The sequence below is a fragment of the Saccharopolyspora tripterygii genome (assembly GCF_054778355.1).
The window spans coordinates 4,448-61,559 of record NZ_BAAGZP010000038.1; the positions used below are offsets into that span (position 1 = coordinate 4,448).

The 57,112-nt window shown below is 70.1% G+C and carries 53 protein-coding genes and 1 tRNA gene; 28 read left to right on the forward strand and 26 right to left on the reverse strand.

Translation table 11 applies throughout. The annotated features are described in order from the left end of the window. The first annotated feature begins 356 nt into the window (after window positions 1-356). The 3 genes from ACYVF3_RS26745 to crcB are packed head-to-tail and all read left to right on the forward strand — an operon-like array spanning window position 357 to window position 1,536. Window positions 357-839: a fluoride efflux transporter FluC gene (locus tag ACYVF3_RS26745; protein ID WP_461157020.1), complete on the forward strand. Its 483-nt coding sequence runs from the start codon at window positions 357-359 to the stop codon at window positions 837-839. Beyond that, a complete protein-coding gene (locus ACYVF3_RS26750; RefSeq protein WP_461157021.1) occupies window positions 836-1,183 on the forward strand; it encodes a DUF190 domain-containing protein in 348 nt (115 codons plus the stop codon). The genes ACYVF3_RS26745 and ACYVF3_RS26750 overlap by 4 nt, the downstream gene beginning before the upstream one ends. Further along, the gene (gene crcB / locus ACYVF3_RS26755; RefSeq protein ID WP_461157022.1) at window positions 1,180-1,536 is read left to right on the forward strand and encodes a fluoride efflux transporter CrcB; all 357 of its coding nucleotides are present in this window, start codon (window positions 1,180-1,182) and stop codon (window positions 1,534-1,536) included. The genes ACYVF3_RS26750 and crcB overlap by 4 nt, the downstream gene beginning before the upstream one ends. A gap of 59 nt (window positions 1,537-1,595) precedes the next feature. Here crcB and ACYVF3_RS26760 read toward each other — a convergent pair whose 3' ends face one another. Beyond that, window positions 1,596-2,372 carry an IclR family transcriptional regulator domain-containing protein gene (locus tag ACYVF3_RS26760; protein ID WP_461157023.1) on the reverse strand — a complete coding sequence of 259 codons (777 nt, stop codon included), beginning with the start codon at window positions 2,370-2,372 and terminating at the stop codon, window positions 1,596-1,598. A 153-nt stretch (window positions 2,373-2,525) separates the two neighbouring features. On the opposite strand from ACYVF3_RS26760, the gene ACYVF3_RS26765 reads away from it, so the two are divergent. The 8 genes from ACYVF3_RS26765 to ACYVF3_RS26800 all read left to right on the forward strand — a co-directional run bounded on the left by ACYVF3_RS26765 (window position 2,526) and on the right by ACYVF3_RS26800 (window position 8,523). Further along, complete coding sequence (locus ACYVF3_RS26765) at window positions 2,526-3,077, forward strand: flavin reductase family protein (protein ID WP_145743490.1); 552 nt, start codon at window positions 2,526-2,528, stop codon at window positions 3,075-3,077. Between the two features lie 125 nt (window positions 3,078-3,202). Further along, window positions 3,203-4,369 (forward strand): 4-hydroxyphenylacetate 3-hydroxylase family protein, encoded by a 1,167-nt coding sequence (locus tag ACYVF3_RS26770; RefSeq protein WP_461157024.1) that lies wholly within the window; start codon window positions 3,203-3,205, stop codon window positions 4,367-4,369. Between the two features lie 70 nt (window positions 4,370-4,439). Beyond that, entirely contained in the window at window positions 4,440-5,561 is a 1,122-nt protein-coding gene (locus ACYVF3_RS26775; protein WP_461157025.1) for a muconate/chloromuconate family cycloisomerase, read from the forward strand. A gap of 5 nt (window positions 5,562-5,566) precedes the next feature. Continuing rightward, complete coding sequence (gene catC / locus ACYVF3_RS26780) at window positions 5,567-5,854, forward strand: muconolactone Delta-isomerase (RefSeq protein WP_461157026.1); 288 nt, start codon at window positions 5,567-5,569, stop codon at window positions 5,852-5,854. Beyond that, window positions 5,851-6,651 carry an adenylyltransferase/cytidyltransferase family protein gene (locus ACYVF3_RS26785; RefSeq protein WP_461157027.1) on the forward strand — a complete coding sequence of 267 codons (801 nt, stop codon included), beginning with the start codon at window positions 5,851-5,853 and terminating at the stop codon, window positions 6,649-6,651. The genes catC and ACYVF3_RS26785 overlap by 4 nt, the downstream gene beginning before the upstream one ends. Next, window positions 6,648-7,142, forward strand: coding sequence for a nuclear transport factor 2 family protein (locus ACYVF3_RS26790; RefSeq protein WP_461157028.1), 495 nt, complete (start codon window positions 6,648-6,650; stop codon window positions 7,140-7,142). Before ACYVF3_RS26785 ends, ACYVF3_RS26790 begins: the two co-directional genes overlap by 4 nt. After that, the gene (pcaD, locus tag ACYVF3_RS26795; protein ID WP_461157029.1) at window positions 7,139-7,909 is read left to right on the forward strand and encodes a 3-oxoadipate enol-lactonase; all 771 of its coding nucleotides are present in this window, start codon (window positions 7,139-7,141) and stop codon (window positions 7,907-7,909) included. Before ACYVF3_RS26790 ends, pcaD begins: the two co-directional genes overlap by 4 nt. Before the next feature lie 8 nt (window positions 7,910-7,917). Continuing rightward, window positions 7,918-8,523 (forward strand): CoA transferase subunit A, encoded by a 606-nt coding sequence (locus ACYVF3_RS26800; protein WP_461157030.1) that lies wholly within the window; start codon window positions 7,918-7,920, stop codon window positions 8,521-8,523. Window positions 8,524-8,711: 188 nt separating this feature from the next. On the opposite strand, the gene ACYVF3_RS26805 is transcribed toward ACYVF3_RS26800, so the two are convergent. Both ACYVF3_RS26805 and ACYVF3_RS26810 read right to left on the reverse strand, forming a co-directional pair. Then, window positions 8,712-8,785, reverse strand: a tRNA-Arg gene (locus ACYVF3_RS26805). Between the two features lie 132 nt (window positions 8,786-8,917). Further along, window positions 8,918-9,517: a DUF3558 family protein gene (locus ACYVF3_RS26810; protein ID WP_461157031.1), complete on the reverse strand. Its 600-nt coding sequence runs from the start codon at window positions 9,515-9,517 to the stop codon at window positions 8,918-8,920. A 93-nt stretch (window positions 9,518-9,610) separates the two neighbouring features. Between ACYVF3_RS26810 and ACYVF3_RS26815 the strand changes: the two genes are divergently transcribed. From ACYVF3_RS26815 to ACYVF3_RS26840, 6 genes are all read left to right on the forward strand, one after another. Beyond that, entirely contained in the window at window positions 9,611-11,614 is a 2,004-nt protein-coding gene (locus ACYVF3_RS26815; protein ID WP_461157032.1) for a cytochrome c oxidase assembly protein, read from the forward strand. A gap of 288 nt (window positions 11,615-11,902) precedes the next feature. Further along, window positions 11,903-13,576, forward strand: coding sequence for an energy-dependent translational throttle protein EttA (gene ettA / locus ACYVF3_RS26820; RefSeq protein ID WP_461157033.1), 1,674 nt, complete (start codon window positions 11,903-11,905; stop codon window positions 13,574-13,576). Between the two features lie 31 nt (window positions 13,577-13,607). After that, complete coding sequence (locus ACYVF3_RS26825; RefSeq protein WP_461157034.1) at window positions 13,608-16,193, forward strand: ATP-binding protein; 2,586 nt, start codon at window positions 13,608-13,610, stop codon at window positions 16,191-16,193. A 141-nt stretch (window positions 16,194-16,334) separates the two neighbouring features. Continuing rightward, a complete protein-coding gene (locus ACYVF3_RS26830) occupies window positions 16,335-21,269 on the forward strand; it encodes an NAD-glutamate dehydrogenase (protein ID WP_461157130.1) in 4,935 nt (1,644 codons plus the stop codon). A 65-nt stretch (window positions 21,270-21,334) separates the two neighbouring features. After that, the gene (locus ACYVF3_RS26835) at window positions 21,335-21,760 is read left to right on the forward strand and encodes an acyl-CoA thioesterase (protein ID WP_461157035.1); all 426 of its coding nucleotides are present in this window, start codon (window positions 21,335-21,337) and stop codon (window positions 21,758-21,760) included. Next, window positions 21,753-22,394 (forward strand): hypothetical protein, encoded by a 642-nt coding sequence (locus tag ACYVF3_RS26840; RefSeq protein ID WP_461157036.1) that lies wholly within the window; start codon window positions 21,753-21,755, stop codon window positions 22,392-22,394. Before ACYVF3_RS26835 ends, ACYVF3_RS26840 begins: the two co-directional genes overlap by 8 nt. A 64-nt stretch (window positions 22,395-22,458) precedes the next feature. On the opposite strand, the gene ACYVF3_RS26845 is transcribed toward ACYVF3_RS26840, so the two are convergent. The 9 genes from ACYVF3_RS26845 to ACYVF3_RS26885 all read right to left on the reverse strand — a co-directional run bounded on the left by ACYVF3_RS26845 (window position 22,459) and on the right by ACYVF3_RS26885 (window position 30,812). Beyond that, a complete protein-coding gene (locus ACYVF3_RS26845; protein ID WP_461157037.1) occupies window positions 22,459-23,769 on the reverse strand; it encodes a heparan-alpha-glucosaminide N-acetyltransferase domain-containing protein in 1,311 nt (436 codons plus the stop codon). 91 nt (window positions 23,770-23,860) lie between these two features. After that, window positions 23,861-24,922, reverse strand: a complete 1,062-nt coding sequence (locus tag ACYVF3_RS26850; protein ID WP_461157038.1) for an alpha-amylase family glycosyl hydrolase — start codon at window positions 24,920-24,922, stop codon at window positions 23,861-23,863. A 35-nt stretch (window positions 24,923-24,957) separates the two neighbouring features. Then, on the reverse strand, window positions 24,958-25,341 hold the full coding sequence (locus ACYVF3_RS26855) for a globin (RefSeq protein WP_461157039.1): 384 nt from the start codon (window positions 25,339-25,341) through the stop codon (window positions 24,958-24,960). 199 nt (window positions 25,342-25,540) lie between these two features. Next, window positions 25,541-25,927, reverse strand: a complete 387-nt coding sequence (locus tag ACYVF3_RS26860; protein WP_461157040.1) for a hypothetical protein — start codon at window positions 25,925-25,927, stop codon at window positions 25,541-25,543. Then, window positions 25,924-26,457 (reverse strand): WXG100 family type VII secretion target, encoded by a 534-nt coding sequence (locus tag ACYVF3_RS26865; RefSeq protein WP_461157041.1) that lies wholly within the window; start codon window positions 26,455-26,457, stop codon window positions 25,924-25,926. The genes ACYVF3_RS26860 and ACYVF3_RS26865 overlap by 4 nt, the downstream gene beginning before the upstream one ends. Then, window positions 26,424-26,657 (reverse strand): hypothetical protein, encoded by a 234-nt coding sequence (locus tag ACYVF3_RS26870; RefSeq protein WP_461157042.1) that lies wholly within the window; start codon window positions 26,655-26,657, stop codon window positions 26,424-26,426. The genes ACYVF3_RS26865 and ACYVF3_RS26870 overlap by 34 nt, the downstream gene beginning before the upstream one ends. Before the next feature lie 320 nt (window positions 26,658-26,977). Beyond that, window positions 26,978-27,283 carry a hypothetical protein gene (locus ACYVF3_RS26875; protein ID WP_461157043.1) on the reverse strand — a complete coding sequence of 102 codons (306 nt, stop codon included), beginning with the start codon at window positions 27,281-27,283 and terminating at the stop codon, window positions 26,978-26,980. A gap of 299 nt (window positions 27,284-27,582) precedes the next feature. Next, window positions 27,583-28,566: a mechanosensitive ion channel family protein gene (locus ACYVF3_RS26880; protein ID WP_461157044.1), complete on the reverse strand. Its 984-nt coding sequence runs from the start codon at window positions 28,564-28,566 to the stop codon at window positions 27,583-27,585. 137 nt (window positions 28,567-28,703) lie between these two features. Continuing rightward, complete coding sequence (locus tag ACYVF3_RS26885) at window positions 28,704-30,812, reverse strand: prolyl oligopeptidase family serine peptidase (protein ID WP_461157045.1); 2,109 nt, start codon at window positions 30,810-30,812, stop codon at window positions 28,704-28,706. Window positions 30,813-31,092: 280 nt separating this feature from the next. Between ACYVF3_RS26885 and ACYVF3_RS26890 the strand changes: the two genes are divergently transcribed. Beyond that, entirely contained in the window at window positions 31,093-31,740 is a 648-nt protein-coding gene (locus ACYVF3_RS26890) for an HNH endonuclease (RefSeq protein WP_461157046.1), read from the forward strand. Window positions 31,741-31,773: 33 nt separating this feature from the next. Here ACYVF3_RS26890 and ACYVF3_RS26895 read toward each other — a convergent pair whose 3' ends face one another. Continuing rightward, window positions 31,774-32,271 carry a YdhT family protein gene (locus tag ACYVF3_RS26895; protein WP_461157047.1) on the reverse strand — a complete coding sequence of 166 codons (498 nt, stop codon included), beginning with the start codon at window positions 32,269-32,271 and terminating at the stop codon, window positions 31,774-31,776. A 400-nt stretch (window positions 32,272-32,671) separates the two neighbouring features. Here ACYVF3_RS26895 and ctaJ point away from each other — a divergent pair, with 400 nt between their 5' ends. Both ctaJ and ACYVF3_RS26905 read left to right on the forward strand, forming a co-directional pair. Beyond that, complete coding sequence (ctaJ, locus tag ACYVF3_RS26900) at window positions 32,672-32,932, forward strand: aa3-type cytochrome oxidase subunit CtaJ (RefSeq protein WP_461157048.1); 261 nt, start codon at window positions 32,672-32,674, stop codon at window positions 32,930-32,932. Next, window positions 32,919-33,419 (forward strand): DUF5130 family protein, encoded by a 501-nt coding sequence (locus tag ACYVF3_RS26905; RefSeq protein ID WP_461157049.1) that lies wholly within the window; start codon window positions 32,919-32,921, stop codon window positions 33,417-33,419. Before ctaJ ends, ACYVF3_RS26905 begins: the two co-directional genes overlap by 14 nt. A 120-nt stretch (window positions 33,420-33,539) precedes the next feature. Here the strand turns inward: ACYVF3_RS26905 and pepN are convergent, their stop codons facing one another. After that, window positions 33,540-36,113, reverse strand: coding sequence for an aminopeptidase N (gene pepN, locus ACYVF3_RS26910; protein ID WP_461157050.1), 2,574 nt, complete (start codon window positions 36,111-36,113; stop codon window positions 33,540-33,542). 220 nt (window positions 36,114-36,333) lie between these two features. Here pepN and ACYVF3_RS26915 point away from each other — a divergent pair, with 220 nt between their 5' ends. Then, complete coding sequence (locus ACYVF3_RS26915; protein WP_461157051.1) at window positions 36,334-36,951, forward strand: mycothiol-dependent nitroreductase Rv2466c family protein; 618 nt, start codon at window positions 36,334-36,336, stop codon at window positions 36,949-36,951. Window positions 36,952-37,127: 176 nt separating this feature from the next. Here the strand turns inward: ACYVF3_RS26915 and ACYVF3_RS26920 are convergent, their stop codons facing one another. Genes ACYVF3_RS26920 through ACYVF3_RS26940 form a run of 5 tightly spaced genes read right to left on the reverse strand, consistent with a single transcriptional unit; the run spans window position 37,128 to window position 42,297 of the window. Further along, a complete protein-coding gene (locus ACYVF3_RS26920) occupies window positions 37,128-38,543 on the reverse strand; it encodes an MmgE/PrpD family protein (protein ID WP_461157052.1) in 1,416 nt (471 codons plus the stop codon). Beyond that, window positions 38,540-39,370 carry a cyclase family protein gene (locus ACYVF3_RS26925; RefSeq protein ID WP_461157053.1) on the reverse strand — a complete coding sequence of 277 codons (831 nt, stop codon included), beginning with the start codon at window positions 39,368-39,370 and terminating at the stop codon, window positions 38,540-38,542. The genes ACYVF3_RS26920 and ACYVF3_RS26925 overlap by 4 nt, the downstream gene beginning before the upstream one ends. Beyond that, the gene (locus ACYVF3_RS26930) at window positions 39,367-40,245 is read right to left on the reverse strand and encodes an HpcH/HpaI aldolase/citrate lyase family protein (protein WP_461157054.1); all 879 of its coding nucleotides are present in this window, start codon (window positions 40,243-40,245) and stop codon (window positions 39,367-39,369) included. The genes ACYVF3_RS26925 and ACYVF3_RS26930 overlap by 4 nt, the downstream gene beginning before the upstream one ends. Before the next feature lie 58 nt (window positions 40,246-40,303). Then, window positions 40,304-41,500 (reverse strand): CaiB/BaiF CoA transferase family protein, encoded by a 1,197-nt coding sequence (locus ACYVF3_RS26935; RefSeq protein WP_461157055.1) that lies wholly within the window; start codon window positions 41,498-41,500, stop codon window positions 40,304-40,306. Beyond that, complete coding sequence (locus tag ACYVF3_RS26940; RefSeq protein ID WP_461157056.1) at window positions 41,497-42,297, reverse strand: IclR family transcriptional regulator; 801 nt, start codon at window positions 42,295-42,297, stop codon at window positions 41,497-41,499. Before ACYVF3_RS26940 ends, ACYVF3_RS26935 begins: the two co-directional genes overlap by 4 nt. A gap of 192 nt (window positions 42,298-42,489) precedes the next feature. Between ACYVF3_RS26940 and ACYVF3_RS26945 the strand changes: the two genes are divergently transcribed. The 5 genes from ACYVF3_RS26945 to ACYVF3_RS26965 all read left to right on the forward strand — a co-directional run bounded on the left by ACYVF3_RS26945 (window position 42,490) and on the right by ACYVF3_RS26965 (window position 48,819). After that, window positions 42,490-43,881, forward strand: a complete 1,392-nt coding sequence (locus ACYVF3_RS26945) for an FAD-dependent oxidoreductase (protein WP_461157057.1) — start codon at window positions 42,490-42,492, stop codon at window positions 43,879-43,881. Further along, complete coding sequence (locus ACYVF3_RS26950) at window positions 43,878-45,344, forward strand: dihydroorotase (protein WP_461157058.1); 1,467 nt, start codon at window positions 43,878-43,880, stop codon at window positions 45,342-45,344. Before ACYVF3_RS26945 ends, ACYVF3_RS26950 begins: the two co-directional genes overlap by 4 nt. Window positions 45,345-45,515: 171 nt before the next feature. Then, the gene (locus ACYVF3_RS26955) at window positions 45,516-46,796 is read left to right on the forward strand and encodes an MFS transporter (RefSeq protein WP_461157059.1); all 1,281 of its coding nucleotides are present in this window, start codon (window positions 45,516-45,518) and stop codon (window positions 46,794-46,796) included. Further along, entirely contained in the window at window positions 46,793-48,160 is a 1,368-nt protein-coding gene (locus ACYVF3_RS26960) for an MmgE/PrpD family protein (protein WP_461157060.1), read from the forward strand. Before ACYVF3_RS26955 ends, ACYVF3_RS26960 begins: the two co-directional genes overlap by 4 nt. Before the next feature lie 11 nt (window positions 48,161-48,171). Continuing rightward, entirely contained in the window at window positions 48,172-48,819 is a 648-nt protein-coding gene (locus ACYVF3_RS26965; RefSeq protein ID WP_461157061.1) for an aspartate/glutamate racemase family protein, read from the forward strand. Window positions 48,820-48,854: 35 nt separating this feature from the next. Here ACYVF3_RS26965 and ACYVF3_RS26970 read toward each other — a convergent pair whose 3' ends face one another. Both ACYVF3_RS26970 and ACYVF3_RS26975 read right to left on the reverse strand, forming a co-directional pair. Then, entirely contained in the window at window positions 48,855-49,058 is a 204-nt protein-coding gene (locus ACYVF3_RS26970) for a hypothetical protein (RefSeq protein ID WP_461157062.1), read from the reverse strand. Further along, entirely contained in the window at window positions 49,055-49,291 is a 237-nt protein-coding gene (locus ACYVF3_RS26975) for a zinc finger protein (RefSeq protein ID WP_461157063.1), read from the reverse strand. Before ACYVF3_RS26975 ends, ACYVF3_RS26970 begins: the two co-directional genes overlap by 4 nt. 68 nt (window positions 49,292-49,359) lie before the next feature. On the opposite strand from ACYVF3_RS26975, the gene ACYVF3_RS26980 reads away from it, so the two are divergent. Together ACYVF3_RS26980 and ACYVF3_RS26985 are read left to right on the forward strand one after the other, a co-directional pair. Beyond that, on the forward strand, window positions 49,360-50,274 hold the full coding sequence (locus ACYVF3_RS26980; RefSeq protein WP_461157064.1) for a helix-turn-helix domain-containing protein: 915 nt from the start codon (window positions 49,360-49,362) through the stop codon (window positions 50,272-50,274). Next, window positions 50,271-50,462 (forward strand): DUF397 domain-containing protein, encoded by a 192-nt coding sequence (locus ACYVF3_RS26985; RefSeq protein ID WP_461157065.1) that lies wholly within the window; start codon window positions 50,271-50,273, stop codon window positions 50,460-50,462. The genes ACYVF3_RS26980 and ACYVF3_RS26985 overlap by 4 nt, the downstream gene beginning before the upstream one ends. A 106-nt stretch (window positions 50,463-50,568) precedes the next feature. On the opposite strand, the gene ACYVF3_RS26990 is transcribed toward ACYVF3_RS26985, so the two are convergent. The 5 genes from ACYVF3_RS26990 to ACYVF3_RS27010 form a co-directional block, all read right to left on the reverse strand. Beyond that, complete coding sequence (locus ACYVF3_RS26990) at window positions 50,569-51,009, reverse strand: hypothetical protein (protein WP_461157066.1); 441 nt, start codon at window positions 51,007-51,009, stop codon at window positions 50,569-50,571. Window positions 51,010-51,099: 90 nt separating this feature from the next. After that, a complete protein-coding gene (locus ACYVF3_RS26995; protein WP_461157067.1) occupies window positions 51,100-51,558 on the reverse strand; it encodes a hypothetical protein in 459 nt (152 codons plus the stop codon). Between the two features lie 22 nt (window positions 51,559-51,580). Next, window positions 51,581-55,939, reverse strand: a complete 4,359-nt coding sequence (locus ACYVF3_RS27000) for a WXG100-like domain-containing protein (protein ID WP_461157068.1) — start codon at window positions 55,937-55,939, stop codon at window positions 51,581-51,583. A gap of 14 nt (window positions 55,940-55,953) precedes the next feature. Beyond that, window positions 55,954-56,283 carry a WXG100 family type VII secretion target gene (locus ACYVF3_RS27005; protein WP_461157069.1) on the reverse strand — a complete coding sequence of 110 codons (330 nt, stop codon included), beginning with the start codon at window positions 56,281-56,283 and terminating at the stop codon, window positions 55,954-55,956. After that, on the reverse strand, window positions 56,280-56,837 hold the full coding sequence (locus ACYVF3_RS27010; protein ID WP_461157070.1) for a YbaB/EbfC family nucleoid-associated protein: 558 nt from the start codon (window positions 56,835-56,837) through the stop codon (window positions 56,280-56,282). The genes ACYVF3_RS27005 and ACYVF3_RS27010 overlap by 4 nt, the downstream gene beginning before the upstream one ends. Window positions 56,838-57,112: the final 275 nt, after the last annotated feature.

Consider the following 57,112-nt stretch of genomic DNA (forward strand, 5'->3'; position numbering starts at 1 on the left):
GCGGTGAACCCCGCTCGGCGTCCACCGAGCAGCGCATGTCGCAGGACCAGCATCGTGTCCAGCCCCGGTGTCATCACACCGAGGACCGCGACGATCGTGAACCCCCACAGCGCTGCGCTCGTCATGCCCTCTCCCACGCTCTCGCGACCATCCGCGCCAATAGTGCACACCGCACGGTCCGGCCGGTCGGCTGGGGGAGTGCAGGAGGCGCCGCCGAGCGATGCCGGAACGACTCCTCGGATATGCTTGGGGACGTTCGGCGGTGGGGCCCGCCGTCCTGCCCGCCCGGCGGGCAGGAGAACCGCAGACCGGCTGCCAACGGTCCCTACCAGTGACGATCCCTGGTAGGAGTGCGCATGTCGTCGGAGCACCCGGTTCCGCCCGTGGATGCCGATGGTGACCTCGGTGTGCCCGAGCAGCGCCGTGAGCTGCGCGAACGTCCCGCGGTCGTGCTCGTCGCGATCGCCTGCGGTGGCGCGCTGGGCGCCTTGGCCCGCAACGGGCTGAACTCGCTCTTCCCGCACGAGCCCGGCGGCATGCCGTGGGCGACCCTCGGCGTCAACGCGAGCGGGTGCCTGCTGATGGGCGTGCTGATGGTGCTGATCAGCGACGTCTGGCCCGGTCAACGCCTGCTGCGGCCCTTCCTCGGGGTGGGCGTGCTGGGCGGGTACACGACCTTCTCCACCTACGTCGTGGACGTCCAGCAGGCGGTCGCGGCCGGGAAACCGCAGGTCGCGCTGATCTACCTGGGGTCGACGGTGCTGGTGGCGATGCTCGCCGTGTTCGCGGGATCGGTCTTGATGACAGCGCTGCTGAAGGCGCGGGGGAGGCGGTCGTGAAGTCGCGAGGGCAGGAGCTGCGCCTGACGATCTTCGTCGGCGAGTTCGACAAGTGGCACCACAAGCCGCTCTACACCGAGATCGTGCACCGGGCCCACGTGGCCGGCCTGGCCGGTGCCACGGTGCTGCGCGGTCACGAGGGCTTCGGCGCGTCTCAACACATCCACACCAACCGGATCCTGTCGCTGTCGGAGGACCTGCCGATGGTGATCATCATCGTCGACCAGGAGGAGCGGATCCGGGCCTTCCTGCCTCAACTGGACGAGATCGTCGCCGAGGGAGTGGTTACCGTCGACGAGGTCGAGGTGATCCGCTACAGCGGGCGCGAGGAGGGGTCCCGATGACGCTGCTGTGGGTCGTCCTCGGAGCCGCGGTCGGCGCGCCGCTGCGCTACCTGGTCGACCGTGCGGTGCAGTCCCGGCACGACTCGGTGTTCCCGTGGGGCACGCTCACCGTCAACGCGTCCGGCTCGCTGCTGCTGGGGTTCCTGGCGGCGGCGCCGGTCAGTGCGGCCGTCTTCGCCGCGGCGGGCACGGGTTTCTGCGGTGCGCTCACCACGTACTCGACGTTCAGCTACGAAACCCTGCGGCTCGCGCAGGACCGCTCGCACCTGCTGGCCGGGCTGAACGTCCTCGGCAGCGTCGTGGCGGGCCTGGGCGCGGCGTACTGCGGTCTGCTCCTCGCCCAGGCGGTGTGAGCCCCAGGACGCGTCGAGGACGACGAACCGGCCGCTCAGCCGGATCGCGAACCCGCTTGTCAGGCACCGAGTTCCGCGCTGATCTCGTCGGCGATGCGGACGAGGACCGGGACGAGGTCGCGTTCGACGCGCTCGGGGCTCATGCGGCCCGTGGAGGTGGACGACGACAGCGCGGCGATCACCTGACCCGTGTGGTTGCGGATCGGAGCGGACGCGGCGATCAAACCGATCTCGCGTTCCTCGGAGACCAGCGACCAGCCGCGTTCGCGCACCCTCGCCAGCGTGTTGCGGAACTGGTCGGGGTTGGTGACGGTGTGCCGGGTCAGCGGCCGGAGGCCGTGATCGGCCAGGTACTGCTCGACGAACTCGGGAGGTTGCGCCGCCAGCAGCACGCGTCCCATCGACGTCGCGTGGGCTGACACGCGGGTCCCCGCTGTCGCGTTGATGTTGAGCACGCGCTTGGCGGGGACGCGGGCCAGGTAGACGACGTCGCTGCCGTCCATCGCCGACAGCGAAGCGGATTCCTGGGTTTCCTCCACCAAGCGGCTCATGTGCGGTTCGGACACCGCCACGACCGCGCTGGACCCGGTGAAGTGCTGGCCGATGGTCAGCACTCGCGGCGTGAGCTCCCAATGGCTCCCGCCGGTCGGTCGGACGTAACCGAGGTGCTGCAGCGTCAACAGGATCCGACGTACGGCAGGCCGGGACAGCTGGGTCGCGTTCGCGATCTCGATCAGGCTCGGGTTCCGCCGCTCGGCGTCGAAGACCAGCAGCACTGCGAATCCGCGCTCGATGCTCTGGATGCGGTCCTGGGCTCCGATCTCCACGTCGTTCACCTGCGCATCGTCCCACAACGCCGGTCTTGAACCGCGGTTCGCCCGAGGGGAGGAATCGGACCGCTGTTGACGGCCGGGGTGCGCTGTGCCACTCTCTCTGCACGATTTACGTACAATTTGCACGAACAGCGTGCAAGCGTGGAGGTGAGGTCCATGGCGATCGATCCGAGGGAACTGCGCCAGTGCCTCGGGCACTTCACTACCGGCGTCACGGTCATCACCTGCAACGGTGAGGACGGGGAGCCGCACGGCGCGACCGTGAACGCCTTCACCGCGGTCTCGCTGGATCCGCCGCTCGTCCTGGTGTCCCTGGACCGGCGTTCCCGGCTGTGCGGGCTGATCGACTCGCGGCCGTTCACCGTCAACGTGCTGGAGTCGCACCAGAAGGACCTGGCGCTGCACTTCGCGGGCAAGCCGAGCCAGCAGGTGCGGTGGGGACCGGACAGCGCCTGCGGCACACCGCGGCTCGACGGCACGCTCGCGCACGTCGCCTGCGTGCCCTGGCGGTCCTACGACGGCGGTGACCACGTCCTGTACCTGGGCGAAGTGCAGGAGTTCCTCATCCACGGCGGGCAACCCCTGCTGTTCCACACCGGGAAGTTCCACCACCTCGGCGACGACCACTCGCCGCTGCTCTGGGACGACTCCGTCGACGGCCCGGGCGGCGTCACCTTCGTCGCCGGATCGATCACCGGCTCCAGCTGAGGCGAGCCACCTACCCAGAAGCCCACTCTCAACGTTCAGCTCACGACAGGCTAGGAGGCAGCAATGACGCTGCAGCAGGATGCGCGAACACGTCCGCCGCGACGAGCGGTAGCGCCAACAGGCCGTTGACCGGCGACGAGTACATCGAAAGCCTCAGGGACGGCCGCGAGGTCCACCTGTACGGCGAGAAGGTCAAGGACGTCACCACGCACCCGGCGTTCCGCAACGCGGTGCGGATGACGGCCCGTCTCTACGACGGCTTGCACGACCCGGCCAAGCAGGACGTGCTGACCGTGCCCACCGACACCGGCAACGGCGGCTTCACCCACCCGTTCTCCCGCGCCCCGCACTCCGCCGAGGACATGAAGAAGGACCAGGCGGCCATCGCCGAATGGGCCCGCATGACCTACGGCTTCATGGGCCGTTCCCCCGACTACAAGGCGAGCTTCCTCGGCACCCTCGGCGCGAACCCCGACTTCTGGGACCCCTACGCCGACAACGCCCGGCGCTGGTACACCGAATCCCAGGAGAAGGTCCTCTACTGGAACCACGCCATCGTGAACCCGCCGGTCGACCGCCACCGCGGCCCGGACGAGGTAACGGACGTGTTCATGCACGTCGAGGAGGAGAACGACAAGGGCCTCGTGGTGTCCGGGGCGAAGGTCGTCGCCACCGGCTCGGCCATCACCCACTTCAACTTCCTGGCCCACTACGGCCTGCCGATCAAGAAGCGCGAGTACTCGCTGGTCTGCACCGTGCCGATGGGCGCTCCCGGCATGAAGCTGATCTGCCGGCCGTCCTACTCGGCGCAGGCCGGGATCACGGGCAGCCCGTTCGACTACCCGCTGTCCAGCCGCCTGGACGAGAACGACACGATCTTCGTCCTCGACAAGACCCTGATCCCCTGGGAGAACGTCTTCGTCTACGGCGACCCGGAGAAGGCGTCGAGCTTCGTGCCCGCATCGGGCTTCCTGCACCGCTTCACCTTCCAGGGCGTGACCCGCCTCGCGGTGAAGCTCGACTTCCTGGCCGGCCTGCTGATGAAGGGGCTCGAAGCCACCGGCGCGTTGGTGGAGGCGGCGGGCTGGCACCCGTGGCGTCCGGCGCACCTGCACCTGATGGTGCGCGCACCGGGGTACCGGACCATCACCACGCAGCTCCACTTCCGCGGTGGGGAGTGGCTCGACAGCGATGTCGCGTCCGCGACCAAGCCGGATCTGATCCTCGACCCCGTGGACAGCGGGGACGGCAAGCACGCGGTGACCTACGACTTCACGCTCGAACCCGCGTGAGACCGGCGCCGAGCCGGGTGCGAGGTCACCCGGCTCGGCCTTTCCCCTCGTGCTGGAAGGAGAGGACCCGATGACGGACCTGCGGATCGACGACGTCGAGACGGTGATCGTCGACGTCCCCATGCGCCGGGCGCACCGCTTCGCCAAGGCGGGCATGAGCACCCAGCCCGTGCTCTACGTCTTCGTCCGGACCGCCGGTGGTGTCGCGGGAGTCGGTGAGGGCGTCGTTCCCGGAGGCCCGTGGTGGGGCGGCGAATCCGTCGAGACGATGCAGATCATCGTCGAGAAGTACCTCGCGCCCGTGCTTTTGGGCCGCCGCGTCGACGACGTTCCGGCGATCCTGCGCGACTGCGCGGACGTCGTCGCGGCGAACCTGTTCGCCAAGAACGCCGTCGAGGTCGCCCTGCACGACGCCTGGGCGCGCCACCTCGGCGTTCCGATGCACACCCTGCTCGGCGGGGCGGTGCGCGAGAGCGTCGCGGTGACCTGGGCGCTGGGCACCGAGACGGCCGACGTCGTCGCCGATGAAGCGCTGGCGAAGCTGGACTCCGGGTTGCACACGTCGTTCAAGCTGAAGATGGGGGCGCTGGATCCGGTCGACGACGTCGCCCGGGTGGTCAGCGTCGCCGAGAAGCTCGCCAGCACCGCCGGGGTGCGGGTCGACATCAACGCCCGCTGGGACCGCTTGACGTCGTTGACCCACCTCCCCGCGCTGGCCGACGCCGGTGTGGAGATGATCGAGCAGCCGGTGCCGGGGCACGACGTCGACGCGATGGCGGCGATCGCCGCGGCGTTGCCGATCCCGGTGATGGCCGACGAGAGCCTCCGCACGCCCGCCGACGCGCTGCGGCTCGCCCAGTCGCGGGCGGCGGGGATCTTCGCTGTCAAGACCACCAAATCCGGCGGAGTGCGGGCGAGCCGGGCGATCGGTGAGATCGCCGCCGCGGCCGGGATCCCCTGCTACGCGGCGACGTCGATCGAAACCCCGATCGGCACGGCCGCCTCGCTGCACGCCGCGTGCGCCAACCCGGCGAGCACGTGGGGGAGCGAGCTGTTCGGCCCGCTGCTGCTGGCCGAGGAGATGTTGGTGGACCCGCTCGTCTACGACGCCGACGGTCTGCACTTGCCCGATGGCCCAGGACTGGGCGTCGAACTGGATCCGGCCAAGGTCCGGGCCTTCCGAAGGAGTTGATCCCGGTGCTCTTCCACGTCCACATGGAGGTCGCGATCCCGCACGACCTCGACCCGGATCGTCGTGCGGCACTCGTCGCCGCTGAGAAGGAACGCGCCCTGGAGCTGCAGAGCTCGGGTGTCTGGCCGCACATCTGGCGGATCGTCGGGGAGTACGCGAACATCAGCGTCTTCGACGTCGATTCGGGTGACACCCTGCACGCGTTGCTGTCCTCGTTGCCGCTGTTCCCCTACATGAAGATCAAGGTGACGCCGCTGGCGATCCACCCGTCGGATCTGAAGGCCCTGTCATGAGCACCGCGCTGCGATCCCTTCCGGAGCGGGCGACGCTCTGGCGCGGTCTCGACGACGTACCGCCCGACCTCGGCCCGACCGTCCTGACGATCGGGGTGTTCGACGGGCTGCACCGCGGCCACCGCAGCCTGATCGACAGGGCCCGGCGCACCGCGGACGAGCGGGGTCTGCCGCTGGTCATGGTGACCTTCGACCCGCACCCGGCCAGGGTGCTCGGGTTGCCCAAGGACACGGCGACGCTGTCCACGATCGCCCATCGCGCCGAACTCGCCGCGGCCTCGGGGGTCGACGCGGTGTGCGTGCTGCGCTTCACCCGCGAGCTGGCCGGGCTGAGCCCGGAGGCCTTCGCAGCGCACTGCCTCGCCGGTCGGCTCGGGGCGAGAGCCGTGGTCGTCGGCGCCAACTTCACCTTCGGGGCCAGGGCGGCCGGCGACGTCGGCACGCTGCGCGAACTCGGTGCGAGCCTGGGCTTCTCCGTCGAAGGCGTGCCGTTGCTGCCCGCGCACAACGGCGCGTGCTCGTCGACCTACACCAGGAAATGCCTGCGCTCGGGCGATCTGCCCGGGGTGACCCACGCGCTGGGACGTCCGCACCGGGTCGACGGGATCCGCGCGGGCGACCGGATCATCCTCGCCCCGAACACCGCCCTGCCGCCGCCCGGTCGATATCGCGCGACGCTGAACGGCGGAGGTGTTGTCGTCGACGTCCTCGACGACTCGCTGCGGGTGGTGGACGGCACGCCCGGCGAGGGCGTTGCCGCGGTCACCTTCCTCGAACGAGCGGAGGGCGGATCGTGAACGACGACGTGCTGCGCAGGCTCGCCCGGCTGGAAGCGCTGGAAGCCATCCGCGATCTGGACGCGCGCTACTGCCGCGCTCTCGACGACGGCGACTGGGACGCGCTGGTGTCCCTGTTCGCCGAGGACGGCGAGTTCGTCGGGCTGTCGCGCGCGACCGGCCGCGCCGAACTGCGGACGTTCTTCGCCGGTCTCGCCGACGCCGGGCTCACCGCGTTCTGGCATCACGTGACCAACCTGGAGATCACCCTCGACGGCGAGGACACCGCGCGGGCGCGGTCGTTCCTGTGGCAGCCCTGCGTGCAGGACGGTGTTCCGCACATCGCCGCCGGCCGCTACACCGACTCGCTGCGGCGAGTCGACGGAGACTGGCGCTACGTCACCAAGCAGGTGTCCTTCGACTACTTCGTCCCGCTCACCGAGGGCTGGGACCACGGCCGGTTCACCGTCGCGTCCGCCGCCGCGACCTACCCAGGGAGGCCCTTCGCGTGACCACCGACACCGCGCTGCACCACCGGATCGACGGTCCGGACACCGCACCCGTCCTGGTGCTCGGGCCCTCGCTGGGGACCGACCTGCACCTGTTCGACGCCCAGGTGGACGCACTCGCCGACCGCTACCGGATCGTGCGCTTCGACCTGCCGGGGCACGGGAAGAGCCCGGTGCTCGACGGTCCCCGCACGATGGCGGGCATGGCCGAGGCGGTCATCGCGCTGCTGGACCGGCTGGGCATCGACCGCTTCCACTACGCGGGGGTCTCCATCGGGGGTGCGATCGGGCAGCAACTCGCGCTGGACCACCCGGACAGGGTGCTGAGCCTGGCGGTGCTGGCCTCGGCCGCCCGGTTCGCCGACCCGGAGAGCTGGCCGAAACGCGCCGACACCGTTCGGGAGAACGGCACCGAAGCGATGGTGCCCAGCCGCCCCGGCACCTGGTTCGTCCGCTCCTTCGCCGAAACCGATGAGGCGCGGCGGCTGCTGGACATGCTGCGCGCCACCACGACCGAGGGCTACGCGGGTTGCTGCGAGGCGATCTCGACGTTCGACGTCCGCGAACGGCTGGCCGAGGTGAAGGTGCCGGTGCTCGCCATCGCCGGCGCAGAGGATCCCGCGACCCCGCCGGAGATGGTCCGGCTCATCGCCGACACCGCCGCCCACGGCCGCTTCGAGGTCGTCGACGATTCCGCGCACCTGCTCAACGCCGAGAAACCCGAGCGGGTCAACGAATTGCTCACCGCGCACCTCGCCGCCACCGAGTAGGAGACGACGTGGACAAGACAGTGCAGACCGCGGCCGGGGCCGTCGCGGACATCGCCGACGGATCGTCCATCGCGGTGGGCGGTTTCGGGATGTGCGGTGTGCCGACCGCGCTCATCGCCGCTCTGCTGGAGCAGGGCGCGACCGACCTGGAGACGATCTCGAACAACCTGGGGGTCGACGGATTCGGGCTGGGAACCCTGCTCCCGGCCGGGCGGATCCGGCGGACGATCGGGTCCTACGTCGGCAACAACAAGGAGATGGCGCGGCAGTACCTCGCGGGAGAGCTCGAGGTCGAGTTGACGCCCCAAGGCACCCTGGCCGACGACGCCGCGGCCGGCGGCGGCACCCGGCTGGTCTACGGCGGCCACACCATCGGCCTCGCGCTGGCCCAGGCGACGCGGGCGCTGCCCGGCATGGCGACCGTGACCGGCTGGCACAGCTGCGATCACCTCGGCCCGGTGTTCGAAGGCGACACGCTGCGCAGCACCATCACCGTCGAGCGCCTGGAACCCGCGCGCAACGGGCGGCTGGCGCACCTCCGCAGCCGGGTGACCGCGGATGGCGCGGAGCAGCGCGACGTCCTCGACTGGCGGTTCGTCGCACTCCTGCCATGAGAGCTGCGCCTGACGTGGTCCGACGCTGAGACCGCCCGCTCGACCCGCGGTCGAGCGGGCGGTCTCAGCTCAGAGGATGGTGCCGACATCTCCTCGGACCGGCGCCCAGGGCATGGTCAGATCGACCGCTACTGGCGGTTTCCGGCCGCGGCGCGCAGCCGCGAGCGGTTCCCTCTGCTGGGGGTGGGCGCCCCCAGCAGGACTCGAACCTGCGACCTAAGGATTAGAAGTCCTTTGCTCTATCCGGCTGAGCTATGGGGGCCGTTCGGTGGGCGGTATGCCCGACGTTGTGCAGCAAGGAGGGTAGCGGTCGGCCGCATCGCATGTGCGAACGACGCGGCAACGTTGCCGAGCCGGTACACAACGGCAAGCTTTTCGACAACCGTCGACCGGGTTACGCGGGGGGCAGTTTCTGCAGGGCGGCGGTGGTCAGGACGAAGAGCCGCTCGGCCGTGTCCGCAGCTGAGGCGTCCTTGAGCGACAGCATCGTCAGCAGAGATCTGTCCGATCTGATCGCCGTCGCGGCCGTGCAGGTCTGGTAGCCCGTGACCGGTTCGCAATACAGCCAGCTGGAGTAACCCCGCACGTCCACTTCGACGCCGCGCGGTTGCCGCTGGGCGATCGCGGGGAACGGCTCGTGGAAACCGGCGGCGGCCGTGTTGTCCGGGCTGTCGGGGCCGCCGCCCAGCAGGTGCGCGCAGGCGCCCGGCACCGGGTTGCCCGGGTGCGGCGGGCCCGCCACGCCCCCGACCGGGGCCAGGTCCTCGGGTGAGAGCAGGCCGCACGCGTCGGCATCGCCGCGCGGAGCCGGGATGCGAGGAGGCTGCGCGATCGCCGAGCGGGTGTGCGGCGCCTCGGATTCGGGCTGGTCCAGGAAACCCGCCGCCGGGATGGGCCGGCCGGCCACGTCGGTCGAACAGCCGCTGAGCGCCGATCCACCGATCAGGACGCACAGCGCGAGCACCCGCGGTAGGCGGTGACGGACATTCGGCACGGGGTAACCGTAGCGGCGACGAGTGCGGGAGACCACGCCCAGGTGTGCCCTCCTGACCGGTGATGCCGACGCCAGGGCCGTTACGCTCGGTGTGTGCCATCAGAGTCAGTCGCCGAACCGAATTCCAGGCGCAGTGCTTCCGGCACGGTCGGCGTGCTGGTCTTCACCGCAGGAGTGCTCGCGGCGTTGATCGCCGCGGCCCTGACCGCGCTGTCCGCCGGAGCCAACTACGCCCTCCTCGGACTGCCCGATCCCGGTCCCGTCACCCAGTACGGCCTGCCGGTGGTCCGGGTCATCGCCGAAACCGGGGCCGTGGTGACCATCGGTTCGCTGCTGCTGGCGGCCTTCGGCATCCCCGCGAGCCGCTCCGGCCCGCTGCTCGCCGACGGCTACGCGGCGGTTCGCGCCGCCGGCTGGGGCGCATCGGCGTGGTTCGTCGGTGCCGCGCTGATGGTGCCGTTCATCTGCGCCGACGCCACCGGGCGGCCGGTGAACGATGTGCTCAGCGCCGAGGTGATGTTCGGCCTGATCGACGCGCTAGAAGAGGCCAAGGCCTGGGCGCTGACCGCGCTGATCGCGTTCCTCGTCGCCGTGGCCTGCCGGATCGTGCTGTCCTGGGGCTGGACCGTGGTGACCTTCGCCCTCGGTCTCGGCGGGCTGATGCCCGTCATCGCCACCGGCCACTCCGCCAGCGGCGGGGCCCACGACATCGCCACCAACAGCCTGCTGTTCCACCTGGTGGCGGCCGTGCTGTGGGTGGGCGGGCTGATCGCCCTGATCGCCCACGCCGCTCGTGGCGGAGCGCACCTCCCGCTCGTCGCCCGCCGGTTCTCGATGATCGCACTGGTCAGCTGGATCGCGATGGCGCTGTCCGGCGTGATCAACGCGCTCGTGCGCGTCTCGCCGGAGCAGCTGCTCGGCTCCACCTACGGGCTGCTCGTGCTGCTCAAGATCGCCGGCCTGCTCGTCCTCGGCGTGTTCGGATACCTGCAGCGCAACAAGGCCGTCGCGCGCCTGGAGAGCGGATCGTCCGGGCTGCTGCGGCTCGGCGCCCTCGAAGTGCTGATCATGTTCGCCACCCTCGGCGTCGCGGTCGCGCTCGGCCGCACCCCGCCACCCGGCGGCTACACCACCGTGCCCAGCCGCACCGAACTCATCGTCGGCTACACCCTCGACGCGCCACCGGACCTCTGGCGGCTGCTGTTCGACTTCCGCTTCGACCTCGTCTACGGGACGGCAGCGCTCGTCCTCGCCGGCCTCTACCTGTGGGGCGCCCACCGGCTCAAGGCCAGGGGAGACGCGTGGCCCGTCGGGCGCACCATCGCCTGGCTGTGCGGCTGCCTCACGATCCTCATCGCCACCTCCGCCGGTGTCGGCCGCTACGCGCCCGCTGTGTTCAGCGTCCACATGGGCCAGCACATGCTGCTGTCCATGCTCGCCCCGGTGTTCCTGGTGCTGGGCGGACCGACCTCGCTGGCGCTGCGCGTGTTCACACCCGCGGGCAAGAACCAGCCCCCCGGGCCGCGCGAGTGGCTGATGGCGTTCATCAACTCGCCGCTGACCCGCGTGCTCACCCACCCGATCGTCGCACTCGTGCTGTTCGTCGGCTCCTTCTACGGGCTGTACTTCACGGGGCTGTTCGACCTCGCCCTCAACCAGCACTGGGCGCACCTGGCGATGAACGCGCACTTCCTGGTCGTCGGCTACGTCTTCTACTGGCCCGTGATCGGCATCGACCCGGCACCCCGCCAGCTGCCGCCCATCGGCAAGGTCGGCCTGGTCTTCGCCTCGATGCCCTTCCACGCCTTCTTCGGCATCGCGCTGATGATGTCCGCGAAACCCATCGGCGGTGACTTCTACCGCAGCCTGGACCTGCCGTGGTTCGTCGACCTGCTCGCCGACCAGCGGCTCGGCGGCGGCCTGGCCTGGGCTTCCGGCGAGGTGCCGCTGGTCGTGGTGATGCTGGCGCTGCTCATCCAGTGGTCCCGCGCCGACGACCGGCAAGCTCGGCGGATCGATCGGAAGGCCGACAAGGACGGGGATGCCGATCTGACCGCCTACAACGAGATGCTCCGGCGTCTCGCCGAGAAGGACTGATAACCGCGAAGTTTTCATGAAAACTTCCCCCACACCCCCACGAGGAAGTTCTCATGAAAACCTCCTCCACACCCCCCACCGGGAAGTTCTCATGAAAACTTCCCCCACACCTCCACCGGGAAGTTTTCATGAAAACTTCCTCCCCAGGACGTCACCGAGACGTGAGGTTGCTGGGGGGCGCTGGGAAAGCACCGTCGGTGTTGCTTGACGTCTTGGGCCCCATCGCTCGTTCGGGTTGCGGGGGCCCACGTGTGTGGGGGTGGGTGGGACGCCACTACGATTCAGGGCATGGCCGAGTTCATTTACACCATGAAAAGCGTGCGCAAGACGCATGGTGACAAGGTCATCCTCGATGACGCGACCATCCAGTTCTACCCGGGTGCCAAGATCGGCGTCGTCGGGCCGAACGGGGCCGGCAAGTCGACCGTGCTGCGCATCATGGCGGGACTCGACCAGCCGAACAACGGTGAGGCGTTCCTGTCCCCGGGTTACACCGTGGGCATCATGCAGCAGGAACCGCCGTTGAACGAGGAGAAGACGGTCCTCGGCAACGTCGAGGAGGGCGTCGGAGAGATCAAGGTGAAGCTCAACCGCTTCAACGAGATCGCCGAACTGCTCGCGACCGACTACTCCGACGAGTTGATGGAGGAGATGGGCAAGCTCCAGGAGGACCTGGACCACGCCGACGCGTGGGAACTGGACTCCCAGCTGGAGCAGGCGATGGACGCCCTGCGCTGCCCGCCGCCGGACGCCGAGGTCAAGAACCTCTCCGGTGGTGAGCGACGGCGAGTCGCCCTGTGCAAGCTGCTGCTGAGCAAGCCCGACCTGCTGCTGCTCGACGAGCCCACCAACCACCTCGACGCCGAGAGCGTGCTCTGGCTGGAGCAGTTCCTGGCCAGCTACCCGGGCGCCGTCCTGGCCGTGACCCACGACAGGTACTTCCTGGACAACGTCGCCGGCTGGATCCTGGAGCTCGACCGCGGACGCACCTACCCCTACGAGGGCAACTACTCCACCTACCTGGAGAAGAAGCAGGAGCGCCTCGCCGTCCAGGGCAAGCGCGACGTCAAGCTGCAGAAGCGCCTCAAGGACGAGTTGGAGTGGGTTCGCTCCAACGCCAAGGCCAAGCAGACCAAGTCGCGCGCCCGCCTCTCCCGCTACGAGGAGATGGCCAACGAGGCGGAGAAGACCCGCAAGCTCGACTTCGAGGAGATCCAGATCCCGCCGGGCCCGCGCCTGGGCAACACGGTGGTCGAGGTCGACAACCTCAAGAAGGGCTTCGACGAGCTGCTGATCGACGGGCTGTCGTTCAGCCTGCCGCGCAACGGCATCGTCGGTGTCATCGGTCCGAACGGCGTCGGCAAGACCACGCTGTTCAAGACCATCGTCGGGCTCGAAGAGCCGGACTCCGGGACCGTCAAGGTCGGCGACACCGTCAAGCTCTCCTACGTCGACCAGAACCGCGCGAACATCGACCCGAACAAGAACGTCTGGGAGGTCGTGTCCGACGGGCTCGACTTCATCCAGGTCGGCCAGGTCGAGATGCCCTCGCGGGCCTACGTCAGCGCGTTCGGCTTCAAGGGCCCCGACCAGCAGAAGCCGGCGGGCGTGCTCTCCGGTGGTGAGCGCAACCGCCTCAACCTGGCGCTGACGCTCAAGACCGGCGGCAACCTGATCCTGCTGGACGAGCCGACGAACGACCTGGACGTCGAGACCCTGGGCTCGCTGGAGAACGCGCTCGAGCAGTTCCCCGGCTGCGCTGTGGTCATCTCCCACGACCGCTGGTTCCTGGACCGCGTCGCGACTCACATCCTCGCGTGGGAAGGCGATGACGAGAACCCGGCCAAGTGGTTCTGGTTCGAAGGTAACTTCGAGGGGTACGAGCAGAACAAGATCGAGCGGTTGGGTGCCGACGCCGCCCGCCCGCACCGGGTCACGCATCGCAAGTTGACCCGCGGCTGAGATCGGAGGCGCCTTGGCGAGCGTGGCCGCTGTGGCAGAGCCCAGCTCGGTGGAAGGGTTTCTCGACCCCGCGTGGCAGATGCGGTGGAGAGTCCCGGAGCTGGCGTTGGTGCTCAGCGACAGAGCGGTCGCGTTCGCCAGGCGCACCGGTGACCGAGGCGCGCGGTTGCGCGCCGAGTCGCTGGCCCTGTTCGCGGCCAACCGGCTGGGACGCGGTGTCGCGTCCACCGGCCGCGCGCTCGCCGCGGTGCGTGAGGCGGAAGCCTCGGGCGGCGACGTCCTCACCCGGCTGCGCATCGAGCTCGGCTGGTGCGCCGTCCACGCGGGCAGCCACGAGGTGGCCGTCCGCATCCTGCGCCGGGAACTCGCGCAGGACCGCATCGAACCCACCCTCCGCGCGCACGCGCTGCTCGCCCTGGCCTCGGCGCTGCCCGCGCAGCAGGACGTCGACGAGCGCAGCCAGGTCCTCGACGAGGCTGAGCGGCTCTACGCCGACTGCGACGACGACCAGGACCTCACCCGCGTGCTCAAGGCCCGGGTGTGGGTGATCCGCGCTGCTCACTGCCGCAGGCTCGGCGAGTTCGGCGAAGCCGTTTCGGCCACCGATGCCGGGCTCGGTCTGCTGCGCAGGCTCAGCGACCCGGAGGCCGAGGCGGGCGAGATCCAGACCCGGCTGCTGCTGGAACGCGTGCACGCCCTGCTCGATCAGGGGCACCGGGTGGAAGCCGTCGAGACCAGCCAGGCCGTGCTCGCCGAACCCGTGCGCGCGGCGGCCGCCGGTCCCACCGGATGGCTCGGGCTCGCCCTCGCCACCCGCGTGCACCTGCCCGCAGGTGACCACGGCGCCGCGCTGCGCGTGCTGGCCGAGACCGCCGCCATCTCCGAGCGGCACAAGCTCGACGGCCTGCTCGCCGAAGCCCTCAACGCCCTGTCCCGCGCGCACGAGCGGGTGGAGGAGATCTCCGACGCGCTGCAGGCGCTGCGCGGCGCGTACTCGGCGGACCGCCGGTGGCGCTCGGCCGTGCACAGCGCCCGGGTCGGCCTGCTCAGCGCCTACCCGGCGGAGGTCCCGCGCAGCCCGCGCGCGTCGGTCGTGGCGGCGGTCCCCGAGCCCGCGGCGGCCGAACCGGTCGCGCCGACGCCCGTCCCCACGACTCCCGAGCCCGCGGCGCCGGTTACCGCCGTCCCCACGACGCCCGAGCGTGCGGCGCCGGTTACCGCCGAACCCGCGACTCCCGAGCCCGCGGCACCTGCCGCTGCCGAAGCTGCCGCTGCCGAGCCCGTGGCTCCCGAGCCGGTGACGATCGAACCCGCTGTCGCCGGTCCCGCCGCTGCCGAGCACGCGGCACCGGAACCCGCCGCCGAGCCCCTGGTTCCCGAGCCGGAACCGGAACCCGAGCCGGCGACCGCCGGACCCGTGGCGACCGCGCCCGACGAGCCGGCCGAGCCTGCCTCGACCGGGCGCGGCGGTTATGCCGAGGCGCACGACGCGGCGCGGCTGCTGATGGAAGCGCTGACCAAGCGCGCGGCCGAGGAAGCCGAAGAGCCAGCGGCCGCGCCGGTGGACGAGGCGCCTGCCGGGAGGCGGGCGGTGCCCGAGCCCAGGGTGGCCTTCGACTCGGCCTCGCCGAGCGAGATGTTCTCGGGCGGGCAACAGCCCCAGGCCCCGGAACCGCAGTCCTCCGCAGGCGCCTGGTGGCCGTCCCGCGAGACCCCGAGCCCCGCCGCCGACGAACGCGCGGCCGAGGTCGTGGCCAGCGACCACGAGCCCGCTGACCCCAGCTCCGACCCCAGCTCCGGCCGCTATGGAACAGCTGGTCAGGACTACGGCGACCAGGACTACGAGTCCGGTGGCCACGTGGACGCCTACGGCGACGACGACCCCTCGCAGCGGTGGAGCGGTGATCCGCTGGCGGCGGCGGCCGACAGCCTGCGCCGCATCACCGAGGCCCACGACCGCCGCGGGCACGCGCAGCACCCCGACCCCGAGCCCGTGACGCCGCCGCAGGGCTTCCCCGCGGTGGAGCCGCAGGACAGCACGGCGCAGGCCGCTCACGACGTGCCCGAGGAGTCCGGCGGGCGCCGGTCGAAGGGCAAGTCGCTGGCCGAGATCCGCGCCGATCTCCAGCTCCCCGCCGATCACCAGCCCTCCCGCAGGCGCTCGCGGCACGCCGATCCCGATCCGCTCGCCGCGTTCCAGCCCGCGCAGCCGGAACCGGAGCCTCCGGCCAGGTCCGCCGAGGACACGGATCCGAGCTTCCGGTTCAGCGCGCCGGAGCCGAGCCCGGAGCCCGCGCCACCGGAGCCGAGCCCTGACGCGAGCCTGGCCGACCTGCTCGCCGACGCGCTGATGGCCTACAACGAGGGCCGCACCGATGAGGCCAAGCAGCAGGTCAGCGAGGGCATCGCCGCCGTAGGATATGGCGGCCATCACAATTCCGGTTACGGTGAGCCGGGCTACGGCGACAGCCACAGCGACAGCGATTCGGAACACACCGACGACGACGCCGTCGGTGGGACCGGACGCAACCGTCGGCAGTCCACAGAGGATGATCAGCTCGGTGCCCGCCACCGCGCACCCGGATTCGGTGGTGCGGCAGCGGATCCGTTGCTCTGAGATACCTCCCGGACATCGATCGTTGCGTCTGTTTTCACCAGCGGTACGCAGTCAGATCCCGGCCCCGTGAGCGGGAACTGACAGTCTTAGAGTGGAACCTGTTGGCACAACGAGGTGCCGTAAAGCGTGGAGCTGCCTGACATGACCTCGAATCCCGGACAAGCGCACACCGGAACGGCCGGCGAGCAGTCCGAGAACCCCGAACTGGCCAAGCGGCGGTTGCTGGACCGAGCCGTCGAGTTCGCCCCCGAACTCGGCGAGCTGCTGCGCACCTACTACCGCCACGTCCCGGCCGAAGAACTCGTCGACGACGACCCGAACGACCTGGTCGGTGCCCTCAGATCGCACCACCGGCTGGCCGCGACCCGCGCCGCCGGCCGCCCCCTGGTGCAGATCTTCAACCCGACGGGCGATGAGCACGGGTGGCACAGCCAGGCCACCGTGGTCCAGACGGTCACCGACGACATGCCGTACCTGGTGGACTCGCTGATCGCCGAGCTCGGCCGCGACAACGCCGACGTGCTGCGCGTGATCCACCCCATCGTCGTCGTCCGGCGCGACCTCGCCGGCGAGCTGCTGGAGGTCCTCCCGGAGGCCGACCCGTCCGACCCGCCGTCCGGCGCCATGGCGGAGAGCTGGATGTTCGTCGAGGTCGGCCAGGTCGTCGACCCGGAGCGGCTCACCGCCCTCAAGCAGGACCTCGGCGGTGTCCTCAACGACGTGCGCGAGGTCGTCGAGGACACCGAGCGGATGCTCTCCTGCGCCCGGTCGCTGGCCGACGAGCTGGAGAAGAACCCGCCGCCGCTGCCGCACGAGGACGTCACCGACGGTGCCGGGCTGCTGCGCTGGCTGGCCGACGGGCACTTCACCTTCCTCGGCTACCGGCACTACGAGCTGGTCGAGGACGACGGCGATGCGCTGCAGGCCGTGCTGGCCTCCGGGCTGGGCGTGCTGCGCAGCGACAGCGTCGCCTCGCGGAGCCTGACCACCGGGCCGGACTCCAGCGCGTTGTCGAAGGACCTGCTGGTGCTCACCCAGGCCGGTGCTCAGTCCACAGTGCACCGTCCGGTCCACCCGTTCTACGTGGGCGTCAAGACCTTCGACGAGTCGGGCCGGGTCACCGGCGAGCACCGGTTCCTGGGCCTGTTCACCACCACGGCGCTGCACGAGGACGTCCTCGACATCCCGTTCGTGGAACGCCGGGTGCGAGAGGTCATCCACCGCGCGGGATTCCCGCTGGAGTCCTACTCGGGTCAGCGCATGCTGGAGGAGATCCAGAGCTACCCGCGCACGGAGCTGCTGTCCACGGACTTCGCAACGCTGCAGGAGACCATCACCGGCGTGCTGGCGCTGGCCGAGCGGCGCAAGCTCAAGCCGTTCCTGCGGCGCGACTCCTACGGCCGGTTCTTCTCCTGCCTGGTCTACCTGCCGCGCGACCGCTACACGACCAGTTCGCGGCTGGCGATGCAAGAGGTGCTGCTCGACGAGCTCGGCGGCACCGGCCTGGAGTACAGCACCCGCGTGGGCGAATCCACGCTGGCGCGAGTGCACTTCGTGGTGCACACCGACCCGGAGGACCAGGTCGAGCCCAACCTCGGGCGCATCCAGCAGCGGCTCGACGAGGCCATCCACACCTGGGACGACCAGATGGTCACCGAGCTCGACGCCGAGCGCTCCGGCAGGGGAGCGGGCGGCGGGCCGGCCCGTGCGCTGTCCGAGGCGATCAGCCAGGCCGGGCAGGACTACGCGTCCGGGTTCCCGGAGGCCTACAAGGAGGACTTCACCGCTGCCGAGGGCCTGCGGGACCTGCGTCGTCTGGAGTCGCTGAAGGGCCCCGACGACCTGCGCATGTCCTTCTACGTCCCGCGTGACGCGAGCGCCGGTCAGCGCCGGTTCAAGCTCTACGTCGGCGAGCGGGTCACGCTGTCCCGGGTGCTGCCGGTGCTGCAGAGCATGGGCGTGGAGGTCGTCGACGAACGGCCCTACGACCTGACCCTGGAGAACTCCGGAAACCGGTTCTACATCTACGACTTCGGGCTGCGGCTGGACTCCGGTCTGCTCGACAGCACCGACCCGCAGCTGCTGGACTCGCTCCGGCAGCGCTTCGAGGACGCGTTCCGCGCGGTCTGGCTCGGCGATGCCGAGGTCGACCGGTTCAACGCGCTGGTGCTGCGGGCCGGGCTGAACTGGCGGCAGGCCGCCGTGCTGCGCGCCTACGCGAAGTACCTGCGCCAGGTCGGGATCGCCTACACGCAGGACTACATCGAGGACTCGATCCTCGCGCACCGCAACACGACGACCGCGCTGGTGCGGCTCTTCGAGGCCCGGTTCGACCCGGCGATCGGCGAAGCGGACCGCAAGACGCGCGAAGCCGAGCTGACCGAGTCGGTCAACGAGCTCATCGACGAGGTCACCAGCCTCGACGTGGACCGGATCCTGCGCAGCTACCTCAGCCTGATCGGGGCCACGCTGCGCACGAACTACTTCGTCGACGTGGCCGAGCGCGAGCGCCCGTTCTTGGCCTTCAAGCTGGAGCCGCGCGAGATCCCGGGACTGCCCGAGCCCCGGCCGCAGTTCGAGATCTTCGTGTACTCGCCGTGGGTCGAGGGCGTGCACCTGCGCTTCGGTTCCGTGGCGCGCGGTGGGTTGCGCTGGTCGGACCGGCCGCAGGACTTCCGCACCGAGATCCTGGGCCTGGTCAAGGCCCAGGCGGTGAAGAACGCGGTGATCGTGCCGGTCGGCGCCAAGGGCGGCTTCGTCGTCAAGCGCCCGCCCGTCACCACCGGCGACCCGGCCGTGGACCGCAAGGCCTCCCAGGACGAGGGCGTGGCCTGCTACCGGATGTTCATCTCCGGCCTGCTGGACCTCACCGACAACCTGGTGGGCGGCGAGGTGGCCCCGGCGCAGAACGTGGTGCGCCACGACGGCGACGACACGTACCTGGTCGTCGCGGCCGACAAGGGCACGGCGACGTTCTCCGACATCGCCAACGAGGTCGCCCAGTCGCGCGGCTTCTGGCTCGGTGACGCCTTCGCGTCCGGCGGTTCGGTCGGCTACGACCACAAGGCCATGGGCATCACCGCCAGGGGTGCGTGGGAGAGCGTCAAGCGGCACTTCCTCGAACTCGACGTGGACACCCAGAGCGAGGAGTTCACGGTCGTCGGCGTCGGCGACATGGCCGGTGACGTGTTCGGCAACGGGATGCTGCTGTCCGAGCACATCCGGCTGGTGGCCGCGTTCAACCACATGCACGTGTTCATCGACCCGAACCCGGACGCCTCGGTGTCCTTCGCCGAGCGGCGCAGGCTGTTCGAACTGCCGCGTTCCACCTGGGACGACTACGACCGGGGCAAGATCAGCGAGGGCGGCGGCGTGTGGTCGCGGTCGCTGAAGTCGATCCCGCTGAACCCGCAGATCCGGGAGGCGCTGGGCATCGACGAGTCGGTGCGCAAGCTGGCGCCGGCCGAGCTGATCAAGTGCATCCTGCTGGCACCTACCGACCTGCTGTGGAACGGCGGCATCGGCACCTACGTCAAGTCGGCCACCGAGTCGCACGCCGAGGTCGGCGACAAGGCCAACGACGCGGTGCGCGTCAACGGCGGCGACCTGCGGGTCAAGGTCGTCGGCGAGGGCGGCAACCTCGGTCTGACCTCGTTGGGGCGCATCGAGTTCGCCCGCGAGGGCGGCAAGGTCAACACCGACGCGCTGGACAACTCCGCCGGTGTGGACTGCTCCGACCACGAGGTCAACATCAAGATCCTGCTGGACCACCTGGTCACCGACGGCAGGCTCACCGGCCCGCAGCGCAACGAGCTGCTCGCCGAGATGACCGACGAGGTCGGCGAGCTCGTGCTGGCCGACAACCACAGCCAGAACGGGGTTCTGGGCATCTCGCGGTCGCACTCCGGACCGATGCTGCCGGTGCACGCCCGGCAGGTCGCCGCGCTGGAGGAATCCGCGGGCCTGGATCGCGAGCTGGAGGCGCTGCCGACCAAGAAGGGCTTCCGCGACCTGGAGAAGGCCGGTGAGGGCCTGACCTCGCCGGAACTGGCGACGCTGATGGCGCACGTCAAGCTCCAGCTCAAGCGGGACGTCCTGGCCAGCGGCCTGCCCGACACCGAAGCGTTCGCCGAGCGGCTCCCGGAGTACTTTCCGCAGCCGCTGCGGGAGGGCTACGGCGATGCCATCGCCGCGCACCCGCTGCGCCGCGAGATCATCACGACCTTGCTGGTCAACGAGATGGTCGACGGCGCGGGCATCTCCTACGCCTACCGGCTGGCCGAGGAGCTCAGCGCCTCCACCAGCGACGCGGTGCGGGCGTTCGCGGTCGTCACCAACGTCTACGACCTGCCCCGGTTGTGGGCCGACATCGACGCGCTGGGCGGGTCGGTGCCGATCGCGGTCGCCGACGAGATGGTGCTGGAAACGCGGCGCCTGCTCGACCGGGCGGCCCGCTGGATCCTGACCAACCGGCCGCAGCCGCTGGCGATCGGCGCCGAGATCACCCGGTTCCGGCCGGTCGTCGAGGAGCTGCGGCCGACCGTGCGGGGACTGCTCGGGGGCCGGGCCGCCGAAGGCGTGACCGAGCAGATCGAGCGCTGGGTCGCGGCCGGTGTGCCCAACGAGCTGGCCGAACGGGTGGCGGTGCTGCTCGACGCCTACGCGCTGTTGGACATCCGGGAGGTCGCCGAGCTCGCCGAGCGCGACGCGGGCATCGCGGCCGAGCGCAGCCCGCGCGAGAGCGCCGAGCTGTACTACGCGCTGTGGGCGCACCTGGACGTCGAGCGGATGCTCATCGCGGTCAACGAGCTGGAACGCGGCAACAGGTGGCACGCACTGGCTAGGCTGGCGTTGCGAGATGATTTCTACGCATCGCTGCGGGCGATCACCGTCGACGTCCTGCGCACCTCCGAGCCGGAGGACGGTTCGGAGGAGAAGATCGCGCGGTGGGAGTCGACGAACGCGGCGCGACTGGCGAGGGCCAACTCGTCGCTGGAGCAGATCGTCAGCTCCGGGCGGCTTGACCTGGCCACGTTGTCGGTGGCGGCGCGTCAGCTGCGCAGCATGGTGCGGTGACAGCAGGGGGTGGCGGTTCCAGCCGGAACCGCCACCCCCGAAACCGGGTAGGAGGGACAGGCCCTGTGGGCGCGTACGTAGCCGAGGTAGCCCTGCGCTGGTCCGACATGGACGCGTTCGGCCACGTCAACCACGCCAGGACGATCACGTTGCTGGAGGAGGCACGAGCCGATCTGCTGTTCACCGCGGCGGAGCGGCAGGGCCTGGTGGGCATGGCCGAGGGCATGGTGGTCGCCCGGGTCGTCATCGACTACCACGCGCCGCTGCTCTACGCGGCCAAGTCGTTGCAGGTCCGGATGTCGGTGCGGGACCTCAAGGCCGCGTCGTTCACCATCGACTACACGGCGTTCGCGCAGGAAGCCGTGTGCACTGCGGAAACGCTGATGGTGCCCTACGACCTGAACGCGGGACGGCCCCGCCGGCTCACCGAGGACGAGAGCGGATTCCTGGCGGAGTGGCGCGCCGAGCAGTTGGAGTCGGGTCGTGCCTGAACTCCGCATGCCCGACCGGGTCGAGCGCGACGACCTGGGTGCGTTCGTCGCCCGCGCCGTCCGGCTGGACTCCCAGACCGTGGTCCGGATGCGCAACCGCCCCGACACCGACCGGATGGACGTGTGGGCGGCCACCCCGTTCGACGCGCTGTCCACCCGGGTCGTGGAGGGCGCTGTCGACCCCGCCGACCTGACGGTCTCCGGGAACGAGCTGCTGGCGACCTTGACCGTCGCAGGCGGCGAGGTGATGGACCCCGGCGCGCCGAAGGACCTGCTGTGGCGCTCGGAGCTGCCGCCGGCCACCGGGTGGAAGCGCGTCGACGACCTGCCCGCCCAGCTCGTCGGTGAGGTCGCGGAACGCGGCATCGACGTGGCCAAGGAGAACGTCGGGCCGAAGGGCACGCCGCCCGCGTCGCTGCTGGACCAGGAGGTCTTCACCGTCCACGGCTCCGGCTACGACGTGAAGGTCCCGCTGCGCTGCCTGTTCGTCCTGTCCGGCATGGGATTCCTGGTCGGCACCCCCGCTGAGTCGGAGATCGTGCGGGTGAGCGCCACGGACTCCTGGCTGCGCCTCGACTCCCGCTACGGCGCCGTGGTCCGCCGCCGCCACGCCCTGCTGCCGCTGCTGATCTGAGCGCTGACCTGAGCGGGGAAGTTTTCATGAGAACTTCCCCTCGCTGCCGACCCCGCGGTCGTCGTCAGGGGGTGGTGCGCTGCGGGTTCCGGGATGTCGTGGCCCAGCGGACGATGTCGCTGACCAGGGCTTCCAACGGGCCGCGGCGGAAGAAGCGCCGCCAGCCGTAGGTGAAGGCGAACGTGGCGACCAGGAACACCTCGGGCATGAAGGTGTTGATGAGCGCGACCAGGCCCTCCGGCTGGTGGCCGTCGCGCGGGAACCACGGCAGGTCCGGGTCGTCCATCGGCAGTGCCGGACCCATGCTGGCCAGGTGCGCCAGGTTCTCCGGGACGCCGCTCAGCGGCCAGCCGCCGGTGATGATCTGCCAGGCCAGCGCCAGCGCGTGCGCGGCGTAGAGGGTGAGCGCCATCGACCCGGCCTTGGCCAGCGGGGTCAGCCAGCGGCCCGTCCGGTCCGACAGCTCCAGGCAGATCGCCAGCACCAGCAGCGCGATCCCGCCCGCGCCCAGCAGCTCGAAGGTGGTCCCGCTGTGCGCGTTGGCCGCCAGCAGCCACTCCGGGTGCCCGACCGGGATCGTGCCCTCCACCGGGCTCGGTGGGCCGACCCGCACCAGCAGGAACGACGCCTGGTAGCCGACCAGCGACAGCACCAGGCCGATCACGCCGATCCGCACGCGCACCCGCAGGGACTTCAGGTCCAACCGGCCGACGGCCAGTCCCGCCAGCACCAGCGGCAGGTACGACGCGGCCGGGTAGAACCCGAGAAGCAGCAGGTCGAAGAGGCCCTCGTGGGCGATCAGGTGGCCGGGGTCGATGCTGTTGACCATCGAGACCAGCGCCGACAGGGGAGTGTCCTCGGCGATCCAGCCGCGCAGCACGAAGGACAGCTGCGGCCCGACGGCGGCGCTCACCGCCGCCGCGATGATCAGGCCGCGTGCGCGCAGCCGCAGGAACGGCACCGCGAGCAGGAAGTACAAGCCGTAGAACGGGATGATCACCGTCAGCAGGAACCCGGTCGCCTCGGTCGCCTTGGCCAGCGCCAACCCGAGCACCAGCAGCACCGCCGCGCGCACCGCGACCCGCCGCTTCGCATCGCGCAACGCCTGGCCGGTCGGCGGCGTCGTGCGCCCGGTCATCAGGGCCAGCGACACACCCGCGAGGAAGGTGAACAACGCGGTCGAGCGACCGGAGAAGAACTGCGCCACCAGCACCTCGGGCGAGCCGTCTGCGAACGGCACGCCGAAGTGGATGCAGAACATGCCGAACACGGCGACGAACCGGGCGACGTCCACGCCCACCAGTCGGCCCGGCCTCCCGGCGGTGGTCGCCCGCGCCCGCCGAGATGAACTCCGTTCGGGCGCAACAGCAGTCATGGCATCCAGCTGAGTTCGGGGGACGATGACCGGAAATCTACCCACCGCTTCCCGGCCTCCGGTCACCTGCCCGCGTGTTGCGAGGCCCCGCTCACACCAGCCACGCGGCGCTGCCGGGCGGCAGCTCGCCCTCGACCAGCGGTCGAGAGCTCAGCAGCACTTCGCCGGGAGGCAGCGGAACCGGTTCCGCCGAGGTGTTCAGCGCGCAGATCAGGGTGCTGCCGACGCGCCGGAACGCGAAGCAGTCCTCCGGGGCGCCGAACCACTCGACCTCGTCGCCGGTGAACGCCGGGTGCGTCGCCCGCATCTCCAAGGCGTGCCGGTACAGCGACAGGGTGGACTCCTCGTCCTCCAGCTGCGCCTCGACGGTGAAGTGAACCCAGTCGTGCGGGATCGCCGACCAGTCGGCCCGCGCGGCGGAGAAGCCGAACGGCCGCATCAGGCCCTCCCACGGCATCCTGATCCGCTCGGTGCCGGGCAGACCCAGCTCCTCGCCGTGCCGCAGGCAGACCGCGCCCGGCAGGGCCAGCTGCACCATCGCCATCGCGCGCACCGGCGTCAACGCGGCGTGGTCGCGGATGCGCGTGCTGTCCCGGCTGGCCATCGCCCACGCCGGGCGGGGGCCGGTGGAGTCCAGGACCGTCGTGATCGCCTTCTGCACGGGGCCCGCCGAGAACCCCGCCACGGCCAGGTCCAGGCCGAACAGCAGCTGCCAGTTGCCGGTGCCGCTGCCGATCACGACGCGGTCGGGGTAGTCGGCCAGCACCGCGCCGACCGCGTCCGCCGGGTCGTTGCGCGGCGCCAGGTGGAACCCGTCGATCCCGTGGTCCAGCCAGGGCCGCAGCACCGGGCCGGGCTCGGTGCGCGAGGGGTCGACGTCCATCGCCAGCAGCACCCGCAACCCGTTGCCGTGGGCTTCGCCGAGCAGCCGGTCGAGGGCGGGGGAGGCCGGGTCCGTACCGGCCATGCCGGCCAGCACGATGGCGTCGACGCCCAGCAGTTCCAGGTAGCCGAGCCTGCCGCGGATCCCGTCGAGGTCGCCGATGCCGTCGTCGTCGGCGTCGGCGAACGCGCCGACGTCGATCTGATAGCAGACCGCGTCGTACCACCACGGTCGTTCGCCGTGGTCAGCCCGCGTGCCCACCTGCCGCATCTCCAGGTCCTTCGCTCCTAGATCGGGTCCGCCGCTCAGAACCACGAGTTGATCATGCTATTGGCGGCCATCTCCAAGTACTGCCAGAGCTGGTCGCGGTGTTCCGGCTTCAGCTTGGCCTCGTCGACGGCGATGCGCATGCAGCGAAGCCATGCGTCGCGCTCGGCCGGGCCGATCTTGAACGGCGCGTGCCGCATCCGCAGCCGCGGGTGTCCGCGCTGGTCGGAGTACGTGTGCGGGCCACCCCAGTACTGCATGAGGAACAGCCGCAGCCGCTCCTCCGCCGGCCCGAGGTCTTCCTCGGGGTAGAGCGGGCGCAGCAGCTCGTCCTTGGCCACCTCTTCGTAGAAGCGGGCCACGATCTTGTGGAAGGTGGCTTCGCCGCCGACCTGCTCGTAGAAACTCTCCACGGAAGTCACCCTTCCATCCTCTCAGGTGCGGAACTGGACGTTTCAGTGGTCGGTCAGGTGCTGTCCGTGGTGCTGCGTGAGACGACTCTCGGTCACCGTGCGTTACGAGGTGGTGAAGCCCGTCCCCTGATCTCGGCCGCTGACCCCGGCTCCAGTCCGTTGCCGTACGGAGGACTCCCGCGCCCTGTGCCCGTGCCCTGCCAGGAGGCTATTGATCTCCGTCAACGGATTCGAGCCACGAATCCTGCTGGAAGTAGTCATCGTCGTTGATTTCCTGGGCAGGCTCGCCGGATTTCTCAACTCCGACTTCCTGGAATTCCCGCTCGCCACGCTCGGCGTGCTTCTTCCGCTCGTCCTCGCTCATCGAGTTGACCTTCTGCATCCCCTTCTGAACGCTCGTGGCGAGGAAGTTCGCAAATGCAGGGGCACGCATCGCTTCGCGAGGGCCGAGCTCACCACTGACGACCCGGCCGGCCAGGGCTCGGACGGTCGGGTCGGGTGAACGCTCTTGGATGATGCGGAAACGGTCATGGAGGTGGCGCGCTGCTGCCTCGTCTCCGCCAGCAAAACCGCGCGTAAAGTCCTTCTCGCTCATGGCCCAACGCTCTTGTTGTCGTACTGCTCGCCAGGCAGAGGTACCTCCGTCAACCCGCGGAGCGTGCTTACTGCTGCTCCTGCGGATCCAGAAAACCCGGTAACGGCAATCATCATCTTTCCTTGAAGGTCGAGGACCTTCATCCACGTATTGTTCGCTTTGAACACCAAGTATGCGGCAATTGCGCTTCCCGCGATTAGGCCGACGCCGGTCTCGGACAGCAATGCGGTAGCTGCGAGTTCCAGAGCGAGGCCAATGAGAATGTCCGCGAGCATCTCGAGCGTGGAAACCATGGATTTGCAGATGGCCCACACGCCGTAGGCTGTGTTGTGGTATTGCTCAGCCAGGGAATTGATTGCTGTGGCGTGCTCGCTCATAGCTTTGGAAAGCTGAGAAAAATAGCTGTGCGCGGCATCAGCTGCTTCGCCTGACCAGCCTCCGAACATTTCGTCCGTCGCAGTGTCGATGTTCCGCGCAACTGCTTGTTCGAATGACTTCAACTTTGTGAATACGTCTTCAGCCTCGGCCATCCGTTCCAGTCGCCTGCGACGAACTTGGCGGCTTCCTCGGCTGGGTTGAAACCGAAGATCTCGTTGGCGGCGATCAACATCCAGTGCGAGGGTGAAATGTAGTCGGAGATGCTCAGGATCTCATCAGCGAGTTTCGGGATGGGCTCGCTGGGGTTCGGCGGTGTGAGCACCGCCGGGGCTGCGATGGGCTCGACGGGCACGTCTCCTCCTGCGCTTTACCGTGGATATTGCTGATCAAGCCGTGTTGCCTGATCTTCGTCGAGTTCGTGGTACAGGTCCGCGGATGCTTCCAGCTCGTGACTGGCGCTGTCGAGCAGCTGCGCGAGGTGTGAGAATGCCTCCCCGAGTGCCTGCGTGACCTCACGGTGCCGGTCAGCCACGTACGCGAGGGCCGCACCGTTCTCGGACTCGAGGTTCACCGTGGTTCGCGCGTAATCTGCGGCGTGGCCCGTCGATTCGCCATCAGACCGTAAGACTTTGGCGCAGTCGTGTATCCGCCGAGGCTCTGCGTGGAATCCCATCAGTCCAGTCCGGAAACCCAGAACGCGGCGAACGCCAAGCTGACCGCCAGGGGCAGGAGGACGAGGACCTGCCAGGGTTTGACAACACGGCCACCGAAGTAATTGACCACGATGCCGAGTACGCCCATCAATCCCGCGAGAAGCCGATAAATCGACAATTCATCAAGTAGCAGGAACGCCGATACAATGATCGCCATCGCTGGCAGGATGTAGAGGCCCCGGTGGTTCCGGCGCCAGTCGGCGCGCCAATCAACGACCGGTTTAGGAGGTGTGGTTTCAGGATTGGATGCTGCTTCGGGCGCCACCACTCCAGCCTTTCTTTACAACACAAAAGAGCCACCTGACGCATTGCGCGAGCAACCAGGCACCTTGTTCTGGTAATCAGACGAGGATCGACGGCAAGTCACGCTATAGGGAACGGCGCTCGCCTGGGGCGGTTTTGGACGCGTTACCGTTCATGAGCCTGCCCACACTGCTTGTCGGAAGCCTCAGGTCGCAGAGCGGCCGAGGTCGATGAATAGGGCGTTGAAACAGCCTGGAGCACGACCCCCCGCAGAGCAAAGATCCCCCGGCCGATGGGGTCGGCCGGGGGATCTCTCGCTGGTCAGCTCGTCGTCGAGACCGTGCTGGGTGGTAGGGGGCGGCCGTTGGGGTACGGGGGTTCGATGGCCGAGTCGTCGTAGGCGCGCTTGACGTCCACGCGGAGCCTGCGCTGGACCGCCCACTGGCGTCCCGGCCTGACCTTCACCGTCAGGCGCAGGGTGACCGTGTCCGAGGTGATCTGGTCGACGCCCAGCATCTCCGGGGGCTCCAGGACGTCCTTGGACAGCGGCTCGCGGGCGGCGGCGTCGGTGGCGACCTTGCCCGCGACCTCGATGGCCTTCTGCACGTCCGAGTTGTGCGAGATCGGGAAGTCCACGACCGCGACCGCGAAGCCCTGCGAGGAGTTGCCGACCCGCAGGATCTCGCCGTTGCGGACGTACCAGACGGTGCCGTTGATGTCGCGCAGCGTGGTGACCCGCAGGCCCACCGCCTCGACCGAACCGGAGGCCTCGCCCAGGTCCACGACGTCACCGACGCCGTACTGGTCCTCGACCATCATGAACATCCCGGACAGGAAGTCCCGCACCAGGTTCTGGGCACCGAAGGCGACCGCCACGCCCAGCACACCGGCCGAAGCCAGCACCGGGGCGATCTGCACACCCAGGATCTGCAGGATGTATATGACGGCCAGGCCGAAGATCACGAACGAGGTGAGCGACTTCAGCACCGAGCCGATGGTCTTGGCGCGCTGCCTGCGCCGCTCGGAGAGCAGCTCGGAGGTGAGGCTGTCACCGCGGCGCTCGCGCAGCGGCGAGAGCAGCTTCGGCGGCTTGCCGTTGCCCCGGGTCAGGCGGTTGATCGTGCGGTGCAGCAGCCATCGCGCCACGAAGGCTACGACCAGCACCATCAGGATCTGCAACGGCTTGGCGATGAGCAGGTCGGCGTAGGAAGCCAGCCACGCGTTCTGGGTCCAGTCGAAGACCGCCTGGCACCAGCGCTCGGTCGGGTCGCACGTCGGCGGCTGGGATAAGAGCGGCAGGTTCATGGGTACGGGGGTTCTCCACGTGCTGTCGATCGTCGGGGTTCGCCGTGCGGCGTCGAACGACCGACCGGTCCGAACTTCGTGCGCGCCCCGCCGCGCACGACGATCGAGAACCGGTACGCCAGAACCGAGTTCGGGGCTCAGTCCAGAGCGAGACCGGTCGCCTCCGCGAGGAAGGTGAGCTGGTCGGTCGTCAGCCCCACGGTACGTGACACGGAGCGGGCGGCATGCCCCACCTCGGTCTCACGACGGATCAGAATAGGGCGTTTGTCCGGGTCCGAGCTAGTGGCGTGCTGCAGTTCCGCGCACATCTTGCGCGCGTGGTTGGGGTCCACGCGCGAATCGGACTCGAAGACCGTGAACAGCACCGACGGATACGCCGTGTGCTCCGTCACGTTGTGATACGGCGAATACGCCAGCAGCCAGCCCAGCTCCTCCGGGTCGTCGGCCGTGCCGTACTCGTCGTTCCAGGTCCGGCCGAGCAGGAAGCGCTCGTAGCGCACCATGTCCAGCAGCGGAGCCGAGCAGACCACCGCCCGGTAGAGCTCCGGGCGCTGGGTGAGCGCGGCACCCACCAGCAGGCCGCCGTTGGAGCCGCCGGAGATCGCCAGCTGGTCCGAGGTCGTCCAGCCCTGGTCGATCAGGTGCTCGGCGGCGGCGTGGAAGTCGTCGAACGTGTGCTGCTTGCGCTCGCGCATGCCGTCGACGTGCCACTCCTCGCCCTCTTCACCACCGCCGCGCAGCGCGGGCAGCGCCCACACGCCACCGGTCGCCACCCAGGTCAGCGCGGAGGGCATGTAGCCGGGCTCGCGGGACAGCGAGAAACCGCCGTAGCCGGTCAGGAACACCGGCCGCGGGCGGTCCGGTTCGGCGGTCGGCGCCAGCACGAACATCCGCACCTCGGTGCCGTCGGCGGACCGGTAGGTGACCTGCCGGGTGTGGACCTCGGGCAGCTCGACGGCACCCGGGGCGCTGGTCTCCAGCTCCACCGCGCCGGTCGTGCGGTCGTAGGCGTGCACGCACGGCGGGGTGGCGAAGTCGGTCCAGCCGATCCACAGCCGATCGCGGTGCTGCTCGGTCGCCGAGTCCACCGTGGTCAGCGCGGTGACCTGGCCGGTCCCGGGCAGGTCGACGTCGGCGGTGCGGGCACCCGTGGCCGGGTCGTGCAAGGTGAGCTCGGAGACCGCGTGCCGGGTCCGGAGCACGATCAGGCTCGGCGCGTCGCCGTCGAAGTAGCGGACCGCCTCCAGCACCGAATCGGGATCCTCGGCGATCAGCTCGGTCCAGTTCTCCGGCTCCGGAGCGCTCGGGTCGGCCACGCACAGCCGCCAGCGCGGCGCGTCCTTGGTCGTCATCACGTACATCCGGCCGTCGCGCTCGACCCACGCGCCGACCCGGTAGCCGTCGGTCGTGTCCACGATCTGCCGCAGATCCGGGACTTCAGCACCCTCGGAGAGGTCCGCGATCCACACCGAGTCACGGCGAGCGGTGCCCATGCTGCCCTCGATGATCAGCCAGCGACCGTCGCGGGAGACGTGCGTGCCGTAGTAGAAGGTGTGGTCCAGCCCGGTGCCGTGCACCAGCACGTCCTGCTCGGGATCGGTGCCCACGCGGTGGCGCCACACCCGGCGGTGGAACTGCTCCTCGCCGTCGGGCACCAGCTCCGGCGACAGCCGGCGGACGTAGAAGTACTCCTGCCCGCCGGGCAGCCAGGAGATCGTCGAGTAGCGGCAGCGGTCGATCGGTCCTTCGACGAGCTCACCGGTGGACACGTCCATGACGTGCAGCAACGACTCCTCGTCGCCGCCCACCGAGATCTGGTAGGCCAGCCGGTCGCCCTCCAGGTTCGGCACCCAGCTGTCCAGCGTCGTCAGCCCCGACGGGTCGAGCTCCGTGACGTCCAGCAGCACCCGCTCGGTCCCATCGGCCTCGCGCACGTGGAGCACGCCGAACTCCTGGCCAGGCTCGCGGCGGGTGAAGAAGGCCCGCCCGGCCCGCCACAGCGGGGCGCCGACCGCGCCCGCGGCCAGCAGCGAGTGCAGCCGCTCGGCCACCGGCTCCCGGCCGGGGAGCGAACCGAGCCAGGTGCGGGCGATCTCGTCCTGAGCCGCCGACCACGCCTCGGTGCTCGGCGCGGAGGCGTCCTCCAACCACCGGTAGGGATCGGCCACCTGGTGGCCGTGCAGGGTCTCCACGATCTCTTCGCGGGCGGTGGCGGGATAGCTCAAGGGGCTTCGAACGTCGGTCACGATCGCGACGATACGTGCACGCGCGGTGCGTTGGAGAGGGTCTGAGGGCCGTGCGGAGCTGATTCACCCGACGTGATCAACCGTTTTCGGCTCGCTTGATCGACAATGGTGAGCGCAGCGCCGAAGGTGATGAGACGTGTCGGCGGTGGCCGCCTCGCGGTACCGCTCACCTGCGAGAACAGGTCGCGGATCGTTGACTTCGGCGTGACGTGGCGAATCACACGTGCGTTCGGAGCGGGTTCTGTGCTGAACTTTGCCCGACACCGGTGGAGGTGGTCGCGTGCCAGACCGACAACCGATCCGACAACCGGCGCTGAAGGCCGCAGGCCTCGCGTCGCGGGCCCCGTTGTGCCCGACGAGCCGAGGCTCCGGGGCAGCGCACACGGATCGGCCTCCCGGTCACACCACCTCGTGGCGCAAACGCCGGGTCCTGCTTCTCAACACGACCTTCGAGCCGCTCACGGCGCTCCCGCTGCGGCGCGCCATCGTGATGGTCGTCTGCGGCAAGGCCGAGGTCGTCCACGGCGACTCCGCCGGGATGACCCTGCACTCGGCGAGCGCCGAGCTCGAGATCCCGTCGGTGATCAGGTTGAGCAACTTCGTGCGCGTGCCGTACCGCGGCCGGGTTCCGCTGACCCGGGCCGCGTTGATGCTCCGGGACAACCACGGGTGCGTCTACTGCGGCGCACGAGCGGAAACGATAGATCATGTTCTCCCGCGCAGTCGCGGGGGGCCGCACACGTGGGAGAACTGCGTCGCCTGCTGCACCAAGTGCAACCACCGCAAGGCCGACAAGACGCTGAGCGAGCTCGGCTGGCGGCTGCCGTTCGCCCCGCAGGCTCCGCGAGGCAGGCACTGGCGGCTGCTGGCCGGCCTGTCGGAGACAGATCCGCTCTGGTTACCGTACTTGGGCGAGTCGGCGGCCTGATCTCGGCAGCGGGCGCGTCCGCGCCGGTGCGCATCAGCTGATCCGCACACCGCGGTCGCGTCCGCTGATCCGGACACCGTCGCGCTTGCCGCTGATGCGCACACCGTCGTCCACTCCGCTGATGCGCACACCTCGGGACTGGCTGCTGATGCGGACGCCCTGGCGCTTGCTGCTGATTCGCACGCCGTCGTCGAGGCCGCTGATGCGGACACTGTCGTTCACTTCGCTGATGCGCACACCTCGGGACTGGCCGCTGATGCGCACACCTCGGGACTGGCCGCTGATGCGCACACCTCGGGACTGGCCGCTGATGCGCACGCCCTGACGCTTGCCGCTGATCCGCACACCGCGCTCGCGTCCGCTGATCCGGACACCGTCGCGCTTGCCGCTGATGCGCACACCGTCGTCGAGGCCGCTGATGCGGACACCGTCGCGCCGGTTGCCGATTTGCGCTCCGTGATCGGCGAGTCGCTGGCCGATCATCGGAAGGGTGAGTGCGTTGGGCTGAGTGGCGGCTTCGATGATCGTCATTGCGTGCCTCCCGCATACATAGGGTGCTGTCCGGCGCATGTGATCAAATATGCAAGACCCATACAGGTGAAAAGCTATGATCAGGAACCGCTCGGAACAAGCCGCCAACCCGCCGCGCAATGCCACCGTCCGGGCCGACTCCGTTTGGGTGCCGACATTCCCCTGAACGAGTTACTATAAGTGATGCGCATCACAAGTGAATCGGGGTTGTGCGAATACGTGAAGTATCCGGATTCCGCTTGACGGGTGATCATGAAAGCCGAGCTGGTCGCGCCGCGCGGGCGAACTCGTCACTGCGGGCGAAGCGTCGGGCGATCCACGGCGGAGGACGCGAAATCTAGGGCAAGGCACGTGCGAGTGGGCACACACGAGACCTTGGTCATCGGCTACCGTACTGGGCGTGACTGTCGTGGAGAGTGTGCTGGTCCTGGCGGTGATCCCAGCGGCCATCTTTGGCGTGATCGTGCTCATCGCGATGTGGCCCAGGCTGTCCCGTGCGCGCTATCGCGCCGGGGATGACTGGGATTTCGCTCCGGTCTTCTGGTCCGCCAACCCGCAGGGAGTGAACACCGCGGTACCGGCAGCGGACGGCGAAGGAGAGGTCGTGCCGGACGACGCACGGCCCGTCACGGCTCGGGGAGGCGCACGTGGCACCTGGTGAGATCACGGGTCAGTCCGCAGATGCCGGCCAGCTGAGCGCTGGTGAGGCGCGGATGCCGACCGGCCGCATTTCCGTTGCGAGGCGCGTCGAGCCGGAACGCCCGAGGCTGCCCTTCAGCACCGGTGAGCTGTCCCAGCTGGACGAGGCGATGGCTGTGGCGAGCCGCAGCACCGGACTGGAGTTCGCCGTCTACCTCGGCGACCTCGGTGAGGACACCCGCAAGCAGGCCGAGGAGCTGCACGCCAACCTCGGCTCGCAGGCGCCGGACGGCGTCCTGATCGCGGTGTCCCCGGGGCAGCGCAAGTTCGAGATCGTGACCGGTGAAGAGGCCTTCCGCCGCATCCCGGACCGCAGCTGCCAGCTGGCCGCCATGAGCATGGTCGCTTCCTTCAAGGAGGACGAGCTCATCGACGGTCTCGTCAGCGCCGTGCGCATGCTGGCCGATGCCGCGGGCACGTCCTTCAAGAAGCAGTCCGGCCACCACTGACCCGCAGCGCGAAAGCCGCCCCGGCCCATCAGGACCGGGGCGGCTTCGCGTCTCCCGGACGAGTCGCGGAGGGGGCGATCGCTCCCGCGAACTGGTCGCGGGAGCGATCTGACGTGCGGGTCAGGAGCGGTCGAAGCCCCTGGCGGCGAGAGCGCGGACGATGCCCGCGCGCCCCTCGGAGACCAGCCTGCGCAGTGCGGTGGGCCGCTCGCTGGCCAGCCACGCGTCGGCGGCGGCGACGGTCTCGTCGGTGACCGCCCAGGACGGGAACAGCCCGATCACCGTCGGCTGAGCCCGCTCGCTGGAGCGGCGCTGCCAGACCTCGTCGATCGACTCGAAGTACCGCTGCACGTACGGCGCCAGCAGCTCGCGCTGGGCGGGGTGCTGGAAACCGGCGATGATCGCGTCGCTGACCGCGTTCGGCAGCTGGTCGTCGTGGACGGCGCGCTGCCAGGCCTTCTCCTTCGCCCCCGCGGTGGGGATGAGGGCGCGGGCCCGCTCGGCGCGGCGGCGGCCGGTCGCGGTCTGGTCGGACTCCAGCTCCGCGTCGATCTCCGCTTCACCGGCCGCGCCGTGCGCGACCAGGGCCTGCAGCAGGCCCCAGCGCAGATCGGTGTCGACCGTCAGGCCCTCCAGCGGAGCCGAGCCGTCCAGCCAGCCGCGCAGCTCGTCGACCTGCTCGTCGGACAGCACCGAACCGGTCAGCGAGTTGACGAACGCGAGCTGGTGGTCGGAGCCCGGCTCGGCAGCCCGTGCCAGCTCAAACAGCCGCGAGCTGAACCGCTTCCACCCCTCCGGCTGCCAGGACGGGTCGGCGTAGGAGGCGAGCGCGGTCTGCGTCTGCAGCAGGACCCGCTGCACCACGCCGATCTGGCTCTCCGCGCCGATGCCGCTCTCCGCCGAGGCGCCCAGCACCAGGGTCACGAAGTCGCGGGCCTTGAGCTCCGCTTCGCGGGTCATCTCCCAGGCGGTCGACCAGCACAGCGCACGCGGCAGCGACTCGTCGATGTGGCCGATCCGGTCCACCAGGGTGGCCAGCGACTCCGGGTCGAAGCGCAGCGAGCAGTAGGTCAGGTCGTCGTCGTTGACCAGCACCAGCTTGCCGCGGTGCACGCCGACCAGGTCCGGGACGTCGGTGACCTCGCCCGTGACGTCGAGCTCGACCCGGTGCTTGCGCACCAGCTTGCCGCCCTCGTCGTCGTAGATGCCGATCGCCAGGCGGTGGGTGCGGTGCTCACCGGCACCCGGCCGCGCGCCGCTCTGCACCACCGAGAACTGGGTGAAGCGGCCCTCGTCGTCGGTGCTGAAGCGCGGGCGCAGCATGTTCAGGCCCGTGGTCTCCAGCCACTGCGCGCTCCACCAGGACAGGTCCCGTCCGGAGGCCTCCTCCAGCGCCTTGAGCAGGTCGTCGAGGGTGGCGTTGCTCCACGCGTGCCGGTCGAAGTAGACCCGCAGACCGGCGAGGAAGTTGTCCAGACCGACGTAGGCCACCAGCTGCTTGAGCACCGAGGCGCCCTTGGCGTAGGTGATGCCGTCGAAGTTGACCTCGACGGCCTGCAGGTCCGGGATGTCCGCGGCCACCGGGTGGGTGGAGGGCAGCTGGTCCTGGCGGTAGGCCCACGACTTCTCGACGCTGGCGAAGGTCGTCCACGCGGCGTCGTACTCGGTGGCGCCGACCTGCGCGAGCACGCTGGCCCAGGTCGCGAAGGACTCGTTGAGCCACAGGTCGTTCCACCAGCGCATGGTGACCAGGTCGCCGAACCACATGTGCGCCATCTCGTGCAGCACGGTCTCGGCGCGGCGCTCGTAGAGGTAGCTGGTGACCTTCGACCGGAACACGTAGTCCTCGAGGAAGGTCACGCAGCCGACGTTCTCCATGGCGCCCGCGTTGAACTCGGGCACGAAGCACTGGTCGTACTTGCCGAACGGGTAGGGAACGCCGAACGCCTTGTGGTAGAAGCCGAATCCCTGCTTGGTCTCGGTGAACAGGCGCTCCGCGTCGAGGTGCTCGGACAGCGAGGCGCGGCAGTAGATGCCCAGCGGGATCTCGTCCTGCCCGTCCTCGCCGGGGAAGGTGTCGCGCCACTCGGCGTAGGGGCCGGCCACCAGCGCCACCAGGTAGGTGGACATCGGCTGGGTGGTGTCGAAGGTGTGGCGCTTGCCCTCGGCGGTGTCGGTGACCTGGCCCGCCGCGTTGGAGATGACCTTCCAGCTGCCCGGTGCGTCCACCGTGATCTGGTAGGTCGCCTTCAGGTCGGGCTGGTCGAAGCAGGTGAACATCCGCTTAGCGTCGGCGGTCTCGAACTGGCTGTAGAGGTAGACCGCGCCGTCGACGGGGTCGATGAAGCGGTGCAGGCCTTCACCTGTGTTGGTGTAGGAGCAGTCGGCGCGCACCACGAGTTCGTTCTCGGCGGCCAGACCGGGCAGGCGGATTCCGGTGGACTCATCGTAGTCGGAGACGTCGAGCTCGACACCGTTGAGCACCGCGCCGTGCACCTCGTCGGCCATCAGGTCGATCCAGGTGTCGGCGCCGGTCTGGTTGCTGCGGAAGCGAACCGTGGTCGTGGAACCGAACGTCTCCACTTCCACACCGCCCGCGCCGGCGGAAAGATCCAGTTCGACCACATAGGACTGGACCTCCAGCAGCGCGGCGCGCTGCTCGGCCTGTTCGCGGGTGAGGTTCGGCGGTGCCACGGATCACCTCGTAGTTCGTAGGGGACGGATCACGGCCGGTTCGGATGCCCGGCGCAGGCATCAAATCACGTCCGGGCGGGCTCGCGCTCCTGGGCGTGCACCACCGTGATCGTCGGCGTGTCGGCACTCCCGGGAAGACAAACGGCCTCGTGCTCGTTACTACTCGAAGACGAGGTGCCCGGGACCGGGCACCAGGCAAGACCGACCGCTGGAGGCACGGATGACCACGGCTGCCCGCCCACGGGTGGACTTCTACTTCGACCCGGCGTGCCCGTTCGCCTGGGTGTCGTCGCGCTGGATCCTCGAGGTGGCCAAGGTCCGCGACATCGACCTGCACTTCCGGGTGATGAGCCTGGCCGTGCTCAACTCCGGCCGCGACCTCCCCGAGGAGTACCAGGAGCTGATGGCGAAGGCGTGGGGCCCGGTGCGGGTCTGCATCGCCGCCGCTAAGCACCACGGCGACGAGGTCCTGGAACCGCTGTACACGGCGATGGGCACGCGCCTGCACGATCGCGCGAACAAGGACTTCACGCAGGTCATCGAGGAGTCGCTGGCCGAGGCCGGCCTGCCCGCCGAGCTCGCCGAAGCCGCCACCAGCACCGAGTACGACGAGGAGCTGCGCGCCAGCCACCACGCGGGGATGGACCCGGTCGGTGACGAGGTGGGAACACCGACCCTGCACGTCGACGGCGTCGCCTTCTTCGGGCCGGTGATCACCCGCGTCCCCAAGGGCGAGGAGGCCGCGAAGATCTTCGACGGCGCGGTCGCCATGGCGAGCTACCCGTACTTCTTCGAGCTCAAGCGCAGCCGCACCGAGAGCCCGCAGTTCGACTACTGATGCGCGGCTGGTGGGAAAATTCCGACTGTTCCCACAATTTTCCCGAATGACCGCGATGACCTGCGGAAATGCCTGCGCCATCAGTTTTTCCCGGTCATCCCAGTTCACGACCGTCCACAGAGGCCGAAGTCGTTCGACGGCTTCGGCCTCTGCGGCGACCGATGGCCCGGGGTGGATCAAGCCGGTTGCGCGGCTCGGTGCAAACCGGACATCACCTCGGCGACCGGGCGGTCATCGCGCAGGTCCCACAACGACGCGACGATGCCCGCCGCTCGGTCTGCTCCCACGGCCCGCTCGGCGTTGCCGGTGAACTTGGCGGCCAGCTCGTCGGCCGACAGCGGTCGTTGAGGCCCGCCCCGGTTCTCCCGGACCCGCTCGGTCACCGAAGTGCCGTCGGTCAGCTCGGCGGTGAGGACCGCCGGGAACTGGCGCGGGAACCCGGCCGTCGCCTCGTCGTCGGCGACCACCCGCACCCGCTGCGCGAGGTCCAGCCGCCGCGGGTCGGCCGCGGCGGCGTCGGTGAAGTCCTCGTGGAACACGCCCAGCCCCCCGCCGCCGAGCAGCGCGGCGGCCACGGTGTAAGGCCCGGAGAACGCCGCGTGGTAGCCGGATCGGGGGTGCCGCTTCTCCTCCGCGGGCTCCGCGATCGTGCGCAGGACCGGTGCGGGCACCCCGAGCACCAGCTCGCGGACCTGCTCGGCGATGACCCCGCGCTCGCGCATCCGCAGCGCCGCGTCCACGCCTGCGTGCGTGAAGTGGTTGCACGGGTAGGGCTTGAAGAAGACCCCGGGCGTTTCCCAGTCCTCTCCGAGACCGTCGGTGACCCGTTCCGGGTGCACGCGCTCACCGCAGAACGCGCGCAGGAACCCGAACCGGCCCTCGATCACCGTCGGTGGCCCGGTCAGGCCGTGCCGTGCGAGGTCGGCGGCGGCGACACCCGCGTGCGCGGCCCAGCCGCAGTGCACCCGCTTGATGGTGCCGCCGGTGCGGTTGGCCTCGATGACCCCGGCTCCCATGCTCGCGGCGATGCCGATGACCGAGGTCAGCCGCTCGGCGTCGAGCCCCTGCAGCATGCCCGAGGCGACGGCCGCGCCCACCGCGCCGCAGATCGCGGTCGCGTGCTGGCCGTGCTCGAAGAACACCGAGTTGCCCAGGTCCTCGTCGTAGCCGGCCATGCCCAGGCGGCAGGTCACCTCGATGCCCATCGCCGCCGCCGCCAGCAGCGACCGGCCACCGGCACCGGTGCGCTCGGCGGTGGCCAGAGCCGCCGGGACCACCGCCGCCGACGGGTGCAGCACCGAGGGCAGGTGCGTGTCATCGAAGTCGAGGCTGTGCGCGAGGGTGCCGTTGACCAGGGCTGCCGAGGGCGCTGGAACCCGTTGCGCCAGGCCGATTCCGGTCGACTCCGGGGTGCCGGACCACTCCGCGGCCACCGCTCCGGCGATCCGGGCGGGTTCCTCGCGGGTGGCGGCCAGCGAGTTGCCGACGACGTCGACGATCCGCCGGACCAGGTCGTCGGCTAGGCGGTCGTCGATGCCCTCGGTGGCCAGCCGGGCACCGACGTCGCCGATCCGCTGCGCGGGAGTCGTCATGCCGGGACCACCGCCAGTGGGCGGACCGGGGCTCCGGTGGCACCGACGACGCGCAGCGGCGCGAACACGGCGAGGAATTCGCCCAGTCCCGCTTCGGCGGCGTCCTCGCACGCCATGTGCTCGACGATGTGGATGCCGTGGTCGACCAGCAGCACCCGGTGGACCGGCAGCACGCGGTGGCCCGCCCCGGCCGGGATCTGCTCGTAGGCGGTGGTGTCGGTGCCGGTCGCGACGATGCCCCGCTCGGCGAGCCAGTGCGCGCCCTCCACCGTCATGCCGGGGACGCCGGTCTCCTTGCCGACGTAGGCCTGCGGGTCGCCGAACAACCTGCCCCAGCCGGTCCGCACCACGGCAACGTCGCCCGCGCCGGGCTCCGCTCCGGCGCGCTCGGCGGCCCGCTCCAGGTCCTCGGCCGTCACGCCGTAGCCGGGTTCGAGCACCTCCACCCCGCGGGCAGCGGCGACGTCGAGGAAGACGCCCCTGGTGACCATCGGGGGGATGGTCTCGGCGCCGTGCACCGAGTGCTTCCCGCCGCGCTGGGACTCGGCGGCGTCGACGCCGCCGTGCAGCAGGCCGTCGTGGCTGACGTGGGCGAGCGCGTCGACGTGGGTGCCGGTGTGCCCGCCGGTGACGATGACCTCGTTGGACGCCGAGCCGCCGTCGGGGCGGACCGCGTCGCCGTGCCTGCGCTCCAGGGTCATCCGGAACCCGGGGTGGTTCGGCGATCCCGCCATCCCGGTGTAGAGCGGGTGGCCGAGCTCGATCACCCGCGTCCCGGCGCGGACTGCGGCGAGCAGGTCGGGGCCTGCGGCGGTGGGGCTGGTCACGCGTTGCTCCTTCCCGGCCTGGCTCCGGCCGGTTCGTCGTGATCGTCAGGGATGTCGTCGAGCGCGTTGGCGAGTTCGGTGACCCATCGGGCACCGGCGACGACGGCCGGGTCGACGAAGCGGCCTCGGTCGTCGACCCACGCCGAGGAGTCGCCCGCGACGTCGAGGGAGCCGAGCAGGGTGCGGGCCCGCTCGACCTCGTCGCGGTCCGGGGTGAAGGCGCGGTGGACCGGTTCGATCTGCGCCGGGTGGATCACCGAGCGGCCGAAGAAACCCGCGTCGCGCAGCGCCGCGCTGTCCTCGGCGAGACCGGTGGTGTCGGACAGGTCCGTCCAGACGCTCGCGATCGGGCTGGGCAGTCCGGCCGCGCGGTTCGCGGTGACGATCCGGGCCCGGCCCCACGCCAGCTCGCGGCGATCGCGGATCCGCAGGTCGGCGGCCAGGTCCGTCTCGCCGGGCGAGACGCCGACGACCAGCGGGTGGCACTCGGCGAGCTCGAAGGCCTGGCGCAGGCCGCGGGCGCTCTCGATCAGCAGGTGCAGCGGGAGACCGGTCCGCTCGGCGATCGCGACGACGGTCGCGGGGTCTTCCGCCTTGGGGACGCGCAGGCCCGCGGCGCCGCTGCCCGTCAGCTCGGCCGCGTCTCCGTCGGCCCAGCCGGTGTCGGCGCCGTTGATGCGGACCCAGACCTCACCGGGCCGGGACGCGCAGATCGCCCGGGCGGATTCCCTCGCCTGCTCCTTGTGCGCGGGAGGAACCGCGTCCTCCAGGTCCACCACTACGGCGTCGGCGGGCCCGTCGAGCGCCTTGCGAACGAGGTCCGCGCGGTGACCGGGTGCGTAGAGCCAACTGCGGGACAGGCCGATGGTGGTCACGGGCAGGCCGCCTCTCCGCGATCGTCTGCGGTCGCATCCGCTTGCTGGTGGCCGGGTTTCACACGACCCCCTGCTCCCGGAGCCGGTGCAGCTCCTCGGCGTCCACTCCGAGCTCGCCCATGACCTCGGCGGTGTGCGCGCCCAGCCGGGGTCCGGTGGTGCGCACCGAGCCGGGGGTCTCCGACAGCCGGAACGGGGTGTTCTGGAAGCGGACCGGGCCGAGCTCGTCGTCGTCGATCGTCACGATGCTGCCCAGCGCGTTGAAGTGCGGATCGGCGAGCACGTCGGCGGCGGTGTAGATCGGCGCGACCGCGGCTTCGGCCTTCTCGAAGGCCTCCACGACCTCGTCCCGGTCGCGGGCGGCGATCCAGGACCCGACGGCGGCGTCGAGCTCCTCGACGTGCTCGGCGCGGCTGGCTCCGCTGGCGAACCAGGGTTCGTCGATCAGCTCGGGAGCCCCGACCAGCCGCATCACCCGCTCGGCGATGGAGTGCGCGCTGGTGGACACGGCCACCCACTGGCCGTCGGCGCAGCGGTAGGTGTTGCGCGGGGCGTTGTTGGTGGAGCGGTTGCCGGTGCGCGGCTGCAGGACGCCGAGCTGGTCGTAGGCGATCAGGCCGGGGCCCAGCAGGTGCAGCAGCGGTTCGATGATCGCGGTGTCCAGCACCTGCCCGCGGCCCGTGGTCTCGCGGGCGCGCAGCGCGGTCATGATGCCGAACGCCGTGGTCAGCGCGGCAACGCCGTCTGCGAGGCCGAACGGCGGCAGCGTGGGCGGGCCGTCGGGTTCACCGGTCATGGCGGCGAACCCGCTCATCGCCTCGGCCAGCGTCCCGAAGCCGGGTCGGCTGGCGTAGGGCCCGGTCTGGCCGAACCCGGTCACCCGCGCCAGGACCAGGCGGGGGTTGCGGGCGGAGAGCTCCTCCCAGCCCAGCCCCCAGCGCTCCAGCGTTCCGGGGCGGAAGTTCTCGATCACCACGTCCGCGTCGGAGGCGAGGTCGAGGAACAGCTCCCGTCCGCGCGGGGTGGACAGCACCAGCGTGATCGCGCGCTTGTTGCGCGCCAGCATCTTCCACCAGAGCCCGACGCCGTCCTTCTGCGCGCCGTGGGTGCGGGCCGGGTCGCCTCTCGGGTGCTCGATCTTGATGACGTCGGCGCCCTGGTCGCCGAGGAGGGTGGCGGCCAGCGGGCCTGCGAACAGGGTGGAGGCGTCGAGGACCTTCAACCCCTCCAGCGCAGCCGGGTGGTCGTGGCTCATGGCGTCCTTCCGGTGGAGGTGGGGACGGCCCGCGCGGGTGCGGTGCCGCCGAGCTGAGCGGTGATCCGGTCGGCGGTCTCGATCAGCTCCGGGGCGGTGGCGGCGACGAACTCCTCGGTGACCCGGAATCGCGGACCGCACACCGAGACCGCGCCGACGAGGCCGCCGGGCCCGAAGACGGGCACGGCGACGGAACCCGCGTCGCCCTGGCGCTCGCCCGCGGAGGCCCCGTAGCCGCGGTCGCGGATCTCGGCGAGCTCGGCGCGCAGCGCTTCGGGGTCGGTGGGGGTGGCCGGGGTGAGCGCGGTCAGTTCGCCGGCGAGAACCCGGTCGACCTCGTCGGGGTCGGAGTGGGCGAGCATGCACTTGCCCGACGAGCCGGCGTGCAGCGGGAACCGCCTGCCGAGCTCCACCGACATGGTGATCTCGTGGTTGCCGACGACCTGGTCGAGGTAGACGCGCCCGCCGTGGACCTTCGCGCTGATCGTGACTGTCTCGTGCAGCCGGTCCCGCAGCTCGGCCAGGTAGGGGAGAGCCGCGGCACGCACGTCCGAGTCGCGCAGCGCTCGGCTGCCCAGGGCGGCGGCCGCGGGCCCTAGCCGGTACTCGCGGCTGTCGGGGTCGTAGGCGATGAGGTTCCGGCTGGTCAGGGACTGCAGGATGCGGTGCACGACGGCCTTGGACAGGTCGAGCTCGCGCGACACCCGGCTCACGCCGAGCGTCGGCGGTCCGTAGGTGAACAACAGCAGGACGTCGGCCACCCGTTCGGTCGCCCCGGTCCCCGTCGATTCCGCCACGCGGTCCTCCTCATGCGCCGTACGTACCGCTGGACGGAACAAGAATGTGGCCCTGTTCAGCGGCCTGTCAAGAAGTTTCGCCGCACTTCTTGCATTTGAACAGTACACCTGGTGTTATCGACCTCACTGAACGGCCGGGCACGTTGTTCCGCTTAGCGGAACGAGATCGCCGGGCTGGGACGAGGAGGAACGATGACGTTCGACGTCGACCTGGTGGTCGCCGGAGCCGGAGGCGGGCTGACCGCCGCGATCCGCGCTGCCGAACTGGGTCTCGACGTGCTCGTGGTGGACTCCGATCCGAACTTCCGCCGCGGCAACAACACGTCGATGTCCACCGCGATGATTCCGGGGCCGGGCTCGCGCTTTCAGGTGGCGGCCGGGATCGACGACTCGCCTGAGCGGTTCGTCGCCGACATCGCGCGCAAGACCGGCGGCTCCGCCGATGCCCGCGTCGCGACGGCGCTGGCCGACGTCGGCGCGGAGCTCGTGGAATGGCTCGCCGACCACGTGGGCATGCCGATCGAGCTGCCGACCGACTTCACCTACCCCGGGCACTCCGAGCCCAGGGTGCACAGCCTGCCCGGCAGGCACGGATCGGCGCTGCTGCGCCACCTCGTCGACGCCGCGGAGCGAAGCGAGCAGGTCGACCTGATGGTTCCCGCGAGGCTGACGGGTGTCGTCACCGGGCCGGGCGGCGTGGTCGCGACCGTCGAAACCCCGGGCGGTGGACGGGAGGAGATCACCGCGCACGCGGTGCTGCTGGCCACCAACGGCTACGGCGCGGACGCCGAGCTGGTGGCCGCGCACCTGCCCGAGATCGCCGGTGCGCACTACCACGGCGGCGAGCACTCCAGGGGTGACGCGCTGCGGATCGGTCGTGAACTCGGTGCCGCGACGGGGTTCCTGGACGCCTACCAGGGTCACGCCGCGCTCTCGGCGTCCGCGCGAACCCTGGTGACCTGGACCGCGGTGATGCACGGCGGAGCCGTCGTCGACCTCGAAGGACGCCGGTTCGGCGACGAGACCACCGGCTACTCCGAATACGCGGCCGCGCTGGCCGCCCGTCCCGGCGGGCGCGGCTGGCTGGTGTTCGACGAGCGGATCGACGGGCTGTGCCGTGCTTTCGGCGACTACCAGGACGTCCTGGCGGCCGGAGCGGTGCGCACCGCGAACTCGGCTCCCGACCTGGCGGCGGCGATCGGAGTTCCGGCGGAAGCGCTGGAATCCGAGCTCGACGCGCTGGCCGGGGTCGCCGAGGGGGAGGAACCCGACCGGTTCGGCCGGACCGCCGCCCGAGCGCTCGTCGCACCGCTGCACGCCGTCGAGATCATCCCCGCGCTGTTCCACACCCAAGGCGGGCTGCTCGTAGACGAGCACGCCCGCGTCCTCGACGCCGCTGGTGAGCCCGTTCCCGGGCTCTACGCCTCCGGTGGCGCGGCGGCCGGGATCTCCGGCCACGGCGCCGCCGGCTACCTGGCGGGCAACGGCCTGCTGCCGGCGCTGGGCCTCGCTTACCTCGCCGCCGGGCACCTCGCCCGGTCGGTCGCCGCCACACCCCCACTCACTCCGGAAGGTGCACGATGACCCGCCCCGACCTGATCATCCGCGACGTCCGCGTGGTCCGCCCCGGCGGCGGCGAGCCCGTCGCCGCCGACATCGCCGTCACCGGCGGCGTCGTCTCCGAAGTCGGCCCCGGACTGGCCGTCCCGGAGAGCACCGAGGTGCACGAGGGGCGCGGGCTGCTCGCGTTCCCCGGGGTCGTCGACGCCCACCAGCACTGGGGCATCTACAACGCGCTGTCCGACGACACCGCCACGGAGAGCCGGGCGTGCGCGCAGGGCGGCGTCACGACCTCGCTGACCTACATGCGTACCGGGCAGTACTACCTCAACCGGGGCGGCCCCTACTCCGAGGTCTTCCCGGAGGTGCTCGCCGCTGCCGACGGGAAGTCCTACGTGGACTACGCGTTCCACCTGGCGCCCATGCAGTCCTCGCACATCGACGAGATCCCTTCGCTGGTGCGCGACCACGGCGTGACGTCGTTCAAGATCTTCATGTTCTACGGGAGTCACGGCCTGCACGGACGTTCCACCGATCAGAGCGACTTCCTGATGATCCCGGAGGGCGAGCGCTACGACATCGCGCACTTCGAGTTCGTGATGCGCGGCATCCAGGCCGCCCGCGAGGCGAACCCGGACATCGCCGACCAGATCTCGCTGTCCCTGCACTGCGAGACGGCCGAGATCATGACCGCCTACACGCGGCTGGTCGAGGAGGAGGGCTCGCTGTCCGGGCTGGAGGCCTACAGCGCCTCGCGCCCGCCGCACTCCGAGGGCCTGGCGGTGACCATCGCCTCCTACCTCGCGCACGAGACCGGTCTGCCCACCATCAACCTGCTGCACCTGTCGTCGGCGAAGGCGATGGAGGCCGCGATGCTGATGGCCAAGACCTTCCCGCACGTCGACTTCCGGCGGGAGGTCACCATCGGGCACCTGCTCGCGGACGTCACCACGGCCGACGGGGTCGGCGGCAAGGTCAACCCGCCGCTGCGTCCGAGGGCCGACGTCGAGAAGCTCTGGGAGCACCTGCTCGCCGGTGACGTCAGCTGGGTCGTGTCCGACCACGCCTGCTGCCGCGAGGAGAAGAAGTTCGGCGAGCAGCCCGACGACGTGTTCTCGGCGAAGTCCGGGTTCGGCGGGACCGAATACCTCCTGCCCGGTCTCGTCGGTGAGGGCCGCAAGCGCGGCCTGCCGATGTCGACCGTCGCCGAACTCGTGTCGACCAACCCGGCCCGCAGGCTCGGCCTTCCCACGAAGGGCGACATCGCACCGGGTTTCGACGCCGACATCGCGCTGGTGGACCCGGACCGCTCCTTCGTGGTGGATCCGGCGGACTCCGAATCCACCCAGGAGTACACGCCCTTCCGCGGCATGGAGATCGGGTCGACGGTCGAGACGACGTTCCTCCGGGGACAGCGCATCTTCGACGACGGCGAGGTGCGCGGCGAACCGCGAGGCACCTACCTGCACCGCCCGACCGGGCGCTGATCCCGGGAGGTTTTCATGAAAACTTCCCCACCCCACGAACTCCCACCCCAAGAACCCCCACCTCACGAACCCCTACACACGAGCCGAGGCCCGAGCCCGGAGCCGTGCCAGGTTCCGCCACCGGCACCGCCCAGCAGAGCAAGAGACGGTCTTTAGCCAAGGGAATCCAACATGAGCACACGGTTCCGCTTCGTGACGCTGGGGCTGGTCGTCAGCCTCATCGTCATCAACTACATCGACCGCAGCGCGGTCTCCTACGCGGTCGAACCGCTGGAGGCGGCCTTCGGGATCACCACCGCGCAGTACGGGATCATCAGTTCGGTCTTCTCCGTCGGCTACATGGTCGCGGCGTTCCTGTCCGGGCCGCTGGTGGACCGGTTCGGGTGCCGCCGCGTGCTGCTGACCGCGGTCGCGCTGTTCTCGGTCACGACGGCGCTGATCCCCGTCGCCGGGTCCTTCGCCGGCCTGCTGATCATCCGGCTGCTGCTGGGGATCGGTGAGGCGCCGGCGTTCCCGGCGGCGACCAGGACCGTCAGCCGCTGGCTGCCGATCCGCGAGCGCGGTGTCGCCCTGGCGCTGTGCGGCGGTGTCGCGGTCTCCGGAAGCTTGCTGATCTCCGGACCGCTGCTGACCGGGCTGATGGAACTCGCGGGCTGGCGCGGGATGTTCTGGACGCTGGCGGTCTTCGGCGTCGTCTGGGCGGTCTTCGCGAGCTGGCTGCTGCGCGACCTGCCGCAGGAATCGCGGCGCGTGAACGCCGCTGAGCGCGAGCTGATCGCCGCTGACCAGGAGGCCGAGGCCGCTTCCGGTCGTGCGCCGGTGCGGTGGCGCCCGCTGCTGACCAACCGGAACCTGTGGGTCGTCGCGGGCGGGTACTTCGCGTGGGGCTTCATGTTCTGGGGCTTCATGTACTGGCTGCCGTCGTTCCTGTCCCAGGCCTACGGGCTCAGCGTCAAGCAGGCCGGCGCGTTCTCGATCGCGCCGTGGGCGTGCGGCATCGTGGGCGCGCTGGCGGGCGGTGTCATCGTCGACCGGGTCTACCGGCGCAGCCCGAGGATCCGCAGCAGGTTCGCGGTGATGGGCGTCGCGCTGCTGCTGGCCGGGTGCTCGCTGGTGCCGCTGGCGATCGCGCCGACCCTGACCGTGGCGCTGATCTCGATCTCGCTGGGCGTCGGCTTCGGCTTCATCACCGGCGGGATCTGGTGGGTCGCCTCCATCGACGCGGCTCCGGACCAGCCCGGCAGCGCGGCGGGGTTCGCCGACGCGGCGTTCGCTGCATCCGGGATCGTGGCGCCTTCGGTGATGGGCTTCATCGTGTCCAGCACGGGCAGCTTCACCAGCGGTTTCGTCGTGATGGCCGGGCTGGCGGTGGCCGGTGCGCTGCTGATGCTGCTGGTGCCGCGCGAGCGCGTCGAGCGCTCGGAATCCGCGACCGCCACGACCGGGGCGTGACCGTGGCCGAGCGGGGAACCCGGCAGGACCGCGTCCGCGGCGCGGTGCAACGCCTGGGCGAGTGGGCGGCCGAGCTGCGCTGGTCCGACGTCCCGGACGAGGTCCGGGAACGGGTGCTGACCGTGCTGGTCGACGCCGTGGCGGTCACCGCGCTCGGCTCGCGCGAACCCGCGCAGCGGGCGCTCGTCGACGCCTGGGACCCACCGGCCGGACCGGCGCCCCTGTTCGGGACCGGCCGGTCGGTCGCGGTCGACGCCGCCGCGTGGCTGAACGCCACGGCGTCGGTCCGGCTCGAACTCGACGACGGGCACCGCCTCGCGGGCGGACATCCTGCGGCGCACGGCTTTCCCGCCGTTCTCGCCCTGGCCTCGCGAGCGGCGACCACGGGCGCTGATCTGTGCAGTGCGCTGCTGGTCGCCTACGAGGTCGCCGCCCGGTTCGGTCGGGCCACCCGGCTCCGGCAGGGGACCCATCCGCACGGCAACTGGGGCGTGGCCGGTGCCGGTGCCGGTAGTGCCCGCGTCCTGGGGCTGGGCGGTGACGACGCGGCGGTCGCGATCGACGCCGCGAGCGGTCTGCCGATCGCGGGGCCGTTCTCCGCGGCCCTGGACGGGAACCCGGTTCGCGACGCCTGGGTGGGCGCGTCGAACCAGTCCGGTCTGGCCGCAGCGCGATTGGCCGCTTCCGGGACCGGGCACTTGACCGGGGTGGCCGCGGAGTCGCTCGGGGACCTGCTCGGCGTCCTCGACCCGGCCGCGCTCGGCGACGGCCTGGGGGAGCGCTGGGAAGTCCTCGGCGGCTACTTCAAGCAGCGCTCGTCCTGCTCGTTCACCCACGCCGCCGTCGACGCGGCGCTGTCGCTGCGGGAGCGCATCGACGGCGACGCGGGCGAGGTGCTGGTCGAGATCCACTCGCTGGGCGCCCAGCTCGACCGCACGCGGTGGCCGACGCCGCTCGCGGCGATGTTCTCGCTGCCGTTCGTCGTGGCCACAGCGCTGCTGCGGGGCCGCGTCGTGCCGGCCGACCTGTCGCGGGACGCGCTGGAGGACCCCGCCACGGCCGACCTCGCCCGGCGCATCACCGTGCGCGCAGCCCCCGATCTGGACGCCCGGCTCCCGGCGGAACGGCCGGTCCGGGTCACCGTGCGCACCCCCGGTGGAGAGCACGTCGAGGAGCGGCCGAACCCGGTTGGCGACGCCGCGCACCACCCGTTCACCGCTGAGGACCGGGTGCGCGTCCTCGGCGATCTGCTCGGAGCTCCCGAAGTGGTCGCCGCGGTGCGGGAGCACGTCACCGCGCTGCCCGACGCGGCCGACGCCGGAGAGCAGCTGCGCGCGCTCGGTTCGATCGCCCGCTTCCGATGAGGAGGAATCCCGTGCTCGTCCACGCCGTCACCCCGATCACCGTCGGACCCGAAGAAGTGGCCCGCCGCCAAGCTCGGTACGACGCGCTCGCCCCGGCTGGGATCCAGGTCGTGCTGACCGACCTGAACCCCGACGGTCCCCGCGCCCTCAACACCGCCGACGACGTGCGCCGCTCCGAGTCCCTGGTCGCCGAGGCCCTGGCGAGCGCTCCGGAGTGCGACGCGGTCCTCCCGGACTGCGTCCTGGACCCGGCGGTGCCCGAGGACGGCGGAACGTTGGGCGGCCGACCCGCGCTCGGCCTGCTGCGGCTGACCGCCGGTGCCGCGGTCGCCGTCGGCCACCGGGTCGGGGCGATCACCCGCAACGCCGCGATCGCCGCCGAACTCCGCGCCCGGATCTCCGCCTACGGCTGGGATTCCTCGTTCCACGAGGTGAGCGTGCTCGACCTGGGCGTCGAGGACATCACCGACCCCGCCCGCTGGTCGGCGGCCATGCGCCCCGCGCTGATCGACGCCCGCGACGCCGGGGTCACGGCCGTGGTCAACGGCTGCTCAGCCGTCGACACCGCCGAGCAGGAACCGCGCCTCCCGCTGGTCCTCGACCCGATCCGCACCGGCCTCGGAGTCCTCGGCGCCCTCGGCGGAGCAGCTGCTCGCTGAGCAGGCCGGGGGCCGCACCGAGCTGGAGCGGGTTCTCACTGCTGCGAGGGCATTTCGACGACCGCGCCCTCGACCTGCACGGCCGAGTCCCGGGCCCGGAGCGCCCGGGCGAGCTCGTCGCAGACGCGCGCGAGGACTTCGCGCTCCTCGGGCTCAGCGCGATCGACCTCCACGTTGCGCGCGGTGGCGTCGATGGCGATCACCGCAGCCCGGAGCTTGCGGCAGAGGCGCGCGTTCACCTGGCCCGTCCCAGGTCGGTCGTGATGGAGTCGGGCATGGGGACCGCCGCGAGCTCGTGGGCGAGCTCGTTGCAGCGGGCGCAGGTGCTCCAGAACCACGAGATCTCGTCGAACGAAGCCGTGATGCCTTCACCGCACAGCGCTTCGGCAGCAGCGCCCTCGGCGACGGGTTCGCGCGTGGCGTGACGTTGTCCGTCGCCAGGCGTCCAGCGGAACGGGAGCGGACTGTACATCGAGTGACCTCTCTGCCACGGGATGAGACCATGTGACCTCGGAGTCATGATTATGGCTCCGAGGCCACATGATCAATCGCTCGATCGAGCTGTTTGACCAGCACCTATGTCGATCTAGGATTTGGCGCATGCGCGGAGCCACAGAACGCAACACGCCGAAGGCGCGCCTTCTCGGTGCCGAGCTCCGCGACCTGCGCACGAAGGCGAAGATGACGGTCCGGGACCTCGGCGCCGAACTCGGCCTCGCGCAGGGAACGGTGTCCCGCTTCGAGCGCGGTGAACGCACCCCGGAAATCGCCTACGTGGCACGCCTCCTCGGCGTCCTCGGGGTGACGGGCGATCGCTACGACGAACTGATCGAGTTCGCGAAAACGGCATCAGAACCCAACCTGGTCGCTGACAGCCGCTCCGGAATGCACGCCCACCTGATCGAGCTCTCGGAATACGACCGAGCCGCGACCCGCACAACTCACGTGGCGCCCTTGGTGGTGCCGGGTCCGTTCCAGACGCGCGCTTACGCCACTCAGATCATGTCGTCGGTGGTGCCCGATGAGCGCGAGGTGCGGATCGAGATGCGGATGGCCCGACGCGAGGCGTTGCACTCCCAAAACCTGGCGGTTGGCTTGATCGCGGAACGCGTGCTGCGCGAAACGATGGGAAGCGAGGAGATCATGCTGGAACAGATCCAGCACCTGATGAATCTCGCGGAACGGCCGAACATCGAGATCAGGGTCATACCTTCGTCGGTCAGGACCTGGACCTTGGCGCACAACGGTTCGTTCATCCTGTACGAGTTCGCCAAGGCGGCGCCGACGATTCACCTTGAGCACTACCGAGGTCCGGTGTTCCTGTACGACGCCGCCGACGTCGAGGAGTACCGGGACGCACTGGATACGCTGGTGACTGCGGCCTTGAACCCCGTGGATTCCACGGATCTGATGGGCGACATCGCGAAGAAGCTGGAAGGGATCACCGGGTCATGAACTTACCGACGAACTGGCGAAAGTCGTCCCGCTCCAACCCCAACGACAGCTGCGTGGAGGTCGGGCGGCTCGGTGACTGCGCCGCTGTCCGGGACACCAAGGACCGCGAGGGCGGCTACGTCACGGCCGACCGGACGCAGTGGGCGAGTTTCCTCGACGCGGTGAAGTCCGACCGCTTCAGCAGCTGACCACGACAACGATGGCCCCCGAACCTGCGTAGGTCCGGGGCCACCGTGCTTCTGAGATGCGTCCTTGCCCAGATCGCGCTCGTGCGGCGATTTGGCCGGATGCGGATCAGGCCTGACCGGCGCCGGCGAGTTTTTGACGGAACCAGTCGGGCATGTGCTCGTCATCGCGGGGGAACATTTCCTGCTCCTTGCGGAAGCTTTCGAGCGGCGGGTTCCACGGGGGCTCGTTGTCCCGGTTGTAGTAGATCTCATAGGTATCGGGTGGGCTGATCCGGAAGAACGCGGTGTACCAGGTGCCGAGCCCTTCTTCGTACATGCCGACGCGCAGCCGCCAGAAGAGGTTGTCCACTTCCTGCGGGGGTTCCCAGGAGATGGCGGTTCCTTCCGCATCGGTAACGCCCACGCGGACCTCCACGTGACGGCCGACGCAGAGATATTCGATGGCGAGGAGCTGCCAATTCTCCGGGGCGCTGGCCACCACCACAGCGGCCAACTCGTCCAGCAGTTCCTTCTGCGCTTCCGGTTCCAGACTGCCGGGCTCTGTCATCGGGGTGCTCCTGTGTCCATCGCGATCGTGAGGTGAATGCTTGCCACCGACTGGCCGGCTGCGACCACGGTACCGGTGGACCGGGCCGAGTCAGACGGACCCGTCGTCCGGTCGGCGTCGCGCGTGCTCGCGCTCCGCGGCGGCGCCTTCGGCCAGCCTGTGCCGCAGCCAGGCGGGAATGTGCTGCTCATCGCGGGGAAAGCGGTCTTGGTCCAGCGTGAACACCGTCGGCGACACCGGCGTCCAGTGTGGATCATCGGTGTAGTTGAACACGAAAGCCGCTTCTTCATTCCGCTTCACCGTGATGCCTGCCGAGAACCACGTGCCTCGCCCCGGTTCGTACATGGCTGCCCGGAGCTGCTTCAGACGTGGCGCCGAGTCGGGTGGCGGAGGCATGAGGAGCGGTCCACCGGACAGCGTCGACCCCGTTACCTCTTCCTGGCAAATGGTGCTGCTCCCGCGGAACTCCAGATGGATCTCGGCCCAGTCCGGTGGTGCACCGGACACCAGCGCCTGGACAAGCTCATCGCGGACCAGGTCCGCATCCACCGCCGGTGCGGTCGGGTTGTGTTCAGGATTCGTCATCGTCCTCGCCGTAATCCCTCCACGGACCGTAGTTGAAGTCCGGGTCCGGCCGGTTTGGGAAGACCGACTGCATGTAGCGGGTGACACCGTGTTCGTCGGTCTCCAGCCAACGGTACGTCACGTTGGTCGGGATGCCGTCAGCCTCACGAGGCGCCAGCACCTCGATCCGATCGACCGTTGAGCCGCGTTCATGAGCGCTGGAGAGATAGTCCTCAAGATTGCGCCACGAGGCCCTGTTGGTCATGCCCTCCCGGTTGTGCCCGCTGTTGGATGCGGCCATCTGCGGGAACATGTTGATGTACTCACCGGGGCCTCCCGCTTCGTGGGCGGCCATGTGCCCACCGGCCCAGTGCCGGTGCGAATACTCTGCTCGGCCTTCGGCGCCTGCTTTGTTCTGCGACGTTTGGTCGCGGTCGTAGAACCTGTCGGGCAGCGCTGAAGGGGTGCCCTGGTAGTGCGGGGTACCGGACATCCGTTCGGTCTGGCCCCTGTCGTTGGTGTTGAAGGTCCAGTTGTTGTCCACCTGGTAGGCGGCGTTGGGCGCCGGACGGCGCAACTCGACGTTGCGGTGGCGGTTGTAACCGGGAGCGTCGGTGTCGATCTCCGCCCACTTGATCTTTCCGGACCCGTCGGTGAAGAAGCTTCCACGCCCGGCGACGTCGTAGCGAGTGTTCGGGGAAAGCTTGCCCTTCTCCGACAGCGAGCTCAGCGGTGTTTGGGGGCCGAGTCTGTTGAGCGGTTTCGGGTTCGACGGGTCTGGGATCGAGATCGGGCTACGCCCGTTCGGGTCGTCGGCCGGACGCGTGAAGGTCGAGTCGTCGGGCCGGTTCCACGTCGTGACCGGGTCCGGAACGGACGGTCGGTTACCGGCACCGGTGCCGTAGTGATCAGGCAGCGTGTTGGGCGAGAACGTCTGCAGCACATCGCGAGACGGCGGTGGGTCGAAGTCACCTGCGGCGTTCGTGGGAGCCGGGCCTTCGTCACCGGATCGATCCGGCTGGTCGTCGTCGGAGCGTGGCTTCTTGCCCGGAGGTTCGTCCGCCTCGTCGCGGCTGTTGGTGTCGCGCTTGCCTCGGGCCTCCGCGTCTTCCGGCCTCTGTCCCGGATCTTCGCCGTCGCGTGCCGGGTGGAAGCCGTCGTTGCTGGCCGGGGTGGTGGTGCCGTCGGGGTGGTGGGTGTCCCAGCCTCCGTTCGGGGGCCAGCCGGGGCGGCCGTCGGGGCCCATGTCGGAGGCGAAGACGCGGCCGTTGCCGTCGGTCCAGGCGAGGCCTCGGGGTGCGGTGACCGGGGTGCCGAGTTCGTTGGCGAGGTCTCGGGCCAAGCCGCTGGTTCCTGCGTCGCAGGAGAGGAGGCGGACCGGTTTGCTTCCGTCGAAGTTGGGGTCGCGGCGGAGCATGTCGGCGAATTCCTTCGCGCTGAAGGTGTTGTCGCCGACTCGGACGCGGCCGTCGGGTAACGCGTGGACGTCGACCGTGTGGTGGACGCCGTCGTCCGGGACCCGGTTGGCCAGGTCCTGCATGTTGGGGTCGTTGTGGAACGACGAGCCGGCCGGGGTGTCCTGGCGGGTCGACTCGGCTTCGCCGATCTGGTCCTGGCGCTCCGGCGTGCCCGGCTCCGCGTCGTGCGGCTGACCGGAATCGTCGTGGCCGTCCGGCTTTCCGTCGGATTCGCCGTGCGGGTCGGAGCCGTCGTTGTCCGGGCGCGAGCCGTTCGGGTCGTCGCCGTCGGGACGCTGGCCGTTGTCCTGGTTCGTCCCGTCCGAACGCTGGCCGTCGCCGTCCGGGTTCGTCCCGTCCGGGCGCTGACCAGGACCATCGGGACGCGGCGAGGTGCCATCGGGTCGCTGCGCCGAAGCGTCGGGCCGCTGACCAGGATCGTCCGGTCTCCGGCTCGGGCCGTCGGGACGTTGCCCGGGCCCGTCGGGCCGCTGCTGACCCGGTCGCGGTCCCGACGAATCCGGGCGCGGCGAAGTCGCATCCGGCCTCGGGGGAGTGGCGCTCGGGCCCTGCGGGTTGCGCTGCGGCGGGACACCGCCGTCGGGCCTGGTGCTCGGGCGGGAAGGAGCGTCGGGCGTCGCCTGACCCCGGGACGCGGTTGCCGGGCGGGACGAGTCCGGGCGAGGGCCCGCGTCGCCGCCCGCCGGGCGAGCCGCCGCACCGGGAGAACCGGACGTGCCGGTCCACCCGCTGCCGCTGCCCGGGCGGTTGCCTCCTGCGGAAGGTGTCGACCCACCGCCACCTGCACCGGGGGAACCTCCCATGCCGCCGCCCATCGCGCCGCCGCCACCACCGGCGGCCGGCTGGTCGGCGCGCGGTGCTGCTGGGGCGGGGCCGGCTGCTGGCGCGGCCGAAGCCGCTGGTGCCGCCGGAGCGTCCACGTTGGACGCGGACGTGCTCGCCGGCGTGCTCGGCGCGCGGTCGGAGTCGTTCGGCAGGGTGCCGCTGAACGAACCGGCGCCGGAGCCACCGGAATGCGAGCCCGAGGAAGACGATCCGCCGCCGCCCGCGTGGGCCGCGCCGGCACCGGAAGCGCCTCCGCCGCCGGATGATTCGCGCGAACCGGAGTCGCCCGAATCGGACGACCGCGTGGAAGCACCGCTGTCGCCGTTGGACTGAGACGAGCTGCCCGAGTCCGGAGAGGGCGAGTGCCCGCTGCTCGCGGTGGAACCGCCGTCGGACGGTGAGCTGTCCGCACCGGAACGGGAATCCGAGCTCGAAGAACCGCCCTCCGGCGCGCTGGACGGCGAGTCCGAGGACGACCGCACTTCCGGACCCGACGACCCCGCATCGGACGACGACCTGGAGTCCGAGCCACCGGAGCCCGAGCTGTCCGACGAGCTGGAGCTGCTGGACGACGGGCCGTCAGAGGAACTGGAAGAGGACGGGCCGTCTGAACCGCCGGCAGACGACGGGCCGTCCGAGGAGCGGGACGACGGGCTGTCCGAGCTGCTGGAAGACGACGGGCCGTCCGAGGAACCGCCGGAGGAACTCGCGCTCGATCCGCCCGAATCCGAAGAACCGCCGGAGTCCGAGGAACCCCCTGAACTCGAATCAGGCGACGAGCCACCCGAATCTCCGGAGGAGGAGCCGGAACTGGAGGGCCCGCTGTCGGACGAGGACGCCGACGAGCCCGAGTCCGATGATGTCGAGCCGCCCGAATCGGACGACGACGAGCTCGGCGGATCGGACGAGCTGCTGGAACTCGACGACGAACCCGAGTCCGACGACGAGCTGGAGGAATCACCGGAAGAGCTGGAGGAGCTGGAGGAATCGGAGGAGGAACTGGAATCGGAGGAAGAGCTGGACGAGCCGTTGCTCGACGAACCGCCGTCGGTGTCGGGCACGTCGATGCCACCGCCGCCGAAGTGGTCCTTGGCGCCACCGAGACCGCCCATGCCCGCGCCCGTGGCGCCGCCGGACATCGCGCCCGTGCCGACCTCTCCCCAGTCGACCTTGCCTTCCATGATCGCTTGCTCGGCGACGCTGCCCACCGCGCCTTCCGCGGCGCCGAGGGCACCTTCCTTCACGGCTTCCTTGCCGATGGACTTCGCGGCGCTCTCGGCGGCTTCACCGGCCGCCCCACCTGCGGCGTCGCCCGCCGCCCGGCCCGCTGCCGCACCCGCGTTGCCCGCGGCGTCCCCAGCCGCGTCGCCGACGGCGTCACCGGCGCCCTTGCCGAACGCCTTGCCCGCGCCCTCGAAGACGCCGCCCACGGCACCGCCGATGGCACCGCTGATCGCGGCTTCCTTGAACTTGCCGCCGTCGAGCCCGTCGCGGTTGCCCATGGCGATCTGCGTGCCCTGCACCGCGAACTCGATGGCCACGGACGTGGCGACCTCGATGGCGACGTTCTTGAGGATGCTGAAGACCAGCTGCTTGAAGATCTGCAGCACCACGGCGCGCGTGATGCCCTGAGCTGCGGCGACACCGGCCGTCGACGCGCCGAAGGTGACCGGTGCGGCGGCGAGCATCGCGGCGATCTGGATCGCCAGGGCGATCAGCGAGGCGATGATCGTCAGCTTGGTGTGCTCGACGTCCAGCGCCGCGTCGTCGCAGGCCTTGCCGAGCTTCTCGCACGCTTCCTTCAGCTTCGGCAGAGCGGAGTCACCGCTCGCGCCGATGTCCTTCCACAGCTTGGTGAAGGCTTCGCCGGTCTCACCCTCCATCGCGGAGTTGACCTGCTGCGCGCCTGCGTTGCCCGCGTCCTGGACGCTCGTGATGCCTTCGGCGGCGGTGCGCCACGCTTCGCCCATGCGACGCATCGCGTCTTCGTCACCTTCGGGCCAGGATTGACCGACGACGATCGGCAGCAGCCATTTGACCTCGTCGGGCATCTCGATGCTCAAGTGAAGTTCACTCCCTACCGAGGCATGTCCGAGCCGGCTTTGCCGATGCCGCCCGCGGAGTCGGTGTCGCCGGACTCCGTTTCGTCGGCGGTGGCCTTGAGGTTGTCGTCGATGTCGCCGAGCGCTTTGACGACCTTCTTCAAGGTGTCGAAGACGCTGTCGCGGCCCTTGGTGTAGTCGCCGCCGAACTCCTTGCCCGCCTCGTCGGCGCCCCAGCACTCGCCTTCGCCGTCCAAGGCGGATTTGAGGGTGCTGAGCACCTGGTCGAGGTCGTCGCCGGAGTCACCGATCTTCTTGCCGCCCGAGCGGATCTCCTCGGGCTCCATCCGCATCTTGCCGCTCATCGGCGGCCCCCTCGGCGGTTGCTCTCCCAGTCGTCGTCCCAGTCGTCGGGCCCGGTCCGCATCTGCGGCGCGGCGGCCGCGCGGCCCTGCTGGGACTCCTCGCTGCGGCGGCGCGCGCGTTCGGCCTCGGGGTCCGGCGGCTCGACCAGCGGTCCGCTGTTGATGAGTCCCTGCAGCGACGGCATGCCGGGGACCTCGGGCACGTTCGACACGTCGGCTTCCGCCGCGAAGGTGCTCTGCAGCTGCCGCTGGGCCGTCCCGGACGCCTCGCGGATCACGCTGGTGATGCTGCGCGCCAGCTTCTCCGGGTTGGTGCGCTCGAACGCCTTGTCCGACAGCCTGACTTCCTGCACGGTCCCGGTCGCGTCCACCCGCACGGTGACCATGCCGTCCTCGGACGAAGCCTCGAAGGTCTGCTGCGCGGCGGCTTCCTGCTTGTCCTGGATGTCCGCGGTCCGCTTGCGCAGGTCAGCGAGCATGTCGTCGATCTGGTTCCGCAAAGCGGCGTTCCGCGCGGCCTTCTCCTCGTGCCCGAAGTCATCCCGCCCAGACATCTCGGCTCCCACCCATCGCTGCTCGTCGAACCCACGGCGCCACCGGCGACCCGGCCCCGCCTCCCCAGAGACGGTCCGAAGGAGAATCTACTCGGTGCCGCACATGTCAGATTGACGTTGGTGCAGTCGAATCGGTGCCACGCCCAACCAGATTGACTCCATTTGGAGTAGTGTCGTGGCCGTTCAGTCGATGGCTGGTCTGCGGGTTGTTCCCGACGGCATCCAATTCGGGGCGTTCGTGCTCGGCGAAGCAAGGTTGAACGCAGTGGCTGTTG

Bases quoted from the DNA above. Each gene is read 5' to 3' on its own strand.
- ACYVF3_RS26880 (WP_461157044.1), bottom strand. From the start codon at position 28,566: ATGAACCTGCCGCTCTTATCCCAGCCGCCGACGTGCGACCCGACCGAG.
- ACYVF3_RS27005 (WP_461157069.1), bottom strand. From the start codon at position 56,283: ATGAGCGGCAAGATGCGGATGGAGCCCGAGGAGATCCGCTCGGGCGGC.
- crcB (WP_461157022.1), top strand. From the start codon at position 1,180: ATGACGCTGCTGTGGGTCGTCCTCGGAGCCGCGGTCGGCGCGCCGCTG.
- ACYVF3_RS26850 (WP_461157038.1), bottom strand. From the start codon at position 24,922: ATGCGGCAGGTGGGCACGCGGGCTGACCACGGCGAACGACCGTGGTGG.
- ACYVF3_RS26975 (WP_461157063.1), bottom strand. From the start codon at position 49,291: ATGTACAGTCCGCTCCCGTTCCGCTGGACGCCTGGCGACGGACAACGT.
- ACYVF3_RS27010 (WP_461157070.1), bottom strand. From the start codon at position 56,837: ATGTCTGGGCGGGATGACTTCGGGCACGAGGAGAAGGCCGCGCGGAAC.
- ACYVF3_RS26920 (WP_461157052.1), bottom strand. From the start codon at position 38,543: ATGACGACTCCCGCGCAGCGGATCGGCGACGTCGGTGCCCGGCTGGCC.
- ACYVF3_RS26775 (WP_461157025.1), top strand. From the start codon at position 4,440: ATGACGGACCTGCGGATCGACGACGTCGAGACGGTGATCGTCGACGTC.
- ACYVF3_RS26990 (WP_461157066.1), bottom strand. From the start codon at position 51,009: ATGACAGAGCCCGGCAGTCTGGAACCGGAAGCGCAGAAGGAACTGCTG.
- ACYVF3_RS26765 (WP_145743490.1), top strand. From the start codon at position 2,526: ATGGCGATCGATCCGAGGGAACTGCGCCAGTGCCTCGGGCACTTCACT.
- ACYVF3_RS26945 (WP_461157057.1), top strand. From the start codon at position 42,490: ATGACGTTCGACGTCGACCTGGTGGTCGCCGGAGCCGGAGGCGGGCTG.
- ACYVF3_RS26830 (WP_461157130.1), top strand. From the start codon at position 16,335: ATGACCTCGAATCCCGGACAAGCGCACACCGGAACGGCCGGCGAGCAG.
- ACYVF3_RS26745 (WP_461157020.1), top strand. From the start codon at position 357: ATGTCGTCGGAGCACCCGGTTCCGCCCGTGGATGCCGATGGTGACCTC.
- ACYVF3_RS26845 (WP_461157037.1), bottom strand. From the start codon at position 23,769: ATGACTGCTGTTGCGCCCGAACGGAGTTCATCTCGGCGGGCGCGGGCG.
- ACYVF3_RS26950 (WP_461157058.1), top strand. From the start codon at position 43,878: ATGACCCGCCCCGACCTGATCATCCGCGACGTCCGCGTGGTCCGCCCC.
- ACYVF3_RS26785 (WP_461157027.1), top strand. From the start codon at position 5,851: ATGAGCACCGCGCTGCGATCCCTTCCGGAGCGGGCGACGCTCTGGCGC.
- ettA (WP_461157033.1), top strand. From the start codon at position 11,903: ATGGCCGAGTTCATTTACACCATGAAAAGCGTGCGCAAGACGCATGGT.
- ACYVF3_RS26860 (WP_461157040.1), bottom strand. From the start codon at position 25,927: ATGAGCGAGAAGGACTTTACGCGCGGTTTTGCTGGCGGAGACGAGGCA.
- ACYVF3_RS26985 (WP_461157065.1), top strand. From the start codon at position 50,271: ATGAACTTACCGACGAACTGGCGAAAGTCGTCCCGCTCCAACCCCAAC.
- ACYVF3_RS26980 (WP_461157064.1), top strand. From the start codon at position 49,360: ATGATCAATCGCTCGATCGAGCTGTTTGACCAGCACCTATGTCGATCT.
- ACYVF3_RS26915 (WP_461157051.1), top strand. From the start codon at position 36,334: ATGACCACGGCTGCCCGCCCACGGGTGGACTTCTACTTCGACCCGGCG.
- ACYVF3_RS26895 (WP_461157047.1), bottom strand. From the start codon at position 32,271: ATGACGATCATCGAAGCCGCCACTCAGCCCAACGCACTCACCCTTCCG.
- ACYVF3_RS26865 (WP_461157041.1), bottom strand. From the start codon at position 26,457: ATGGCCGAGGCTGAAGACGTATTCACAAAGTTGAAGTCATTCGAACAA.
- ACYVF3_RS26955 (WP_461157059.1), top strand. From the start codon at position 45,516: ATGAGCACACGGTTCCGCTTCGTGACGCTGGGGCTGGTCGTCAGCCTC.
- ACYVF3_RS26935 (WP_461157055.1), bottom strand. From the start codon at position 41,500: ATGAGCCACGACCACCCGGCTGCGCTGGAGGGGTTGAAGGTCCTCGAC.